The 57,671-nt window shown below is 61.1% G+C and carries 50 protein-coding genes and 1 riboswitch (2 of these 51 running past the window's edge); of the genes, 14 read left to right on the top strand and 36 right to left on the bottom strand.

What is annotated here, in order from left to right:
• The 7 genes from hflX to HBO23_RS18875 all read right to left on the bottom strand — a co-directional run.
• On the bottom strand, positions 1–449 hold the start of the coding sequence (hflX, locus tag HBO23_RS18905; protein ID WP_017138462.1) for a ribosome rescue GTPase HflX. The gene continues 853 nt to the left of window position 1, outside the view; only the first 449 of its 1,302 coding nucleotides appear in the window; its start codon is at positions 447–449; its stop codon lies off the left edge, out of view.
• Between the two features lie 12 nt (positions 450–461).
• Positions 462–722: an RNA chaperone Hfq gene (gene hfq, locus HBO23_RS18900; protein WP_003188059.1), complete on the bottom strand. Its 261-nt coding sequence runs from the start codon at positions 720–722 to the stop codon at positions 462–464.
• Positions 723–815: 93 nt separating this feature from the next.
• Positions 816–1,787 carry a tRNA (adenosine(37)-N6)-dimethylallyltransferase MiaA gene (gene miaA / locus HBO23_RS18895; RefSeq protein WP_099548094.1) on the bottom strand — a complete coding sequence of 324 codons (972 nt, stop codon included), beginning with the start codon at positions 1,785–1,787 and terminating at the stop codon, positions 816–818.
• On the bottom strand, positions 1,787–3,685 hold the full coding sequence (gene mutL, locus HBO23_RS18890) for a DNA mismatch repair endonuclease MutL (protein ID WP_170039143.1): 1,899 nt from the start codon (positions 3,683–3,685) through the stop codon (positions 1,787–1,789). The genes miaA and mutL overlap by 1 nt, the downstream gene beginning before the upstream one ends.
• Positions 3,686–3,699: 14 nt before the next feature.
• The gene (locus HBO23_RS18885; protein WP_017138465.1) at positions 3,700–5,121 is read right to left on the bottom strand and encodes an N-acetylmuramoyl-L-alanine amidase; all 1,422 of its coding nucleotides are present in this window, start codon (positions 5,119–5,121) and stop codon (positions 3,700–3,702) included.
• Between the two features lie 17 nt (positions 5,122–5,138).
• On the bottom strand, positions 5,139–5,609 hold the full coding sequence (gene tsaE, locus HBO23_RS18880) for a tRNA (adenosine(37)-N6)-threonylcarbamoyltransferase complex ATPase subunit type 1 TsaE (protein ID WP_170039124.1): 471 nt from the start codon (positions 5,607–5,609) through the stop codon (positions 5,139–5,141).
• Positions 5,597–6,457 (bottom strand): NAD(P)H-hydrate dehydratase, encoded by an 861-nt coding sequence (locus HBO23_RS18875; RefSeq protein ID WP_170039115.1) that lies wholly within the window; start codon positions 6,455–6,457, stop codon positions 5,597–5,599. The genes tsaE and HBO23_RS18875 overlap by 13 nt, the downstream gene beginning before the upstream one ends.
• 63 nt (positions 6,458–6,520) lie before the next feature.
• On the opposite strand from HBO23_RS18875, the gene queG reads away from it, so the two are divergent.
• On the top strand, positions 6,521–7,585 hold the full coding sequence (queG, locus tag HBO23_RS18870) for a tRNA epoxyqueuosine(34) reductase QueG (RefSeq protein ID WP_017138468.1): 1,065 nt from the start codon (positions 6,521–6,523) through the stop codon (positions 7,583–7,585).
• Here queG and HBO23_RS18865 read toward each other — a convergent pair.
• Both HBO23_RS18865 and orn read right to left on the bottom strand, forming a co-directional pair.
• Positions 7,582–8,199 carry a trimeric intracellular cation channel family protein gene (locus HBO23_RS18865; RefSeq protein WP_170039141.1) on the bottom strand — a complete coding sequence of 206 codons (618 nt, stop codon included), beginning with the start codon at positions 8,197–8,199 and terminating at the stop codon, positions 7,582–7,584. The genes queG and HBO23_RS18865 overlap by 4 nt on opposite strands.
• A 303-nt stretch (positions 8,200–8,502) precedes the next feature.
• Positions 8,503–9,045, bottom strand: coding sequence for an oligoribonuclease (orn, locus tag HBO23_RS18860; protein WP_056860533.1), 543 nt, complete (start codon positions 9,043–9,045; stop codon positions 8,503–8,505).
• A 107-nt stretch (positions 9,046–9,152) separates the two neighbouring features.
• Between orn and rsgA the strand changes: the two genes are divergently transcribed.
• Complete coding sequence (gene rsgA, locus HBO23_RS18855) at positions 9,153–10,184, top strand: small ribosomal subunit biogenesis GTPase RsgA (protein ID WP_003171340.1); 1,032 nt, start codon at positions 9,153–9,155, stop codon at positions 10,182–10,184.
• A gap of 455 nt (positions 10,185–10,639) precedes the next feature.
• Here rsgA and motB read toward each other — a convergent pair whose 3' ends face one another.
• Both motB and motA read right to left on the bottom strand, forming a co-directional pair.
• Positions 10,640–11,665 carry a flagellar motor protein MotB gene (motB, locus tag HBO23_RS18850; RefSeq protein WP_017138471.1) on the bottom strand — a complete coding sequence of 342 codons (1,026 nt, stop codon included), beginning with the start codon at positions 11,663–11,665 and terminating at the stop codon, positions 10,640–10,642.
• A 3-nt stretch (positions 11,666–11,668) separates the two neighbouring features.
• Positions 11,669–12,520, bottom strand: coding sequence for a flagellar motor stator protein MotA (gene motA / locus HBO23_RS18845; RefSeq protein ID WP_017138472.1), 852 nt, complete (start codon positions 12,518–12,520; stop codon positions 11,669–11,671).
• A gap of 166 nt (positions 12,521–12,686) precedes the next feature.
• Between motA and HBO23_RS18840 the strand changes: the two genes are divergently transcribed.
• From HBO23_RS18840 to asd, 3 genes are read left to right on the top strand one after another with little or no spacing between them, the layout of a single operon-like run.
• Positions 12,687–14,222 carry an HDOD domain-containing protein gene (locus tag HBO23_RS18840; RefSeq protein WP_017138473.1) on the top strand — a complete coding sequence of 512 codons (1,536 nt, stop codon included), beginning with the start codon at positions 12,687–12,689 and terminating at the stop codon, positions 14,220–14,222.
• Between the two features lie 57 nt (positions 14,223–14,279).
• Positions 14,280–15,095 (top strand): thiosulfate sulfurtransferase, encoded by an 816-nt coding sequence (gene rhdA, locus HBO23_RS18835; protein WP_099548090.1) that lies wholly within the window; start codon positions 14,280–14,282, stop codon positions 15,093–15,095.
• A gap of 15 nt (positions 15,096–15,110) precedes the next feature.
• Complete coding sequence (asd, locus tag HBO23_RS18830) at positions 15,111–15,971, top strand: archaetidylserine decarboxylase (RefSeq protein ID WP_017138475.1); 861 nt, start codon at positions 15,111–15,113, stop codon at positions 15,969–15,971.
• Positions 15,972–16,112: 141 nt separating this feature from the next.
• Here asd and serB read toward each other — a convergent pair whose 3' ends face one another.
• Complete coding sequence (gene serB, locus HBO23_RS18825; RefSeq protein WP_170039113.1) at positions 16,113–17,327, bottom strand: phosphoserine phosphatase SerB; 1,215 nt, start codon at positions 17,325–17,327, stop codon at positions 16,113–16,115.
• 133 nt (positions 17,328–17,460) lie between these two features.
• Here serB and HBO23_RS18820 point away from each other — a divergent pair, with 133 nt between their 5' ends.
• A complete protein-coding gene (locus HBO23_RS18820; protein ID WP_170039111.1) occupies positions 17,461–18,993 on the top strand; it encodes an AhpA/YtjB family protein in 1,533 nt (510 codons plus the stop codon).
• Positions 18,994–19,165: 172 nt separating this feature from the next.
• On the opposite strand, the gene HBO23_RS18810 is transcribed toward HBO23_RS18820, so the two are convergent.
• From HBO23_RS18810 to HBO23_RS18770, 9 genes are all read right to left on the bottom strand, one after another.
• Positions 19,166–19,873: a PqiC family protein gene (locus HBO23_RS18810; RefSeq protein ID WP_170039107.1), complete on the bottom strand. Its 708-nt coding sequence runs from the start codon at positions 19,871–19,873 to the stop codon at positions 19,166–19,168.
• Between the two features lie 176 nt (positions 19,874–20,049).
• On the bottom strand, positions 20,050–22,314 hold the full coding sequence (parC, locus tag HBO23_RS18805) for a DNA topoisomerase IV subunit A (protein WP_017138479.1): 2,265 nt from the start codon (positions 22,312–22,314) through the stop codon (positions 20,050–20,052).
• A gap of 10 nt (positions 22,315–22,324) precedes the next feature.
• Positions 22,325–22,846: a TIGR02281 family clan AA aspartic protease gene (locus HBO23_RS18800; protein ID WP_017138480.1), complete on the bottom strand. Its 522-nt coding sequence runs from the start codon at positions 22,844–22,846 to the stop codon at positions 22,325–22,327.
• Positions 22,843–23,838 (bottom strand): esterase-like activity of phytase family protein, encoded by a 996-nt coding sequence (locus HBO23_RS18795; protein WP_170039105.1) that lies wholly within the window; start codon positions 23,836–23,838, stop codon positions 22,843–22,845. Before HBO23_RS18795 ends, HBO23_RS18800 begins: the two co-directional genes overlap by 4 nt.
• Entirely contained in the window at positions 23,838–25,742 is a 1,905-nt protein-coding gene (gene parE / locus HBO23_RS18790; protein WP_099548087.1) for a DNA topoisomerase IV subunit B, read from the bottom strand. Before parE ends, HBO23_RS18795 begins: the two co-directional genes overlap by 1 nt.
• 44 nt (positions 25,743–25,786) lie before the next feature.
• Positions 25,787–26,395, bottom strand: coding sequence for a YqiA/YcfP family alpha/beta fold hydrolase (locus tag HBO23_RS18785; RefSeq protein ID WP_099548086.1), 609 nt, complete (start codon positions 26,393–26,395; stop codon positions 25,787–25,789).
• Positions 26,396–26,573: 178 nt separating this feature from the next.
• Positions 26,574–27,389, bottom strand: coding sequence for a 3',5'-cyclic-AMP phosphodiesterase (cpdA, locus tag HBO23_RS18780; RefSeq protein WP_170039103.1), 816 nt, complete (start codon positions 27,387–27,389; stop codon positions 26,574–26,576).
• 86 nt (positions 27,390–27,475) lie between these two features.
• Complete coding sequence (locus HBO23_RS18775; protein WP_017138485.1) at positions 27,476–27,925, bottom strand: DUF1249 domain-containing protein; 450 nt, start codon at positions 27,923–27,925, stop codon at positions 27,476–27,478.
• Positions 27,916–28,533 (bottom strand): NUDIX domain-containing protein, encoded by a 618-nt coding sequence (locus HBO23_RS18770; protein ID WP_017138486.1) that lies wholly within the window; start codon positions 28,531–28,533, stop codon positions 27,916–27,918. The genes HBO23_RS18775 and HBO23_RS18770 overlap by 10 nt, the downstream gene beginning before the upstream one ends.
• A gap of 194 nt (positions 28,534–28,727) precedes the next feature.
• Here HBO23_RS18770 and HBO23_RS18765 point away from each other — a divergent pair, with 194 nt between their 5' ends.
• Complete coding sequence (locus tag HBO23_RS18765) at positions 28,728–29,474, top strand: RsiV family protein (RefSeq protein WP_170039101.1); 747 nt, start codon at positions 28,728–28,730, stop codon at positions 29,472–29,474.
• On the opposite strand, the gene cytX is transcribed toward HBO23_RS18765, so the two are convergent.
• Together cytX and thiC are read right to left on the bottom strand one after the other, a co-directional pair.
• Complete coding sequence (gene cytX, locus HBO23_RS18760) at positions 29,443–30,732, bottom strand: putative hydroxymethylpyrimidine transporter CytX (RefSeq protein WP_170039099.1); 1,290 nt, start codon at positions 30,730–30,732, stop codon at positions 29,443–29,445. The two genes, HBO23_RS18765 and cytX, sit on opposite strands and share 32 nt — an antisense overlap.
• 136 nt (positions 30,733–30,868) lie before the next feature.
• Entirely contained in the window at positions 30,869–32,773 is a 1,905-nt protein-coding gene (gene thiC, locus HBO23_RS18755; RefSeq protein WP_138453474.1) for a phosphomethylpyrimidine synthase ThiC, read from the bottom strand.
• A gap of 147 nt (positions 32,774–32,920) precedes the next feature.
• Positions 32,921–33,026, bottom strand: a riboswitch (TPP riboswitch).
• 196 nt (positions 33,027–33,222) lie between these two features.
• Between thiC and HBO23_RS18750 the strand changes: the two genes are divergently transcribed.
• The gene (locus tag HBO23_RS18750; protein WP_026013800.1) at positions 33,223–34,662 is read left to right on the top strand and encodes a TolC family outer membrane protein; all 1,440 of its coding nucleotides are present in this window, start codon (positions 33,223–33,225) and stop codon (positions 34,660–34,662) included.
• Between the two features lie 136 nt (positions 34,663–34,798).
• Here the strand turns inward: HBO23_RS18750 and waaA are convergent, their stop codons facing one another.
• Both waaA and HBO23_RS18740 read right to left on the bottom strand, forming a co-directional pair.
• The gene (gene waaA / locus HBO23_RS18745; protein WP_170039097.1) at positions 34,799–36,076 is read right to left on the bottom strand and encodes a lipid IV(A) 3-deoxy-D-manno-octulosonic acid transferase; all 1,278 of its coding nucleotides are present in this window, start codon (positions 36,074–36,076) and stop codon (positions 34,799–34,801) included.
• 23 nt (positions 36,077–36,099) lie between these two features.
• Positions 36,100–36,990: a LysR family transcriptional regulator gene (locus tag HBO23_RS18740; protein ID WP_017138492.1), complete on the bottom strand. Its 891-nt coding sequence runs from the start codon at positions 36,988–36,990 to the stop codon at positions 36,100–36,102.
• Between the two features lie 106 nt (positions 36,991–37,096).
• On the opposite strand from HBO23_RS18740, the gene HBO23_RS18735 reads away from it, so the two are divergent.
• The 4 genes from HBO23_RS18735 to HBO23_RS18720 are packed head-to-tail and all read left to right on the top strand — an operon-like array spanning position 37,097 to position 40,473.
• Complete coding sequence (locus HBO23_RS18735; protein WP_017138493.1) at positions 37,097–37,432, top strand: multidrug efflux SMR transporter; 336 nt, start codon at positions 37,097–37,099, stop codon at positions 37,430–37,432.
• 55 nt (positions 37,433–37,487) lie between these two features.
• A complete protein-coding gene (locus HBO23_RS18730) occupies positions 37,488–38,663 on the top strand; it encodes an FAD-dependent oxidoreductase (RefSeq protein ID WP_170039095.1) in 1,176 nt (391 codons plus the stop codon).
• Positions 38,660–39,472 carry an aldo/keto reductase gene (locus HBO23_RS18725; RefSeq protein ID WP_138450526.1) on the top strand — a complete coding sequence of 271 codons (813 nt, stop codon included), beginning with the start codon at positions 38,660–38,662 and terminating at the stop codon, positions 39,470–39,472. The genes HBO23_RS18730 and HBO23_RS18725 overlap by 4 nt, the downstream gene beginning before the upstream one ends.
• Before the next feature lie 41 nt (positions 39,473–39,513).
• A complete protein-coding gene (locus tag HBO23_RS18720; protein WP_017138496.1) occupies positions 39,514–40,473 on the top strand; it encodes a hypothetical protein in 960 nt (319 codons plus the stop codon).
• Positions 40,474–40,614: 141 nt separating this feature from the next.
• Here HBO23_RS18720 and HBO23_RS18715 read toward each other — a convergent pair whose 3' ends face one another.
• From HBO23_RS18715 to msbA, 3 genes are all read right to left on the bottom strand, one after another.
• A complete protein-coding gene (locus HBO23_RS18715; protein WP_017138497.1) occupies positions 40,615–41,550 on the bottom strand; it encodes an NAD-dependent epimerase/dehydratase family protein in 936 nt (311 codons plus the stop codon).
• Entirely contained in the window at positions 41,543–42,967 is a 1,425-nt protein-coding gene (hldE, locus tag HBO23_RS18710; RefSeq protein ID WP_017138498.1) for a bifunctional D-glycero-beta-D-manno-heptose-7-phosphate kinase/D-glycero-beta-D-manno-heptose 1-phosphate adenylyltransferase HldE, read from the bottom strand. Before hldE ends, HBO23_RS18715 begins: the two co-directional genes overlap by 8 nt.
• A 245-nt stretch (positions 42,968–43,212) precedes the next feature.
• The gene (msbA, locus tag HBO23_RS18705; protein WP_017138499.1) at positions 43,213–45,018 is read right to left on the bottom strand and encodes a lipid A export permease/ATP-binding protein MsbA; all 1,806 of its coding nucleotides are present in this window, start codon (positions 45,016–45,018) and stop codon (positions 43,213–43,215) included.
• A 159-nt stretch (positions 45,019–45,177) separates the two neighbouring features.
• On the opposite strand from msbA, the gene HBO23_RS18700 reads away from it, so the two are divergent.
• The gene (locus HBO23_RS18700; protein ID WP_099548084.1) at positions 45,178–47,040 is read left to right on the top strand and encodes a bifunctional O-antigen ligase/aminoglycoside phosphotransferase family protein; all 1,863 of its coding nucleotides are present in this window, start codon (positions 45,178–45,180) and stop codon (positions 47,038–47,040) included.
• A gap of 555 nt (positions 47,041–47,595) precedes the next feature.
• Here HBO23_RS18700 and HBO23_RS18695 read toward each other — a convergent pair.
• The 8 genes from HBO23_RS18695 to HBO23_RS18660 form a co-directional block, all read right to left on the bottom strand.
• Entirely contained in the window at positions 47,596–48,480 is an 885-nt protein-coding gene (locus HBO23_RS18695; protein ID WP_099548082.1) for a glycosyltransferase, read from the bottom strand.
• A complete protein-coding gene (locus HBO23_RS18690; protein ID WP_170039093.1) occupies positions 48,477–49,631 on the bottom strand; it encodes a glycosyltransferase family 4 protein in 1,155 nt (384 codons plus the stop codon). The genes HBO23_RS18695 and HBO23_RS18690 overlap by 4 nt, the downstream gene beginning before the upstream one ends.
• Positions 49,628–50,512 (bottom strand): DUF6625 family protein, encoded by an 885-nt coding sequence (locus tag HBO23_RS18685; protein WP_099548081.1) that lies wholly within the window; start codon positions 50,510–50,512, stop codon positions 49,628–49,630. Before HBO23_RS18685 ends, HBO23_RS18690 begins: the two co-directional genes overlap by 4 nt.
• Before the next feature lie 58 nt (positions 50,513–50,570).
• The gene (locus HBO23_RS18680; protein ID WP_099548080.1) at positions 50,571–51,986 is read right to left on the bottom strand and encodes a PIG-L family deacetylase; all 1,416 of its coding nucleotides are present in this window, start codon (positions 51,984–51,986) and stop codon (positions 50,571–50,573) included.
• Positions 51,983–52,879 (bottom strand): antimicrobial resistance protein Mig-14, encoded by an 897-nt coding sequence (locus HBO23_RS18675; protein ID WP_017138505.1) that lies wholly within the window; start codon positions 52,877–52,879, stop codon positions 51,983–51,985. Before HBO23_RS18675 ends, HBO23_RS18680 begins: the two co-directional genes overlap by 4 nt.
• Positions 52,879–54,009 (bottom strand): glycosyltransferase, encoded by a 1,131-nt coding sequence (locus HBO23_RS18670; protein WP_138453089.1) that lies wholly within the window; start codon positions 54,007–54,009, stop codon positions 52,879–52,881. Before HBO23_RS18670 ends, HBO23_RS18675 begins: the two co-directional genes overlap by 1 nt.
• Positions 53,993–55,750: a carbamoyltransferase gene (locus tag HBO23_RS18665; protein WP_017138507.1), complete on the bottom strand. Its 1,758-nt coding sequence runs from the start codon at positions 55,748–55,750 to the stop codon at positions 53,993–53,995. The genes HBO23_RS18670 and HBO23_RS18665 overlap by 17 nt, the downstream gene beginning before the upstream one ends.
• A 133-nt stretch (positions 55,751–55,883) precedes the next feature.
• On the bottom strand, positions 55,884–56,219 hold the full coding sequence (locus HBO23_RS18660) for a YceK/YidQ family lipoprotein (protein WP_099548079.1): 336 nt from the start codon (positions 56,217–56,219) through the stop codon (positions 55,884–55,886).
• Between the two features lie 183 nt (positions 56,220–56,402).
• Here HBO23_RS18660 and HBO23_RS18655 point away from each other — a divergent pair, with 183 nt between their 5' ends.
• Positions 56,403–57,671: the 5' portion of a TonB-dependent receptor gene (locus HBO23_RS18655; protein ID WP_138450278.1), read on the top strand. 810 nt of this gene lie beyond the right edge of the window; only the first 1,269 of its 2,079 coding nucleotides appear in the window; it begins with the start codon at positions 56,403–56,405; its stop codon lies off the right edge, out of view.

Genomic DNA, 57,671 nt, shown 5'->3' with positions numbered 1-57,671 from the left:
CCACCACCCTGGCGTTCAAGGTGAGTCCAGCCGCGTACCAACCGGGTGCTCATGTGGTCAAGCTGGGCCAGTTCTACCTGGAGCTTGCCTTCATGGGTACGGGCGCGCTGGGCGAAAATATCGAGAATCAGACCGGTGCGGTCGATCACGCGACACTCGAAAACACGTTCGAGGTTACGTTCCTGACTGGGCGTGAGGGTGTGATTGAAGATCACCAGATCGGCTTCTTCGGCGTGAACCAGGTCGCGCAGCTCCTCGACCTTGCCGCTGCCTATCAGGTATTTGGCGGTTGGCCGATGACGCGGTACGTTAAAAAACGCAACGGTCTCGGCGCCGGCCGAATTTGCCAACTCCTGAAACTCCTGCGGATCTTCGCGCGCCTCAGGGTCCTGTCCATCCAAGTGAACGAGGATTACTCGCTCACCACCACCGTGGCGCTCAAAGAACAAAGGAGACTCCTATCAGGCGTTACCTGGCTCAGCGTCACCCTGTTCATCACCTGCTGCGCTAGGCAGACGGATTGGACGAACTGGAACGACTGTCGAGATAGCGTGCTTGTAAACCATCTGGCTGACGGTGTTTTTCAGCAGGATCACGAACTGGTCGAACGACTCGATCGTGCCTTGCAGCTTGATACCGTTAACCAGGTAGATGGAAACCCCAACTTTCTCTTTACGTAAAGTATTCAAGTAAGGGTCTTGTAGCGAATGCCCTTTTGACATGTGCCGCACTCCTTTAAGGATCAATAATAAAATTCGGAAAATAGATAGCTTATGGCCGTCACACCCCCAAGGATAGACGGCAATTGCAAGGACTCAGCTCAATATGGAGACCGATCCCAAGTATTTCAAGGCGCGTGACAGATTGTCGCTGTCCAGGCTGTCCAACCAGTGCAACTCGCTCCAGCTGCGCAGCCAGGTGAACTGGCGCTTCGCCAATTGGCGCGTGGCAATGATGCCGCGCTCCTGCATTTCGGCTGACGTCAGCTTGCCATCCAGGTGTTCCCAGACTTGGCGGTAGCCTACAGCACGTATCGAAGGCAACCCGGCATGCAGGTCACCTCTGGAACGCAGTGCTACGACCTCGTCCACAAACCCCTGTTCCAACATAATTGTGAATCTTTGTGCAATTCGTTCATGCAACACCTGGCGATTTGCCGGAGCAATGGCCAGATTCGCCACAGTATAGGGCAATTGTGACTGTCCAGATGCGCCTGCATCAGCACTTTGCGCAGTTTGTTTCAGCCTGTGTTCAGTCATGGTCTGGCCGCTCACCCGCCAGACTTCCAGGGCGCGACTGAGGCGCTGGGGGTCATTGGGGTGAATGCGCGCAGCGGAAACCGGGTCGACTGCCGCCAACTGGTCGTGCAGGGCTTGCCAGCCAAGGCGTGCAGCCTCTTCTTCAATTTCGCCACGCACCTGGGCGTCGGCCGCAGGCATATCCGCCAAGCCTTCCTGCAAAGCCTTGTAATAGAGCATCGTACCGCCCACCAGCAGCGGAATATTGCCCCGCGCGGTGATCTCGGCCATGGCGGCCAGGGCATCGGCACGGAAATCGGCGGCGGAATAGCTCTCGGCCGGGTCGATGATGTCAATCAACCGGTGCGGATACTGTGCCAACAGTTCTTTTGAAGGCTTGGCCGTGCCGATGTCCATGTCCCGGTAAACCAGGGCAGAGTCGACGCTGATCAGCTCGCAAGGCAGCACTTTGGTCAGCTCGATGGCCAGGTCGGTCTTGCCGGCGGCCGTAGGGCCCATCAGGAAGATGGCGGGGGGCAAGGCACTCATCAACGGCCGCGCAAGAACAGTTTGTCCAAGTCGTCCAGGCCCATTTGGGTCCAGGTCGGTCGGCCATGGTTGCATTGCCCGCTGCGCTCGGTGTTTTCCATGTCGCGCAGCAAACCGTTCATTTCCGGCAACGCCAGGCGGCGGTTGGCGCGGATTGCACCGTGGCAGGCCATGGTACCGAGCAGTTCGTTGATATGTGCCTGGATGCGATCGCTGGTGCCGTATTCCATCAGGTCGGCCAGCACGTCGGCGACCAGGCGGTTGGCTTCGGCTTGCTTGAGCAAGGCGGGAATCTGGCGAATAGCCAGGGTTTCCGGACCCAGGCGTTGCAGTTCGAAGCCCAGCTTCTGGAACACGCCGTGGTGCTCCTCGGCGCAATCGGCTTCACGCTGGCTCACCGCCAGGGATTCCGGCACCAACAACGGCTGGCCGCTCAGACCTTCACTGGCCATGGCGATCTTCAAGCGCTCGTACATGATCCGTTCGTGGGCGGCATGCATGTCCACCAGTACCAGGCCGTGGGCGTTTTCGGACAGGATATAAATGCCCTTGAGCTGCGCCAGCGCATAACCCAAAGGCGGAATATCACCGCCGCCCTCAGGCAATGCCACAGCGCCCGGCTCGGCCCCCGGCAGCGGTGCAAAAAATTCGCGATAGGCCGCCTGGGCCTCGGCTACCGGCACAGTCGACTGCGGGCGTGGCGTGTATTGGTACTGATAACCCGCGCCCGCACCGGACCCTGGCGCGGTGTAGGAAGGCTGCGGCTGCGGCGATTGCAGCAGGTTGGCCGCCAGGCTCATTTCGCCCTGAGGCCCGAACTCGCCAGCCTCCGGACCGCTCGGCCTTACCGCCGCCGTCACAATCGGCGCTGACAACTGATCATCCGGGCGCACATCGCCCAAGGCGCGGTGCAACGTGCCGTAGAGGAAGTCATGCACCATGCGCCCGTCACGGAAGCGCACTTCGTGCTTGGTCGGGTGCACGTTGACGTCGACCACCGACGGGTCGACTTCAAAGAACAGCACAAACGTCGGGTGCCGCCCGTTGAACAGCACATCGCGATACGCCTGGCGCACCGCGTGGGCCACCAGTTTGTCGCGTACCGCACGGCCATTCACAAAGAAATACTGCAAATCCGCCTGGCTGCGGGAGAAGGTCGGCAAACCGACCCAGCCCCACAGGCGCAAGCCATTGCGCTCGATTTCAATCGGCAGCGCCTGCTCAAGGAAGCCTGCGCCGCAGATCGCCGAGACCCGCCGAGCGCGCGCGGCGTCGTCATGGGCTTCGTGCAGGCTGAGGATGGTTTTGCCGTTGTGGCGTAAATGGAACGCCACATCAAAACGCGCCAACGCCAGGCGCTTGATGACTTCTTGCAGGTGATCGAATTCGGTTTTTTCAGCCTTGAGGAACTTGCGTCGCGCGGGCGTGTTGAAAAACAGGTCGCGAACTTCAACCGACGTCCCCACCGGGTGCGCGGCCGGCTGCACACGAGGCGCCATGTCACGGCCTTCGGTTTCCACCTGCCAGGCTTGCTCGGCGCTGCGGGTGCGCGAAGTCAGGGTCAGGCGTGCTACGGAGCTGATAGAGGCCAATGCCTCACCGCGAAAACCCAGGCTCATTACCCGCTCAAGGTCTTCAAGGTCGCGAATCTTGCTGGTGGCGTGACGAGCCAGGGCCAGCGGCAGGTCATCCGAGGAAATCCCGCTGCCGTCGTCGCGAACCCGCAGCAGCTTGACGCCGCCCTGCTCCACATCGACATCAATGCGCTTGGCACCGGAGTCGATACTGTTTTCCAGCAATTCCTTGATCACCGACGCCGGGCGCTCAACCACCTCACCCGCAGCAATCTGGTTGGCGAGGCGCGGGCTGAGCAGTTCAATGCGCGAGCCACTGTTCAATAAGGAGTCGCTCATTACTGCGCCGCCAATTCAGTGCCAGGGATGGTCAACACCTGACCGACTTTCAATTCATCGGTCTTCAGGTTGTTGGCGCTGCGCAAGGTCGCGGCAGATACCTGGAAACGCACGGCCAGCATGGCCAGCGTGTCGCCGGGTTGCACGCGATGGTCACGCGGGCCTTGGGCGATTTTGCCGGAATCACGCAGCCAGGCAATGTAGGTACCCGGCGGCGGGTTCTGCTGGAAGAACTGGCGAATACCCGCGCTGATCGAACGCGCCAGCGCCTGCTGGTGATTGGCGCTGGCCAGCTTCGAGGCTTCGTTGGAGTTGGAGATAAACCCGGTTTCCACCAGGATCGACGGGATATCCGGCGACTTCAACACCATAAACCCAGCCTGCTCCACGCGCTGTTTGTGCAGGGACGTCACGCGGCCAATATTGCTGAGGACTTTTTGGCCGACGTTCAAGCTGGACGTCAGCGAAGCGGTCATCGACAGGTCGAGCAGTACACCGGCGAGCATTTTGTCCTTGTCGTCGAGGGACACGTTGCCGGCCCCGCCGATCAGGTCGGAACGGTTTTCACTGTCGGCCAGCCAGCGTGCGGTCTCGGACGTGGCGCCACGATCCGACAAGGCAAATACCGAGGCACCGAAGGCAGCGGTTGATGGCGCGGCGTCGGCATGGATCGACACAAACAGGTCTGCACCCTTCTTGCGGGCGATTTCGGTACGGCCACGCAGCGGGATGAAGTAGTCGCCGGTACGGGTCAGCTCGGCGCGATAGCCTTTCATGCCATTAACCTGGCGCTGCAGTTCACGGGCGATGGCCAGTACCACATCTTTTTCATGCTGGCCGCGCGAGCCGGAGGCGCCCGGGTCTTCCCCGCCGTGGCCGGCGTCGATCACCACAATAATGTCGCGCTTGCCCGCAGGCGCAGGTGGTGGCGGCGGCAACTTGACCTGCGGCTGCGACGGGTTGACCGGCACGGCCGGAACAGTCGCAACGCTTGGGGTTGGCGCAGGCGGCGGTGCAGCGTCGGCGGCGTTGTCGAACAGGTCGACCACCAACCGATTGCCGTATTGGGCATTAGGCGCCAGCACAAAGCTTTTCGGGGTCACGGCCTTTTTCAGGTCGATGACCACACGCAGGTCCGTCGGCGTGCGCTGGGCCGAGCGCATCGCGGTGATCGGGGTATTGGCGGTTGAGACTTTCAGCGGCGCGCCGAGGGTGGCGCCGTTGATGTCGATCACCAGGCGATCGGGCGCCGTCAGGGTAAAGACGCTGTGCTGGACCGGGCCAGACAGGTCGAACACCAGTCGCGTGTTATCCGGCGCTCGCCACAGGCGAACACTTTTCACCTGTGAAGCAGCCAGAGCATTGAAAGTCATTGCCGCAAGCAACACCCCTACGACAGCAACCATCGCGCGAAAGCGCATACCTAACCCCACCAATTTTATTTGAATTCCAATGCCAGGGCCGCGCACCAAGACTGGCCGCGCGCACTCTGGGGCAACAACTTCAGCTGACGTCCATGCTCATGCGGCGTAATGGTAATGGTCAGGTCCGGCTTTGGCAAAAAGCCTGTGCCTTTATCTGGCCACTCGATCAAGCACAGTGCGTCTTCATCGAAGTAATCACGGATACCCATGTACTCCAGTTCTTCGGGGTCGACCAGCCGATACAGGTCGAAATGGAAGGCGCGAACTGCACCGATCTCGTAGGGTTCGACCAAGGTGAACGTCGGGCTTTTTACCGCGCCCGTGTGGCCCAACCCACGAATTATCCCTCGCGACAGCGTGGTTTTGCCCGCGCCCAGGTTCCCTTCAAGGAATATCAGTCCTGCGCCGGCCGTAACCTGTGCAATACGCTGACCCAACGCAACCATGGCGTCTTCATCAGCCAGAAAAAGGCTTACTTCAGGCACGGCGACTGCTCCTCCAGCAATTGACGAATGGCAGGTATCAGGTCGCTGGCGGCCAGGCCGCGACCATAAGTGCCTTGGCGATCCCCCGCCGTGGCGTGCAACCACACAGCCAGGCAACTTGCCTCATAGGCGGGCATGCCCTGGGCCAGCAATGCACCCACCAAGCCGCTCAGCACATCACCCAAACCGGCCGTCGCCATCGCCGGGTGACCTTGGTCACAGCGCGAAACACGGCCGTCCGGGCTGGCAATCAAACTGCCAGCACCCTTGAGGATAGCCACTGCATTGAATTTCTGGCTTAACGCGCGCGCCACGTTAAGGCGATCGGCCTGAACCGCGGCTGTCGTGATGCCCATCAACCGCGCCGCCTCGCCGGGATGCGGCGTGATCACGCTGCTGGCCGGCAGGCTTACACCGCCTGCGGCCAACTGGTTCAAGGCGTCAGCATCCCAAACTTGCGGCTGCTGGGCGTTGGCGGCAACCGACAACAGGCATTTGCCCCAGGACGCTGCGCCCAGGCCGGGGCCGATAACAATCACCGAGATTTTTTCCAGCAGCCCCATCAACTGATTGGCCGAACTGACGCCGACGGTCATCACCTCCGGCAAGCGTGTGAGTGCGGCTGGCACGTGTTCCGGGCGAGTCGCCAACGAAACCATGCCTGCGCCACTGCGCAAGGCGCTTTCGGCGCTGAGCAGCCCGGCACCGCCAAAGCCATGGTCGCCGCCGATGACCAGCAGGTGACCGAACTGGCCTTTATGGGCGTCCGGGGAACGTGCAGCCAGTTGCGGCAAATGGCCGTGCAACAGCGGCTGTACGTCGGTAATTGTGTGTTTTGTCTGCGGCATGCGTCTTCAAGCTCCGATGTCTGGCAGAATTATACGCATCTAACCTGTGGTTTCCCGTGTCTCATGCCTGCAATTACTTCCGATCTGCCCGCCCTCGCCCAATCGATCAAAGACTGGGGCCGCGAGCTGGGCTTTCAACAAGTCGGCATCAGCGGCCTGGACCTGGCCGAGCATGAGCAGCACCTGCAACGCTGGCTCGACGCGGGCTACCACGGCGAGATGGAATACATGGGCGCCCATGGCAGCAAACGCTCGCACCCCGATGAACTGGTGCCGGGCACGCTGCGTGTAGTTTCGCTGCGCATGGATTATCTGCCAGGCGACACGCAAATGGCGCAGTTGCTGGCCAAGCCAGAAAAAGCCTACATCTCCCGTTACGCCTTGGGCCGCGATTACCACAAGCTGATCCGCAAGCGCGTGCAACAACTGGCCGACCGTATCCAGGCACAGATCGGCCCGTTCGGCTTTCGCGCCTTTGTCGACAGCGCGCCCGTTTTGGAAAAAGCCATTGCCGAACAAGCTGGCCTCGGCTGGATCGGCAAAAACACCCTGGTACTCAATCGCAAGGCCGGCAGCTATTTCTTTTTAAGCGAACTGTTTGTCGATTTGCCGTTGCCCGTGGACGCGCCTCACGTCACCGAGCATTGCGGCCGCTGCACCGCATGCCTGGATATCTGCCCCACCAATGCCTTCGTCGGCCCTTATGTGCTCGACGCGCGGCGCTGCATTTCCTACCTGACCATCGAGCTCAAGAGTGCGATCCCCGAGGACCTGCGCCCACTGATCGGCAATCGAGTGTTCGGCTGCGATGACTGTCAGATCGTTTGCCCGTGGAATCGTTTCGCCCGATCCACGGCCGAAAGCGATTTCAAGCCACGGCACAATCTGGATAACGCAGAACTGGCCGAATTGTTTATGTGGGACGAGGATAAATTCCTCAGCAACACAGAAGGCTCGCCCCTGCGTCGTGCCGGGTATGAGCGCTGGCTGCGCAACCTGGCAGTGGGCCTGGGCAACGCGCCGTCAAGCATTCCGGTACTCGAAGCCTTGAAAGCACGTCGCGATTATCCGTCCGAACTGGTGCGCGAACATGTGGAATGGGCGCTGAACCAGCACGCTACGCGCTAGTGCACGTCGTCGTTGTAGACGAACTTGGGCATTTCCCAGTGAAAACGTATCGCCAGCAGCCGCAATAAAAAGCCGCTGAACAAAGTCAGCAGAATCGCCTGCTCGCTGGGCAGTTGCAGATACAGGCACAGCATGTAGAACCAGGCGGCGAGAAACGACACGCTGGCGTACAGCTCACGGCGAAAGATCAGCGGGATGTCGTTACAGAAGATATCGCGCAGGATGCCGCCGAATACGCCCGTGATCACGCCGCTGACTGAAGCCACCAGCATGCCGTGACCCATTTCCAAAGCAGTCATGCAGCCGATCAGGGTAAACGCCACCAGGCCCAAGGCGTCCAGCGCCAGGAACAGCGAGCGCAGACGGCGCATCAGCGGTGCAATAAAGATCGTCACCAGCGCGGCGATCGAGGTCAGCACCAGGTATTCCGGGTGTTTGACCCACGTCAGCGGGTAATGCCCCAACAGTACATCGCGCACCGAACCGCCGCCCAGCGCGGTGACGCAGGCGATCAGCACCACGCCAAACCAGTCCATGCCACGGCGCCCGGCAGACAGCGCGCCGGTCATGGCTTCGGCGGTGATGGCGACGAGGTAGAGCATCAACAGCATGATGGCGATCCTTGCGAATAGGCGCGCATTCTAATCATTGGGTGATGGCACCAAAAGGGGGCGCATGGCGAAAGACCGTGTCGACAGCATCGCAGGCAAGCCAGCTCCCACATTTGAATGTGTTCACAAGTCAAAGAGTGGGAGCTGGCTTGCCTGCGATGGGGCCTGGTATCTACACAACTTGAAGGCATCCAGATTTCCCTGTGGCAAGCCTGCTCGCCACAACAGCCCACTTACCACAGACTTTGTTTCAACCGGCTGCGTAGACACCAATGCTGCAATGGGGCCAGAGCAGGCGCCACAGATTCAAGCCTTGATGAAATGCTTGCGGTAATGCTGCAGCTCGGCGATCGACTCGCGAATGTCATCCAGCGCCAAATGCGTGCTGCCCTTATGGAAGCTGTCCTTGACCTCCGGCGCCCAGCGCGCCGCCAGCTCTTTGAGCGTGGACACGTCCAGGTTGCGATAGTGGAAGTAGCTTTCCAGCCCCTTCATGTGCGTATAAAGGAAGCGACGATCCTGGCAGATGCTGTTGCCGCAGATCGGCGACTTGCCCTTGGGCACCCACTTTTCCAGGAAAGCGATGGTTTCAGCTTCGGCGTCGCGCATGCTGATGCGGCTGTCGCGCACGCGCTGGGTCAGGCCGGAGTTGCCGTGGGTGCGGGTGTTCCACTCGTCCATGGTGGCCAGTACGGCGTCGCTGTGGTGGATAGCGATCACCGGACCTTCGGCCAAGGTGTTGAGGTTGCTGTCGGTGACAATGGTCGCCATCTCGATGATGACGTCGGTGTCGGGGTTCAGACCGGTCATTTCCAGATCGATCCAAATCAGGTTCTGTGGGTTTTGCATGGCTTGATTCTCTTGGCCCTTGGCTTAGCTGCGCAGTTTAGCAGGCGGGGGCGTGCTAGACTCGCGACCGTTTTACCCAACCTTTGCATTATCGACACGGAACACCAATGGCCAAACGCCAGCTCAATCGCCGCCAAAACTGGCGCATCGAAAAGATTCAAGGCGAACGCGCCGCTCGCGCCGCCAAACGTGAATCCTCCGCCGTGGAAGCGCTCGAGGGCGGCGACCTGGGCCCTGAACAAACGGGCCTGGTGATCGCGCACTTCGGCGTGCAGGTCGAAGTCGAGGCGCTCGAAGGCGAACTCGCAGGTTCGGTGTCGCGCTGCCACTTGCGCGCCAACCTGCCTGCGCTGGTCACCGGCGACAAGGTCGTGTGGCGTGCCGGCAACCAGGGCATCGGCGTGATCGTCGCCCAGTTGCCGCGCACCACCGAACTGCGCCGCCCCGACAGCCGTGGCCAGCTCAAGCCGGTGGCGGCCAACGTCGACATGATCGTGATCGTGTTCGCACCGCTGCCCGAGCCGCATGCCAATTTGATCGACCGCTACCTGGTCGCAGCCGAGCACGCCGGCATTCGCCCGCTGCTGCTGCTGAACAAATTCGACCTGATCGACGAACAGAACGCCCCGGCGCTCAATGCGTTGCTGGCGGTCTACCGCACCCTGGGTTACCCGGTGCTGGAAGTGTCGGCGCATCACGGCAATGGCATGGAACAACTGCAACAGCAGTTGGACGGGCGCATCAGTGTGTTCGTCGGCCAGTCTGGCGTGGGCAAGTCATCGCTGGTCAACAGCCTGCTGCCGGAAGTCGACACCCGTGTCGGCCCGCTGTCGGAACTGTCCGGCCAGGGTACCCACACCACCACCACCGCGCGGTTGTTCCACTTCCCCGGCGGCGGTGAGTTGATCGACTCCCCAGGCATCCGTGAATTCGGCCTCGGCCACGTCAGCCGCAGCGATGTGGAAGCGGGCTTCATCGAGTTCAACGACCTGATCGGCACCTGCCGCTTCCGCGACTGCAAACACGACCGCGAGCCGGGCTGTGCGTTGCTCAAGGCCCTGGAAGATGGGCGCGTGCAGCAGCAGCGAATGAACAGCTATCGGTCGATTATTGCGAGCTTGCCGGAGAGCAGCTACTAACGATCCACTTCTTGATACACATAAACCAGTGTACTGAAGCCCCTAGTCCATTGATTTAATAGGAGCAGGCATCAAGAATCCGGACCAACTGGGTGGCTCATACGCACAAGCCAGCTTGTATTCGGATTTCTCGATGCGCATAATTGCTCCGTCACCAGCGAAAGCTGGCAGGAGTCTGGATCCTTTTCGGGGTTGATCCAGCGGCGCAGAAGGGGCGAAGCAAGCTCCACTGCGCGTCGAATGAAGCCGCCTTCGGGCGGCTTTGCTTTTTGTGGGGCATTAACAACTGCACAGAAAGACTCGCTCCAAGGGCCGGGAGTACTTCGTGCCGCGCCTGTGCGTGGAGGACATGCGAGGTGTCATCAGCGGCGTCAAAGCCTACCTTCCTCTCTGAACACAAATGAAAACGCCCCGACATAGTCGGGGCGTTTTCATTTACAACCAACAAAGACCGCTTACGAACCCGGCGTTGGCGCAGGCGCCGTAGGGTCTTTCACCCCGCCGTCATCAAACAGGTTCAGCTTCTGCCGCAGCTCATGGGCCGGCAGCGGCTCCTGCCCTGGCGGAATAGCATTCGGATCTGCCGGCACTTCACCCGGAGCGCCTTCGCCCTGGGTCGGCGCCGCAGGTGGCGGCTGATCACCTTCAATCGCACGCTGGGCTTTTTTAGTCAGCACCACGATATCGATACGGCGGTTGATCGGGTTGAACGGGTCTTTAGGGTCAAACAACTGCGAGGACGCAAACCCCACCACGCGCGCCACTTGCGGGTCGGGATAGCTGCCCGCCACCAGCGCACGACGGGCGGCATTGGCGCGGTTGGCCGAAAGCTCCCAGTTGCCGAAGTCGCCTTGGCCCGCATAGGGCTTGGCGTCGGTATGACCGCTGATGCTGATCTTGTTCGGCACCGCCTTGATGGTGTCGGCCATGGCCAGCAGGATATCTTCGAAGTACGGCTTCAAGCGCGCACTGCCGGAGTCGAACATCGGCCGATTGGCCGCATCGGTGATCTGGATGCGCAAGCCTTCGGGGGTGATCTCGAAGGAAATCTGATCCTTGAACTTCAGCAGCTGCGGGTTTTCTTCGACCTTGGTCTGCAGTTCCTGCAGCAACAACTCCAGGCGCTCTTTCTCGACCTGCTCGGCCATGCTCTCGACGGTGTCGCGCTCGATCGGGATGTTTTCCTGCGGCGACTCGGTCTTGACCTCGGGGTTGATGGTGCGCTCAGGCGCCAGTTGCGGTGAGCCGCCCAGGTCGATCACGAAGGGCGTGCCGCTTTCCGAAAAACCAATCGGGTCTTTGAAGTAACCGGCAATGGCGATCTTCTGCTCGGGCGTGGCGGTCGACATCAGCCACAGCACCAGGAAGAACGCCATCATCGCCGTGGCAAAGTCGGCGAAGGCGATTTTCCAGGCGCCGCCATGGTGCCCCGCAGCGAAGCGCTTGACGCGCTTGATGATTATCGGCTGGTTGTTTTCCATGACTTAGCGACCGCGAACCGCTTGTTCCAGCTCGGCAAAACTTGGGCGATGTTTCGGGTACAGCACCTTGCGCCCGAACTCCACCGCCAGCGATGGCGGCATGCCGGACGCCGAAGCCACCAGGCAGGCCTTGATCGCTTCGTACAAATTCACTTCTTCCTTGGCATCGTGGGCCAGGGACGTGGCCAGTGGGCCGAAGAAACCGTAGGCCGCGAGGATACCGAAGAAGGTACCGACGAGGGCCGCGCCCACGTGCATGCCGATAGCCTTCTGGTCGCCCTCACCCAGGGATGCCATGGTCACCACAATGCCGAGTACCGCCGCAACGATACCAAAACCGGGCATGCCGTCGGCGACGCCGGTCACGGCGTGGGAAGGATGTTCCAGCTCTTCCTTCAGGCTGAACAGCTCCATGTCGAACAGCCCTTCGAGCTCGTGCGGGGCCATGTTGCCGGAGGACATGATGCGCAGGTAGTCACAGATGTAGGCGGTCATGCGCTCATCTTTGAGCACGGCCGGGTACTTGGCGAAAATCGGGCTGGCGGCAGCGTCTTCGATGTCGCCTTCGATGGCCATCATGCCTTCGCGGCGGCTCTTGTTGAGGATCTCGTAGATCAGCCCCAGCACTTCAAGATAGAACGTGTGAGAGAAGCGTGAGCTGAACATGCCCAGCGACTTTTTGATCACGTGCATGGTCATGTAGCCGGGGTTGGCCTGCAGGAAAGCACCAAACGCGGCGCCGCCGATGATCAGCACTTCGAAGGGCTGGATCAGCGCGGCAATTTTACCGTGGGACAGGACGTACCCACCGAGCACACTTGCGATGACGACGATGATGCCGATAATTTTAGCCATAGGAGATTGGTACTTGCGCCGTCGGGTTCATGGACATAGTGGGTGCTGCAGAAAACTCTTGTTCTACTTATCGGCAAAACTGCGCCAGACTATAGCCCGTTAAGGCGAAAAGCCAATTCGGCCCGTTCCGGGCGTGTAGAACGCAAGTGATGATCGCGCCCCAATCATGGCAAACGAAACGACAGTTCCAAATACAAAACCCACCACCCTCGCCGCTTGGATCAAGCGCCTGGACGATGTGCTGCTGCCTGTTCCTCAGGCTAGTCACGAACGCGTGTGCAAGGCCATCCGCGACAGCCGCAGTTCATTGCGAGATATTGCCGAGCTGATGCAAAACAGCCCGGCACTGGTGCTCAGTGTGATGCGCGAGGCCAACAGCCAGGCGCACGGCAGCCTGTCGGGGCCGGCGGAAAACCTCGAAGTGGCGCTGAACCGCCTGGGTCTCAAACGCGCCGAAGAATTGCTCGCGCGCCTGCCCTCGGTGCCGGAAAAAGACATCCCGGTGGCTTTGCGCCAACTGCTGCTGATAAGCCAGCACGCCTCACAGCAAGCCAACGGTTTGTTCGCCAGCCGCCTGGCGCGGCTGTGGCAAGACATCCATTGGGGCAGCCTGCTGTTTCTGTCGCCGCTGTGGCCGCTGGCCGTGGCCTACCCAAAACTCCTGGAAGAATGGGAACTGCGGGTCATCCACAAAGGCCAGTCGGCGCACAAGGTCGAGCAGGAACTGTTCGGTGTACGCCTGCTCGACTTGTGCCTTGGCCTGACCGAAGCCTGGCACCTGCCGATCTGGGTGTCCCAGGGCTACAACCTGCTGCTGACCGAGCAGCGCTTGCTGGTCAAGGCGCTGCACATCGCCCGCGAAGATGACGCGCTGCGCCAGCAGCAACTGCTCGATGCCGAACCCAACCTGCGGCGCTGGTTGAACCAACCCGCCAACACCGTGCTGCTGGCCAACGGCCTGGCGATGTCGGCCCAGGAATCCTGGACCTGCCCGCACACCGAGCGCTGGCAATACCTTACCGCGCTGTACCTGCAAGCGCCGCTGTGTGACGTGCAGCAGCAGGTTCACCAACAAGCGGTCACCAGCGCGCGCACCACCTTGATGCCGGACCTCTGGCACCCGGCGCTGTCGCTGATCTGGCCGTGGCATGTGCAGAAGGTCCATCGCGGCCTGCTGCCCGCACCGCCGCCCACTGCCGAAGCACTGGCCGTGTGGCGCAAGCGCTGCACCGAGTTGCTGGTCGAACCGAGCCGCTTTGCCAACGCCATGCACTTGACCACCTGCGCCAAGGAAGCCTTGGTCGCCAGTGGCATGCAGCGGGTGCTGCTCTTTATGGCCGACCGCGCCCTGAGTACCTTGCGTGTGCATCAGGCCGATGGCTTGCCCAAGGACGCTGCCAACCTGAGCCTCGACGTCGTCAACAGCACACTGCTGCAACGCTTGCTGGAAAAGTCCGCCCAGGTGCGCCTCACGCCAGACAATCACGCGCAATTTTCTGCGCTGCTGCCGCCGATCCTGCGCCGCTGGTTTACCGGTGAACACCTGTTGCTACGATCTCTGAGCTGCAATGGCCGCGTGGTGATGCTGATGGTCGCCGACCAGGGCGGCGGGCCGTTCTCGGAAACCACCGTGCAGGCTTTTGGCAAAACCGCTCAATGCATCGAGAAAGCGCTGCACAGCTTTACCAACCGCAGCGCCTGATGCTTGCGCTACAATCGCCCTCTTTTATCACCAACATTTGTGCCCAGGAGACCTCACATGCCTGACTTCTCTGGCTTGCCGCTGGTGATCGAGTCCAGCGACCTGCTTGGTCGCCTGGATGCCGAACACTTGATTCTGGTGGACCTCACCAGTGCCGCCCGCTACGCCGAAGGGCATATCCCCGGCGCGCATTTCGTTGACCCCAAGCGCACCCAACTGGGCCAGCCGCCAGCACCCGGCTTGCTGCCGCACAAGGCCGACCTGGAAAAGCTGTTCGGCGAACTGGGCCACACCCCGGACGCCACTTACGTCGTCTATGACGACGAAGGCGGCGGCTGGGCCGGGCGGTTCATCTGGTTGCTCGACGTGATCGGCCACCAGAAGTACCACTACCTGGATGGCGGCCTGCTGGCCTGGCTGGACGAAAAACACCCGGTATCCACCGAAGTGCCCGCCCCGGTTGGCGGCCCGGTCAGCCTCACGCTGCACGACGGCCCCACCGCCACCCGCGAATACCTGCAAAGCCGTCTCGGCGCCGCCGACCTGGGGATCTGGGACGCACGCGGCCCGCTGGAATATTCCGGCGAGAAAGTGCTCGCCGCCAAGGGTGGTCACATCCCCGGCGCCGTCAACTTCGAATGGACTGCCGGTATGGACAAGGCGCGCAACCTGCGTATCCGCCGCGACATGCCGCAGATCCTCGAAGACCTCGGGCTGACCCGCGACAAAGAAATCATCACCCACTGCCAGACTCACCACCGCTCTGGCTTCACCTACCTGGTGGCCAAGGCGCTCGGTTATCCGCGAGTCAAAGGTTATGCCGGTTCCTGGGGCGAATGGGGCAACCACCCCGACACCCCCGTCGAGATTTAAGGTTTAAGGACAGTTATGAAAAAGCAGTTGTTTATCCTCAGCCAGTACTTGCTGCCGCACCACTTGCTGTCGCGCCTGGCCGGCTGCATTGCCGAGTGCCGCGTGCGCTGGTTCAAGAATGCCTTCACGGCGTGGTTCGCCAAGCGCTATCAAGTGGACATGTCCCAGGCGCTGGTCGAAGACCTCACCGCCTACGAGCACTTCAATGCCTTCTTTACCCGCGCCCTGAAAGACGGCGCCCGCCCGCTGGATGAAACTCCAGGCGCGGTGCTGAGCCCAGCCGACGGCGCGGTCAGCCAGCTTGGCCCGATTGAACACGGTCGTGTGTTCCAGGCCAAAGGCCATAGCTTTAGCGTGCTGGAATTGCTCGGTGGTGATGCGGCGTTGGCTGCACCGTTCATGGGCGGTGATTTCGCCACTATTTACCTGTCGCCGAAGGATTACCACCGCGTACACATGCCTTTGGCCGGTACGCTGCGTGAGATGGTCTACGTGCCGGGCCGGATTTTCTCGGTCAACCAGACCACCGCCGAAAACGTGCCGGAACTGTTTGCGCGCAACGAGCGTGTTGTCTGCCTGTTCGACACCGAACGCGGCCCGATGGCTGTGGTGTTGGTGGGCGCGATGATTGTGGCGTCGATTGAAACCGTATGGGCCGGGCTGGTCACGCCGCCGAAACGCGAGCTGAAAACCTTCCGCTACGACGAAGCCGCACGCGCGCCGATTCACTTGGAGAAAGGTGCTGAACTGGGCCGCTTCAAGCTGGGTTCGACCGCCATCGTGCTGTTCGGGCCGGATCAGGTGAAGTGGGCAGAGGAGTTGGTGGCGGGTACGCCGGTGCAGATGGGCCAGGGTATCGCACTGCCGAAAGCCTGATTTGAAGCTGATGCAAATCAAATGTGGGAGCCGGGCTTGCCCGCGATAGCGGCGTATCAGTCAATACTTCAATGACTGAACTACCGCTATCGCGGGCAAGCCCGGCTCCCACAGTTACTGCAATCTTGCAGTTAGATCGGGTTACAGCTGCCCGTCGCGATCGCGAAAGCCCAACAGATACAACACACCATCCAGCCCCAGCGTCGAAATCGCCTGCTTGGCCGATTGCTTGACCAGCGGCTTGGCACGGAACGCCACACCCAACCCGGCAATCGCCAGCATCGGCAAGTCATTGGCGCCGTCGCCGACCGCAATGGTCTGCTCCAGACGCAAACCTTCCTTGTAGGCCAATTCCTTCAGCAAGTCCGCCTTGCGCTGTGCGTCGACAATCGGCTCGACCGCCACGCCGGTCACTTTGCCATCCACCACTTCCAGCTCGTTGGCAAATACATAGTCAATGCCCAGCTTGGCCTGCAATTGCTTGGCGAAGTAGGTGAAACCGCCCGAGAGAATTGCAGTCTTGTAGCCCAGGCGCTTGAGTTCGGCAAACAAGGTTTCGGCGCCTTCGGTCAGGCGCAGCGAAGCACCGATCGAATCCAACACGCTTACGTCCAAGCCCTTGAGCAGCGCCAGGCGCTCCTTGAAGCTGGCGCGAAAATCCAGTTCACCGGCCATGGCGCGCTCGGTGATTTCGGACACTTGCTCACCCACGCCCGCGGCCTTGGCCAGCTCGTCGATGACTTCGGCTTCGATCAGCGTGGAATCCATATCGAACACCGCCAGGCGGCGGTTACGACGGAACAGCGAATCTTCCTGGAAGGCGATGTCGACATTCAGTTCCTGGGCCACGCTGAGGAATTCGGCGCGCAAGGCTTGCGGGTCGGCCGGCTCGCCGCGCACGGAGAACTCGATGCAGCCCTTGCCTTTGTCGGCCGGCGTGTCCAACGGCATACGACCCGACAGACGGTCGATGTGATCGATATTCAAACCATATTGAGCGGTGATCGAGCTGACACGCTGCAATTGTTCGGCGGTTACTTTGCGGGTCAGCAGGGTCACGATGTGGCGCTTTTTACCCTGGCCTTCGACCCAATGCTGGTAATCGGCTTCGGAAACCGGGGTGAAACGCACCTGCTGATCAAGCTTATACGCCGTAAACAGGATGTCTTTGAGCACCGACGAGGCCTGCTCGGTGCTGGGGATTTCCACCAGGATGCCGAACGACAGCGTGTCGTGGATCACCGCTTGGCCGATGTCGAGAATGTTCACACCACCCTGGGCCAGAACACCGGTAATGGCTGCGGTGAGACCCGGGCGGTCTTCGCCGGTGATGTTTATCAGGACAATTTCGCGCAAAGCGCACCCCCAGGCTGGAAAAAAACCGCATTCTACCCACTTTCAGTGACCATCGGGCACAGCGAGCGCTTTGCCGGTTCTAGGCCTGTCGCTATACTGCGCGTCAACTTCACGGACCAAGAGCCGAGCGCAAGTGAACCGGCCCACGCCAGTAAAAACCGATAACTTCTTCCTGCTGATCTTCCGGGCACTGCGCCACCGCCGTGTACCGATCGCATTACGCATCGCCAGCCATAACGTGATCCTGGTCGCTCTGGCCTTGGTGATCTACGCCTGCGTGATGGGTTTGCAGTTCAAGCAGGCCATGCACGAGCAAGCCGACGCCCTGGGCGAGAGCCTGACGACCCAGACCGCCACTTCGGCGACTGAGTTGCTGGTGTCCAACGACATCCTCAGCCTCAACGTGCTGCTCAATAACCTGACCAAGAACCCGCTGGTGGCCCACGCCGCCATCTACAGCGTGGACAACCGGATCATGGCCGAAGCCGGGCAGCGCCCGAAAAACGGCCTGCTGGGTGAAGCCGAAGGTCTGTATTCGAGCAATATTACGTTTCAGGATGTGAAGGCCGGGCAACTGCGCATCAGCCTCGACATGCAGCAATTCCAGCAGCCGATGACCATCAGCCTGCAAAGCATGGGCATCCTCAGCGCGATCCTGCTGGCACTGGCCCTGGCCCTGAGCTTGCGCCTGGGTCGGCATATCTCCACGCCGCTGATGCAACTGCGCATCTGGCTGCGCGATATCGACGAACACACCCCGGCCACCGACCGCCAGGACGAAATCGGCGACCTCGCCCGCCAGCTTCACGCCAGCTTCGCTCCCGAGCCGGTGGTGCCTGAGGTTGAACCCGAGCCTGAGTACGACGACACCGACTACGACGACGAGCCCGAGTTTGAAGTGCGCAACCTGCGTGACCCAGGCTTTGACGAAAGCGCGCCGGTGGCCGCCCTCAAGCCTGCGCCACGCCAGGTGATCAAGGCCGAAGAGGACGAACTGGACGATGAAGACCCGTTCGCCGACCTGCGCGACACCTCGGCCGCCGCACCCGTTGTGGCCTCGCAACCTGCGCCGGTAAAAAATACCGAGCCGCAGCACAGCGCCGTACTGGCTGTGCAACTGGGTGCCCAGGACCAACTGCGTCGCCTGCCCCGTGCGCGCCTCACCGAATTGCTGGAGCGCTACCGCGACTGCCTCGACCAGGCTGCGTCGCTCTATCAGAGCGAGCTGCACACCCTGAACGACGGCAGCACGTTGATGCTGTTCCACAGCGAAGACAGCGGCGAAGACTACCTGACCAATGCCATCTGCTGCGGCGAGCTGCTGCGCGCCCTCGGCCATGCCTTGCAGATTGAAGTGGCCGACAGCGGCATTACCTTGCAGCTGCAACTTGGCCTGACCGTCGGAGACGATCTGTTCGGCATGAGCCAGATCGACCTGCTGCTTACCGAGATCGCCCAGGATGCGCTGGCCTTGTCCCAACACAGCCGCAACCTGCTGCTGGTGGAGCGCAAGATCAGTGAAGATGCGCTGATCCGCCAGCGCGCACGTATCCGCCCGATTGCCAGCCCTGAAGGCGCAAGCTGTGTGGAGCGGCTGATGGAGCCGTACCCGTCGATGCTGGAACGCCAGCTGGCGCGCATGCATGAGACCCGTACAAAGCCCTGATGGCTGATCGTTCCCACGCTCCGCGTGGGAATGCATTCCGTGACGCTCTGCGTCACTGCTGCGCAACGGGACGCGGAGCGTCCCAAGAGGCATTCCCACGCGGAGCGTGGGAACGATCAACAACAAAAAGGCCCGCTGAGTAAGCGGGCCTTTTGTTTGGGCGCGATTCAGATCAGAACCTGAACACTTCCATATCCGTGCGAATCGGCGTGGCCATCGGCATCTTAGGCTTCTGCGGAGCTGACGGTTTGGCCTGGGACGGCGCTTGCTTGCGCGGCGCCTCGGCCACTGGCGGCTGGTTGGCCAATGGCTTGAGCGCCACCGACAACTGTTGCGCCAGATGCTGCAACAACACGCCCTGGGCCTGGACCTGGGACGCGGTGGTGCCGGTATGTTCTTCCTGCAGGTGCACGATGCGGTTATCGCGCACCTGGCCACGGCGGTCGATCAAGCGCCATTGGGCGTCAAGAATCGCCGGCTGCGAAGCACCCGAGTCAAGCCGCGTGATGGTTAGCAATACCTGCACGTCCGGGGTAAAACCCGCCGGCCCAGGCGCAAGCACCACACGCTGACTGTCGAGATGGCCAGCCACCTGACGCAACATCAGCTGGTTGATATCGGACGACAAACTACCCGCCCAACGACCATCGGTGGAACCTTGCAGGCTGCCGTCGTTCTGACGTTGAAGCAGGGTTTCGCGTTGCAGGTAATCAGCAACAACGACCGGGCCAAGCAAAACGGCCATGCCTGCGGTTTGCGCAGGCTGAGCCGGACTTCCGCTGTCCAGCTGGTACAGCGACACCGGTTGGTGTGTGCTGCAACCCGCCAGCCCCAAAAGGCCAGCGAGCATCAAAAATAAAGGAAGGCGTGGAGCAGTCATCATCCCATCCAGGTGGCTGCCACAAGGCGAACCACAATGTAATACTAAAAATAACCTAAACACGCTCGGCCACGCCGGCGCTGGAAAGGCCATATCATCCGTGAATATGCGCCCTGACTCCAGCGCGAAAGCGCCGATCTACGCGTTAAATCGTAGATCGAGCCCTCTAATCCGCCTTAAACAGGCGTTTCCACCAGCAAAGCATCCACGCGCTGGAAGCCACGCGGCAGTTTATTACCCCGTCGGCCACGCTCACCCTTGTAGTGTTCAAGGTCGTCGGGGCGCAGTGACAGCGTGCGCTTGCCAGCCTGGAGCACCAGGGTAGAGCCTTCCGGGATCACGGCGATGTCGGTCACGTACTCTTCGCGACTGGCCACGCGCTCCCCGGGAATCCCGATAATCTTGTTGCCCTTGCCTTTACCCAACTGCGGCAAATCGCTGATCTTGAACACCAGCAAACGCCCTTCGGTGGTCACCGATGCCAGCCAATTGCTCTCGCGGTCTTCCACGGTACGCGGCAGGATCACCTTGGCGTTGTTCGGCAAGCTCAACAACGCTTTGCCCGCCTTGTTCTTGGCCTGCAGGTCTTCACCCTTGACCACAAAACCGTAACCCGCGTCGGAGGCGATCACATACAGTGAATCGTCGTCCGGCAGCAGCACGCACTCGAAATTCGCCCCCGGTGGCGGCGTCAGGCGCCCGGTCAGCGGCTCGCCCTGCCCACGTGCCGATGGCAAGGTGTGCGCGGGCACCGAATAGCTGCGCCCGGTGGAGTCGATAAACACCGCAAACTGGTTGGAACGCCCGGCCGCAGCGGTCTTGAAACCATCGCCAGCCTTGTACGAGAGGCCGGTGGCGTCAATATCATGCCCTTTGGCGGAACGAACCCAACCCTTTTCCGACAGAACGACGGTAATTTTCTCGTTAGGCAACAGTTCGGTTTCTGTCAGGGCCTTCGCTTCTGCGCGCTCGACGATTGGCGAGCGGCGATCATCGCCATAGGTTTCGGCGTCTTTGATCAGTTCGCTGCGCACCAGCTTCTTGAGCTTGGTTTCGCTACCCAACAGGGCTTGCAGCTTGGCTTGCTCCTTGAGCAGCGCGTCTTGCTCGTCGCGCAACTTCATCTCTTCGAGCCGCGCCAACTGACGCAAGCGGGTGTCGAGGATGTAGTCGGCCTGGATCTCGCTCAGTTCGAAACGCGCGATCAGCTCGGCTTTCGGGTGCTCGGCGGTGCGGATGATGTGGATCACTTCATCCAGGTTGAGGTAAGCGATCAGCAAACCATCCAACAGGTGCAGGCGGCGCTCAACCTTGTCGAGACGAAATTGCAGGCGGCGGCGCACGGTCTGTACGCGGAACTCCAGCCATTCCACCAGCAGGTTGCGCAGGTTTTTCAGCTGTGGCTTGCCGTCCAGGCCGATGATGTTGACGTTGACCCGGTAGCTGGACTCAAGGTCGGTGCTGGCGAACAGATGCTGCATCAGCACTTCGTGGTCGACCCGGCTGTTGGTCGGGATGATCACGATGCGGCAGGGGTTTTCGTGGTCGGACTCGTCACGCAAGTCAGCCACTTGCGGCAATTTCGACGGTTTGGCCTGCATCAGCGCGGCAATCTGCTCCAGCACCTTGGCACCGGACACCTGGTGCGGCAGTGCGGTGACAATAATGTCGCCGTCTTCAATGTGGTAAACCGCGCGCATGCGCACCGAGCCCTTGCCGGTCTCGTACATCTTCAGCAGGTCGGCACGCGGCGTGATGATTTCCGCTTCGGTCGGGTAATCCGGGCCTTGAATATGCTCGCAGAGCTGCTCGACCGTAGCTTTTGGCTCATCAAGCAAACGCACGCAGGCAGTCGCGACTTCGCGCAGGTTGTGCGGCGGCACATCAGTGGCCATGCCGACCGCGATGCCGGTGGTGCCATTGAGCAGGATATTCGGCAAACGCGCCGGCAACACCAGCGGTTCGTCCAGGGTGCCGTCGAAGTTAGGCCCCCAGTTCGCGGTGCCCTGGCCCAACTCGCTCAGCAGCACTTCCGAGTAACGCGACAGACGCGCCTCGGTGTACCGCATGGCGGCGAAGGACTTGGGATCATCCGGCGCACCCCAGTTACCCTGGCCGTCCACCAAGGTGTAGCGGTAGCTGAACGGCTGGGCCATCAGCACCATGGCTTCGTAGCAGGCCGAGTCGCCGTGGGGGTGGAACTTACCGAGCACGTCACCGACGGTACGCGCCGATTTCTTGTGCTTGGAATCTGCGTCCAGGCCCAACTCACTCATGGCGTAGATAATGCGCCGCTGTACGGGCTTAAGGCCGTCGCCGATATGCGGCAAGGCACGGTCCATGATCACGTACATGGAGTAGTTGAGGTAGGCATTTTCGGTGAAGTCAGCCAGCGATCGGCGTTCTACGCCATCTAAGCTGTCTGCGAGGATGTCACTCATGCGGGCCTCATCATTGTTTGGTCTGGCGCAGCAGCATGGTGCCGCTGCGCTGGGTAAATTCAAGTTGTTTCAATGCACTCATGCCCAACAGTACCTGCTCACCGCCCAAGCCCGGCGCTACCAGCGCGCGGACGTCCTGCAGGACAATATCGCCCAGCTTCAGGCGATCAAGGCTGGTGCGGTAGCCCTGGCTACGCCCATTGGCGGTGCTCAAGGTCACGGGCAGGCCGCGCTTGAGCCCGAGGCGGTCGGCCAATTCGGCCGGCACCGCCACATCGGTCGCGCCGGTGTCGAGCATAAACTCCACCGGCGATCCGTTGATCTGGCCGCTGGCGACAAAATGCCCTTGGCCGTTGCCCAGCAATTTTACTTCGATGTAACCCTCATGCTGCTCTGAGGTCACCACCGCATTGGGGTTTTCCTGACGCGCTTCCCACTGCCCAAAAAAACGCGTGGCCAAAAACAGCCCGGCGCCCCATGCCACGAACATCAGTACACGTCCGGCACGTTTGCCGGGCGGCGCTGCCGTCATGGTTGGGCGCCCCAGCCACCGGCCGGCGCGGCAAAACGATAGACCACCGGGCGTTTTTCACCGTCGGCACGCGGGCCAAAATTATTGTCGATACCCAACCACACACCTTCGGCATCCACCACCAGGGCTTCGGCCAAGCCATAAGGCTGGGCATAACGCCGGTTCGGTGTCAGGGTTTCGTCGGCAAACGACCAGCACAGCTCGACTTTGGCCGTGACCGCATCGCGCCGGCAAATCTGGAACGCATTGCGCTCCAGGGTAAACAGCTTGCCGTTGAACAGCGCCAGGTCGGCAAAGTCCTTGGACACCGCCTTGGCGTTGGTGAACTGTGCCGGTTGCACTTCCTGGCCGGCCTCGCTCAGCAACACACAGGGCCCATCGCAATCCCACACGCTCTGGCCACGCTTGATCGAGATCAACCCTCGTCGCTCTCGCTCGGCGGCCAGCCAGATCTGATTGCCTTCGGGGTTGATCGCCAAACCTTCGAACAAGGCATTGAAGTGCAGCAACATCCCACTGGCCCGCGCTTCGCGGACCATGCCCGGAGCAATCTTCAACCATTGCGGCGCACCGTTCACCGGCACTTGCAGCACCGCCGCATGGGCTTCACTGACAATGTAGCGGTTGCCGGCGGCGTCACAGGTGATGCCTTCAAAATCCAGGTCGCCGCCACGAATGAACGACGCAGCCTTGGTGCGCGAACGCAAACCCCAAGGCAGGCCGGACTCGGGCACCGGCGGCACCTCGATCTTCACGGTTTCGGCCTTCCAGGTCGGCGCGCTGATATCGAGGCGATAGATCTGGTCGTCATCACGGTCGGAAACCGTCCACAGGTCCTGGCCACACAGCGCCAGGCCCGACAGGTTGCCACCGCGCATGCCGTCCACCGGGTGTTCGGAGACTAATTTAAGCTCAGCCACGGGCGCGGCCACCGCTTGGGTGGCCGCCAACCCGCTCAACATCAGGATCGCCAGGGCGAAGCCTGTGCGCATCAGCCCAGTACCTCGGCCAGGTTACCCTTGGACTCCAGCCAGGCTTTGCGGTCCGGCGCACGCTTCTTCGCCAGCAGCATGTCCATCATTTCCGACGTGCCGGCGAAGTCTTCCAGGGTCAACTGCACCAGGCGCCGCGTGTTCGGGTCCATGGTGGTTTCGCGCAGCTGCGGCGGGTTCATCTCACCCAGGCCTTTAAATCGCGTGACCTGTGGCTTGCCGCGTTTCTTCTCGGCCACCAGGCGGTCGAGGATGCCATCGCGCTCAGCTTCGTCCAGGGCGTAGAAAATCTCTTTGCCCAGGTCGATACGGTACAACGGCGGCATGGCGACGTAGACGTGGCCGGCATCCACCAACGGGCGGAAGTGCTGCACAAACAGCGCACACAGCAAGGTGGCGATGTGCAAACCGTCGGAGTCGGCGTCGGCAAGGATGCAGATCTTGCCGTAGCGCAGCTGGCTCATGTCCGCCGCGCCCGGGTCTACACCAATCGCAACGGCGATGTTGTGCACTTCCTGGCTGGCCAGGACTTCGCTGCCGTCGACTTCCCAGGTGTTGAGGATCTTGCCGCGCAACGGCAGGATCGCCTGGAATTCCTTGTCTCGCGCTTGCTTGGCGGAACCGCCGGCGGAGTCACCTTCGACCAGGAACAGCTCGGAGCGCATCGGGTCTTGCCCGGCGCAATCGGCCAATTTGCCTGGGAGTGCCGGGCCTTGGGTGATGCGCTTGCGCTCGACTTTCTTGCTGGCCTTCAGGCGACGACCGGCGTTGTTGATCGCCAGCTCCGCCAGGGCCAGGCCCAGTTCCGGGTGCTCGTTGAGCCATAGGCTGAACGCGTCCTTGACCACACCGGAGACAAACGCCGCCGCCTCGCGGGACGACAAACGCTCTTTGGTCTGGCCGGAGAACTGCGGCTCCTGCATCTTCATCGACAGCACGAACGCGATGCGCTCCCACACGTCTTCCGGCGCCAGCTTCACACCGCGCGGCAACAGGCTGCGGTATTCGCAGAACTCGCGCATGGCGTCCAGCAAACCCTGGCGCAAACCGTTGACGTGGGTGCCGCCCTGGGCGGTGGGGATCAGGTTGACGTAGCTTTCCTGCACGCTGTCGCCACCTTCGGGCAACCACAGCAGCGCCCAGTCGACGGCTTCCTTATTCCCCGCCAGGCTGCCGCAGAACGGCTCGTTAGGCAGGCGTTCAAAGTCGCTGACCGAGTCTTCCAGGTAGGAGCGCAGGCCATCTTCGTAGTGCCATTCGACCTTTTCGCCGGTGCCTTTGTCTTCAAAGCTGACCAGCAGGCCCGGGCACAATACCGCCTTGGCCTTGAGTACATGCTTGAGGCGGCTGATGGAGAATTTTGGCGAATCGAAGTATTTCGGGTCCGGCGCGAAGTACACGCTGGTGCCGGTGTTGCGCTTGCCAACGGTACCGACGACCTCCAGGTCGGTGGCTTTGTAGCCATCGGCAAAGGTCATCTGATACTCGTTGCCGTCGCGCTTGACCTTGACCCGCACCAGGGTCGACAGGGCGTTGACCACGGAAATACCCACACCGTGCAAGCCACCGGAGAACTGGTAGTTCTTGTTGGAAAACTTGCCGCCCGCATGGAGCTTGGTAAGGATCAGCTCGACGCCCGACACACCCTCTTCCGGGTGAATGTCCACCGGCATGCCGCGACCATCGTCGGACACTTCCAGGGAATGGTCGGCGTGGAGGATGACTTGTACCGACTTGGCATGCCCGGCCAAGGCTTCGTCGACGCTGTTGTCGATGACTTCCTGGGCAAGGTGGTTCGGCCGACTGGTGTCGGTGTACATGCCGGGGCGTTTGCGCACCGGGTCGAGGCCCGAGAGGACTTCGATGGCGTCGGCGTTATAAGAGCTAGCGCTGGGAGTGGCCATGGGGTCTCGTCGTGAGTCGTTCGATTAAAAAGTGCCCCTGGACTTTACAGTGCTGCAAAGTCGAAGGATTGATACTGATCTGCGCCAATGCCGGCAAAACTCAACATGGCCGGCAATTGCTGGGCGAACCCCTGGTAACCATGGTCGCCACCGGCCTGGATGCGCAAGGCACAGGCCCGGTAATACTGCTGGGCGAGGCGATAATCCAGGGTTTCATCCCCGGTCTGCAACCACACTTGATAACGCGCGGCATCCTGGGGCGCCGGCACTTCCAGTTCGGCCAGGGCCGTGACGTGGTCGTGGGTCAGCTCCCAGGTTTCATCGGTGTAGAGGTTCTTCTGGGTGCCCAGGTAACCGTCAAACATCCGATGCGGGCTGACCGCCGGGTTCACCAGCAGCGCCTTGAGGCCATGGCGTTCGGCAAGATGGGTTGCATAGTAGCCGCCGAGTGAGCTTCCCACCAGCAGCGGCCGCCCCAGTTCCGCAATGGCCTCTTCCAATTGAGGAATCGCCTGACGCGGGTGGTGATGCAGGGCCGGCACACGCAATTGGTCGCTCAACCCGAGGCTGTCCATCACGGTGCTCAACTGGGTGGCCTTGTTGGACGCAGGCGCGCTGTTGAAACCGTGGATATATAGAATCGACGCGGACATGCCGGGCTCTCCGTGCATCAGCCAAAGAGGCGCAGTTTACAGGGAATACAGGCAGAAGCGGATCGAATGTGGGAGCTGGCTTGCCTGCGATGGCGGCGGATCAGTTAGCTATTGATTAACTGGCCCAGCGCTATCGCAGGCAAGCCAGCTCCCACATTTTGATCAGTGTTTGCAGGGTTTAATAGCCGTTGCTGCCGTAATCGACGGTAAATTCGAATCCTTTTATTCGCTCCACGCCCGTCTCCAACCGTCCGTCGGCATGCAATCGCAGCCAGCGATACCCCGGCGCCTGCTCGCTGACCTTGAAGTCCTCGCTGCCCGGCGCGAACTGGATACAGGTGGACGGCGACGCCAGCAGGCGCACGTCGTTGCGCTCGCGGTCGATTTCCTGGTGCACATGGCCCCACAGCACCGCTTTTACCTGTGGGAAACGGTCGAGTACGGCAAACAGGGCTTCAGGGTTGCGCAGGCCGATGGGCTCCATCCACGCACAACCGATGGACACCGGATGATGGTGAAAACACACCAGATGATGACGGTTTGGCGCCTCACTCAGGGCTTGGGCGAGCAATTGCAATTGCGAATCCTGCAAATAACCGGGGACCGAGCCCGGAACCGCCGAATCCAGCAGGGTGACGCGCCAATTGCCGATATCGACCACCGGCTCGAGCAAATCGCTGTGCACCGCCGCGTGGGCCATGATCTGCGGCTCGTCGTGGTTGCCAGGAATCCAGCGCGCCGGCGCGTCGATCTGCCGAGTCAGGTCGCGAAATAGCTGGTAAGACTCAAGCGTGCCGTCCTGGGACAAGTCTCCCGTGGCCAGCACCAAATCGATCTGCGGCTGTTGCTCGCGCACCAAACCAATCACCCGCTGCAGGCTGTCGCGGGTGTTCATGCCCAGCAGCGAACCGTCGGCCTCGGCAAACAGGTGGCTGTCGGACAACTGCACCAGCAGCACCGACGCATCAGGGTTCACAGCGGATACGCTCGGCAAGGCGCTCTCCCAAGGCAATCACAGGAATGGATAGGTAGCGCGATTATGCTGGGGCAGGACACAAAGAGGAAAGACGCAGTTCACATCTAGCGCACGACTTCGAATTCATGGCCCAGGGCCAGGCAGTGACTCAACCATTCGCCGAGGAACACATTGAGTTGTGCTTTCTCATCGGGCTGGTGCATGAACACATTCGGATAAGGATAGATGCTGCGAAAGCGTCGCGCGTGTTCTGCGCTGATGACTTCGGCCATGCGCGCATCGTGATACACCTGAACCTCCAGCTGCGGCACCGGCAGCCAGGGCAGGCTGTGCTCCTGGCGCACCCGCAGGGTGGTGGTGTACGGGCAGTTGACGATGACCTCAAGGGTCAGCACGCCCAGCATCTGGTCGCCATGGGTCACGGCAATACGCCGCGCCTCGGGGGCGTGACGCATGTCGGGGAGCAGGCGCATCAGCCGCGCATAATTGGCCTCGCAGGCGGCTTGCAGCCCGATCAGGTCAACCCGGTATCGTTCCCGTGCCTTTACTGCCATAACCCCCTCACTTCCGCGCGATTAAGCGCAAGCCATTGCAGGGCGATAATGCTGGCTGCGTTGGAAATTTTGCCGTCACGCACCGCTTGCAGGGCATCTTCAAAGGCCCAGGGGGTGACGCGGATATCTTCTGCTTCTTCTTCCAGTCCATGGACGCCACCTGCACCTGAGCTGTCGCAACGACCGAGGTACAAGTGCACGAATTCGGTACTGCCACCGGGCGACGGGAAATATTTGGTGATCGGCCACAGCGCAGAGAACGTAAGGCCAGCTTCCTCCTCGGCTTCGCGGTGTGCAACCTCCTCCGGTTGTTCATCCTTATCAATCAGCCCCGCGACCATTTCCACCAGCCACGGGTTGCCGGTACGGCCCATGGCGCCGATACGGAACTGCTCGATCAACACCACTTCATCGCGCTGCGGGTCGTAGGGCAGCACGCACACCGCATCATGACGCACAAAGACTTCACGATTGATCACCCGGCTCATGCCGCCATCGAACTTCTCGTGGCGCAGTTGCACGCGATCAAGCTGGTAAAAGCCCTTATAGGCATTGTCGCGCTGAACGATCTCGATGGTGTTCGGCGTCGATTTGGCAATGTCCGTCATATCCTTCCTCGTTACGCAGGTGCAATTCGCGCCATCCTAACGCGCCCATGGCCCTTGATGCAGCCCCTTTCCGGTTGCCGGGATAGACGGCGGACGTCACACTCACTCTAATCAGCTTAGTGGCGAACTGACGGCTTTGTTCGCAGTCGAAGCGCTACTCTTTTTCGCTTTCCATCGATTTCCGAAGGACGCACATGTCGCTTTTAAAAATCGCCTCCGTGGCCTGTATTGCCTTGACTCTGGGCGCTTGCCAGAGCCTGTTCCAGCCCAGCTACCTCAAGCCCCTGTACACCAAGCCGGACACTTCCGAACAAATCAAACCCGGCTGCAACAGCCCGGAATGCCCACTGGTGAACATCGACACCGTGCACTTCCCCAGCGAGCCGCAGTTGGACAGCATTGTTGAGCAACGCCTGCTGCAAATGACCCGCACCACGCCCGGCGCCAGCGTGCCGCCGACCCTGAATGCCTACCGCGACAAGTTCCTGCGCGAGTCGCCGAACCGCAACAGCATGTACTTGCAAGCCAAGGTACGTGAGCAGCATGACGGACTGGTGATCGTTGAAGTGTCCAGTTATCTGGATACCGGCACCGCCCACGGCGCGCCCGGCCGCGGTTTCATCAACTATTCACGCCTGCTGCACAAAGAGCTGAGCCTGGCCGACATGCTGCTGCCGGGCCAGGAACAGGCGTTCTGGAACACCGCGAAAGTCGCCCACAACAGCTGGCTGATCAATTCGCAGATGGACCGCGACCCGGAGTTCGTAAAGAGCTGGCCGTTCCAGAAAACCCCGAACGTGGCCCTGACCAGCGCCGGCGTGGTGCTCAAGTACAACGTGAGCACCATCGCCCCTTATGCATTGGGGCTGATCGAAATGACCATCCCCTATGCGCGCCTCACCGGCGTGCTCAAGCCTGAGCTGATGCCTGCGCGCCACTGACCGCACGCCCAAGGATCAGCTGTAACAGCCCTGCCAGCACCAGTGCCGGCAGGGTTGCACCGATATTCGGATACAGGTTGGCCAGCACGTGATAGGTGGCGATGCCACCCAGCCAGGCCACCAGCGCCGGCCAATGCAGGTTGGCAACCGTGCCCTGGCCACGCCGGCGCAGGATAAAGTGATCCACCAGCACCACGCCAAACAGCGGCGCAAACACCGAGCCGATCAGCAGCAGGAAGTTCTGATACTGCGCCAGCGGCGCCAGGCAGGCGATCAAGGTGCAGATCACACCGATGGCCAAGGCCAGGTGCTCGACCTTCAAGCGCAACAGAATCCCGCTGGACACTGCCGCCGAGTGAATATCGGCAAAGGCGTTTTCCGACTCGTCCAACAGGATCAGCAGCAACGGAATGCCCAAGCCAGCACCGGCCAGCGCCAGCAACAGCGCATTCACTTCACCACTGGGCGCAAATGCCAGGGTATAGGCCACGCCCAGGCTCATCAGCCAGAAGTTACCGATAAAGAAGCCCAACGCCGTACCGCCGAACACGCTTTTGGCGCGCTGGCCGAAGCGTGAGTAGTCGGCGATAAGCGGCAACCACGACAGCGGCATGGCGATGGCAATATCAAAGCCCACCGCAAACGGCATCGAGCCGTCACCGGACTTGGCCCACAACGCCGTGAGGTCAGCCTTGGCGAACAGGTTCCAGGTCAGCCACAGGCAGGCGGCGAGCAGCAGCCAGATGCCCCATTTACGCAGGATCTGGCGCACGAATGTCAGCGGCCCGCTGACCGCCAGCAACGTCGCCAAGCCACCGAAAAACAGGGTCCACAGCAATGGGCTGGCGAGCAGGCTGCCCTCGCTGAACGCGCGGGTGCCCAGCAAGCTGGCGGCGTCGCGCATCACGATGATCTCGAACGAGCCCCAGCCGACCAGCTGTAAAAGGTTCAGCAGTGCCGGCAGGCTCGCGCCCTTGGCGCCGAGGCTGAGTTTGAGCGCGGCCATGGCGGACAGGCCGGTGTCGCTGCCGATCACACCGACGGCGGCCAGCAGCAACACGCCGACCAGCGTGCCGAGAAAAATCGCCAGCAACGAGCCGGACAAGCCCAGGCCCGGCGCGAGCAAGGCGCCGGTTTGCAGGACCATCAGGCCGATGCCAAGGGAGAACCACAGGGAGAACAGGTCGCGGGCGCCGAACACGCGTTTGTCGGCGGGGACCGCGATGTCCGGAGAGTAAGTACTCGGTTGAATGCTCAAGGGTGTTATCTCTGAGGGACATGATCGTTCCCACGCTCTGCGTGGGAATGCCGCTAAGGACGCTCTGCGTCCGCCTTTGTGACGCAGAGCGTCACGGGATGCATTCCCACGCTGAGCGTGGGAACGATCGTGGATGTCAGACCTTCTTGTACAGCTGACTGCCTTCCTGCTTGAACCGTTCCGCCTGCTCGGCCAAGCCCTTGGCCACGTCCACGTCCACCGCTTCAATGCGCTGGTTGGCGGCGTACTCGCGTACTTCCTGGGTAATTTTCATCGAGCAGAATTTCGGCCCGCACATCGAACAGAAGTGCGCGACCTTGGCCGAGTCCTTCGGCAAGGTTTCATCGTGATACGAACGCGCGGTGTCAGGGTCCAGGCCGAGGTTGAACTGGTCTTCCCAGCGGAACTCGAAGCGCGCCTTGCTCAAGGCGTTGTCACGAATCTGCGCGCCCGGATGCCCCTTGGCCAAGTCCGCAGCGTGCGCGGCGATCTTGTAGGTGATGATCCCGGTCTTCACGTCATCCTTGTTCGGCAAACCCAAGTGTTCCTTGGGCGTGACATAGCAGAGCATGGCGCAACCGAACCAGCCGATCATCGCCGCACCGATACCCGAGGTGATGTGGTCGTAGCCCGGTGCGATGTCGGTGGTCAGCGGGCCGAGGGTGTAGAACGGCGCCTCGTCGCAGCATTCGAGCTGCTTGTCCATGTTCTCCTTGATCAACTGCATCGGCACGTGGCCCGGGCCTTCGATCATGGTTTGCACGTCGTGCTTCCAGGCGATTTTGGTCAGCTCGCCGAGGGTTTCCAGTTCGCCGAATTGCGCAGCATCGTTGGCGTCGGCAATCGAGCCTGGGCGCAAGCCGTCGCCAAGGGAGAAGCTGACGTCATAGGCCTTCATGATTTCGCAGATTTCGTCGAAATGCGTGTAGGTAAAGTTCTCTTTGTGGTGCGCCAGGCACCACTTGGCCATGATCGAACCGCCACGGGACACGATGCCGGTCACGCGTTTGGCAGTCAGCGGCACATAGCGCAGCAGCACGCCTGCGTGGATGGTGAAGTAGTCGACGCCCTGCTCGGCCTGTTCGATCAGGGTGTCGCGGAACAGCTCCCACGTCAGGTCTTCGGCGGCGCCGCCGACTTTTTCCAAGGCTTGATAGATCGGAACGGTGCCAATCGGCACCGGCGAGTTGCGGATGATCCACTCGCGGGTTTCGTGGATGTGCTTGCCAGTGGACAGGTCCATCACCGTGTCCGAACCCCAGCGAATGCCCCAGGTCAATTTCGCCACTTCTTCTTCAATGGACGAACCCAACGCACTGTTGCCGATATTGCCGTTGATCTTCACCAGGAAGTTACGGCCGATGATCATTGGCTCCAGTTCGGTGTGGTTGATGTTGGCCGGGATAATCGCGCGGCCACGGGCGATTTCTTCGCGCACAAACTCAGGCGTGATGATTTTCGGCACGCTGGCGCCGAAGCTGTGACCGGCGTGCTGCTGGTCGAGCAGGCCACTGGCACGGGCTTCTTCAAGCTTCATGTTTTCGCGGATGGCGACGTATTCCATCTCGGCGGTAATGATGCCTTTGCGCGCGTAGTGCATCTGCGTGACGTTGGCACCTGCCTTGGCGCGGCGCGGGTTCTTCACGTGGGCAAAGCGCAGTGCGGTGAGCTCAGCATCGCTGAGGCGCTGTTGGCCAAAGTGCGAACTCAGGCCGGACAGGCGCTCGGTGTCGCCACGCACTTCGATCCACGGCGAACGCACATCACCCAGGCCTTTGCGCACGTCAATGATGACGTTGGGGTCGGTGTACGGGCCGGAGGTGTCGTACACCACCACCGGTGCGTTGATTTCACCGCCGAAATCGGTGGGCGTCACGTCCAGGCTGATTTCACGCATAGGCACACGAATGTCCGGGCGAGTGCCTTGCACGTAGATTTTTTGCGAGCGGGTAAACGGCTGCACGGAGCCGGAGTCGACTTTGGCCGATTCACTCAGGTGCACGGTATTTTTTAATTTTTGGCTTTTTAATTCAGTGCTCATCACGGGCTCTCCAACTTATCCAGGCGGTGGATTTTTGTCGGAGCGAACCTGTGACGGATGGACGCACTGAAACCAGTGCTGTGCAAGGCACGAGGGCTGTTCGATTGTCGAACAACATCCCGGACGAAGCACAAGAGGACTCGCCGGGTGACGAGAAATCTTGTTCCCTACGCAGGCGTTAACCTGATCAGGTTCAACGGGATCCGGTATTTACCGATCTCAGCCTTCCAACAAGGCACCCCGACAAGAACGCGGCCAGTCTAGACCATGGTGTGGGCAAATTGCCAATAGCGGTGTATTCAGCGTGATGAATGGCGTGATTGCGGGATTGTTGCGCGGGGTCAGCGCCACTACACTCGGGCGTCGTCACAATGCTTGACGCCAGGAATGGCCAGCCTTAGCCTTGGGCGCTTAATTACAGTCGTAATATTCACACTAGGGATCGCCTCATGCTGCGCAAACTCTCACTGGCTCTTGCCGTGTCTTGTGCGACCAATGGAATGGTCTGGGCAGCTGAAGCGCCCTTGTCCGCCAAAACCGACTTGGTCAGCGTCTACCAGGAAGCGGTGAACAACAACGCCGACCTGGCCGCCGCCCGCGCTCAATATGGCGCGCAAAAAGAAGTGGTGCCCCAGGCTCGCGCCGGTTTGCTGCCGAACCTGTCGGCCGGCGCCGACAGCAATAACGTGCGCACCCAGATCGACCAACCGGCAGCCACCGTCAACCGTGACGCGCACTCCTGGCGTGCAACCTTGAGCCAGCCGCTGTTCCGCGCTGATCGCTGGTTCCAGCTGCAAGCCGCCGAAGCCGTCAACGAACAAGCTTCGCTGCAACTCTCGGCGACTGAACAGAACCTGATCCTGCAAAGCGCCGAAAGCTACTTCGCCGTGCTGCGCGCCCAGGACAACCTGGCGTCGACCAAGGCCGAAGAAAACGCCTTCAAGCGCCAGCTCGACCAGTCCAACGAACGCTTTGATGTAGGCCTGTCGGACAAGACCGACGTGCTGCAATCCCAGGCCAGCTACGACACAGCCCGCGCCAACCGCATCGTCGCCCAACGCCAGGTGGACGACGCCTTTGAGGCGCTGATCACGCTGACCAACCGCCAATACAACGCGATCCAGGGCATCGTGCACACGCTGCCGGTGCTGCCACCGGCGCCGAATGACGCCAAATCCTGGGTCGAAACCGCCGGCCGCCAAAACTTGAACTTGCTGGCCAGCAACTACGCAGTGACCGCTGCCGAAGAAACCCTGCGCCAGCGCAAGGCCGGCCACTTGCCGACCCTCGACGCCGTGGCGCAATACGAAAAAGGCGACAACGACGCGCTGGGTTTCAGCAACCCGAACCAATTGCCCGTGCCGTACGGTGGTGATGTGTCTCAGCGCACCATCGGCCTACGCCTGAATATCCCGATCTACAGCGGCGGTTTGACCAGCTCGCAAGTGCGCGAATCCTATTCACGCCTCGACCAGACGGAACAGCAACGCGAAGGCCTGCGCCGCCAGGTGGTGGAAAACACCCGTAATCTGCACCGCGCGGTGAACACCGATGTGGAACAGGTGCAGGCGCGCCGCCAGTCGATCATCTCCAACCAGAGCGCGGTGGAAGCCACGGAAATCGGCTATCAAGTGGGTACGCGCAATATCGTCGATGTGCTGGATTCACAACGCCAGCTGTACTCGTCGGTGCGCAACTACAACAACAGCCGCTACGACTACATCCTCGACAACCTGCGCTTGAAGCAGGCGGCGGGCACGCTCAGCCCTGGGGATTTGCAGGACCTGACGCGTTACCTCAAGGCTGACTACAACCCGGACAAGGATTTCCTGCCGCCGGATCTGGCCAAGGCCGCCGCCGAGCAGCTCAAAGCCCGCCCGGGCTACTAAACACACCACAAACCAATGTGGGAGCTGGCTTGTGTGGGAGCTGGCTTGCCTGCGATGCAGGCAACTCGGTACATCAGACATGCCCAGTTGATGCTATCGCAGGCAAGCCAGCTCCCACATTTTGGTCCGCGTTGGTTCAGTGATTGAGCAGTTTGTCCAAACCATCCAGTAAGCGTTTCAGCGCACCCTGGTTGGCCTGCATCACCTTCAATCCCGCCTCTGCCATCTTGCGCGCATCCTGCGGCAGTTCGAACAACTGCCGCACGGCTTCTGCCAAGCCTTGCGCATCATCCACCTCACGCAACGCCCCGGCCTCACGCATCATCGCGCTGATTTCGAGGAAGTTGAACAGGTGTGGCCCCATGATCACAGGCTTGGCCAGCGCAGCCGGTTCCAGCGGGTTGTGGCCGCCGGTAGGCACCAGGCTACCGCCGACGAAGGCGCTGTCGGCCAGGGCGTAAAGGAATAGCAGCTCGCCCATGGTGTCACCGAGCAGCACGGAGGTCTGCGCCGTCACCGATTCAGTGCTGGAGCGGCGCACCGTGGCAAAGCCTTGTTGCTCGCACAACTCGAACATCGGCCCGAAGCGCTCCTGATGACGCGGCACCAGAATCAGCAGCGCGTTGGGGTAACTTTCGAGCAGTTGGCGATGGGCGGCCAGCACCACTTCATCCTCGCCTTCGTGGGTGCTGGCGGCGATCCACACCGGGCGCTCGGTGGCGCCCCATTGCTCGCGCAAGGCGGCGGCACGCACCGGCAGTTGCGGATCGATGGTCAGGTCGAACTTGATCGAGCCGGTGACTTCAACGGTTTGTGGTCGTGCGCCCAGGCTCAAAAAACGCTGGGCTTCGGTTTTTGTCTGCACCGCGAACAGGCTCATCTCGGCCAGCATCGGCGCGGTCAGCTTGGCAAAGCGTGCATAACCTTTGGCCGAGCGTGCCGACAGCCGCGCATTGGCCAGCGCTACCGGAATACCACGCTGAGCGCAGGCGTGGATGTGGTTGGGCCACAGCTCGGTTTCCATGATCACGGCGAGCCTGGGCTGCACACGATCAAGAAAGCGCTTGGCGGCGCAAGGCAAGTCATAGGGCAAGTAGCAGTGCTGAATGCGCGGTTCATTGGCGAACAGCGCCTGGATACGCTCCGAGCCGGTGGGCGTCATGCAGGTAACGGTGATCGGCAGCGTCGGGTGGCGCTCCATCAACCCGCGAATCATCGGCGCGGCCGCGATACTTTCGCCTACCGACACCGCATGCACCCAGATCCCGCCCGGCTGCATCACCGGCAGGCCATAGGAAAACCGCTCGCCGATACGTTTTGCATACGCCGGCGCCTTGCGCGCGCGCAGCCACAGACGTAAAGCCACCAACGGCAGCGCTAGGTAAAACAGACAGCTGTAGAGAGTTCTATTCATGGCGGCGGAGTTTATCGGCTTTTTCAGTCGATCGCCTGCAAGCACTCGGCAAATCGCTCGGTCAGGAAGCGTGCGGCCGGGCCCAGGTGCTCGTCGCGGCGCCAGACCAGCTCCACCACCAGCGCCGGCGGCGTCCATTCGCTGTCCAGCTCGACCATCTGCTGTTGATAGGCCGGGTACTGCACGATGTGCCGAGGCAGCCAGGCCCAGCCCAGGCCACTCATCAGCCATTCGGCCAATACGTAGAAGCTGTCGGCACGCCACACCAGGGGGCTCGCGGCTTCACTGCCGGGGTACACGCTGGTCTGGGTCGACATCAGCAGTTGCCGGAACTGCGCCAGGCGCTGGCAAGTCACGTATTTGTCCTGGGCCAGTGGATGATTCACGCCGCACACCGTGACCATTTCCACGCTGCCCACCACCCGCCGCTCAAGCGCTTCGGGGATCTGGTCGTGATAGAACAGCAAACCCAGGTCGGCCTTGCGCTCCACCAGCTTGCGCGCCACATCGCCTTGCGCGGCGCTGGAAAGTTGTACTTCCAGCAGCGGGTATTGCCGGGCCAACGCTTCAAGGCTGTCGAGCACCGGCTGAAATAACATGGCTTCGTCCTGGGCCAGGCGCAGGCAGGCTTCTTCACCACGGGTCAGCGACAACGCCCGACCATTGAGCCGTTCACATTGGCGCAGCACCTCACGCGCTTCTTCCAGCAACACACTGCCGGCTTCAGTCAGACGGGGCTGACGGCCGCTGCTGCGCTCGAACAGGCTAAGCCCAAGGTCCGCTTCCAGCAGGGCAATTGCGTTACTCACCGCCGATTGCGCCTTGCGCTGCCCACGCGCCACCGCCGAAAACGAGCGCTGCTCGGCGACGCTGACAAACAGGCGCATCTGTTCCAGGTTCCATTGCACGCTCATGACTCAACAACCCATCTTTAAATCGGATAGGTAATGACTTTATCTCATCTCGCGAAGGGTTAAAATGCGGACCTAATCAAGCACGTATCACACCGAGGATTCCCCCATGAATGTTGCCTACGTTTACCTGGCCATTGCCATTTGCTCGGAAGTGATCGCGACCGTTTCCATGAAAGCCGTCAAGGGCTTGAGCACGCCGATTCCGCTGTTGCTGATGATTGTGGGGTATGGCGTGGCCTTCTGGATGCTCACGCTGGTGGTGCGCACGGTGCCGGTGGGCATCGCCTATGCGGTCTGGGCCGGACTGGGCATTGTAATGGTCAGTATCGCCGCGCTGTTTATCTACGGACAGAAGCTGGATGTACCGGCAATGCTGGGCATGGGCCTGATTGTGCTGGGTGTGGTGGTGATTCAACTGTTCTCGAAAACCGCCGGGCACTGACCGCCACGCTACAGCCTGTATACTGCGCCTCTTGTCTTGAACACTGAGGTCGCCGATGCCATCCGTTATTTCCACCGACGTTCTGATTGTCGGCGCCGGGGTTGCCGGCCTCTGGCTTAACGCACGCCTGCGCCGCGAGGGGTTTTCCACGGTGGTGGTGGAAAGCGCTACCTTGGGCGGCGGGCAAAGCGTGAAGTCCCAAGGTATCATTCACGGCGGCGCGAAATACGCCCTGCACGGCGCCCTCACCGGCGCGTCCGAAGCCATTGCCGACATGCCGCGCCGCTGGCGCGAAGCCCTGGCGGGTAACGGCGAGTTGGACCTGACCGGCGTGCGCTTGCTCTCCGAAGCCCATTACCTGTGGTCGCCCGGCACGATCGCCGGCAACCTCACCAGCTTCTTCGCCAGTAAAGCCGTGCGTGGCCGCGTCGATCAGGTCAAGGGCGACGAATTGCCGCCAGCCCTGCAGGACCGTCGCTTCAAGGGCAAAGTCTATCGCCTGGCCGAACTGGTCATCGATGTGCCCAGCCTGATCGAACGCCTGGCGCAATTGGCCGGCGACGGCTTGCTCGCCGGGCAACACATCGAACCGCTGCTTGAAGGCGATACCTTGGTGGGCCTGAAGGTCGATGGCCGCGAGATCCGCGCCCAGCGCATCGTGCTGAGTGCCGGTGGCGGCACCGCTGAGTTACTGACGGCCCTGGGCCTCAGCCAGCCCGCCATGCAAACCCGCCCATTGCATATGATCATCGCCAAAGGCCCGGGCCTGAAGCCGCTGTATGCGCACTGCCTGGGCGGCGGCACCAAGCCGCGCCTTACCATCACCACTCACCCGGCTGCCGACGGCAACTGGGTGTGGTACATGGGCGGCGATATCGCCGAGGCGGATGGCGTGGCCCGCACACCACAAGAACAGATCGCCACTGCGCAAAAAGAGCTGGCGCAGTTACTGCCGTGGATCGACATGAGCCAGACCCAATGGGCCACCCTGCGTGTCGAGCGTGCCGAGCCGCTGCAATCGGGCCTGAGCCGCCCCGACAATGCCTTCCTCGCCGAACAAGGCCGCCTGCTGGTGGGCTGGCCGACCAAACTGGCGCTGGCACCGGACTTCGCCGATCGTGTACTCAACGCCCTGGAACGCGACGGCATTCGTCCAAGCGCCAGCGACGCGCTGCCCGAGCTGCCAAAACCGACCCTCGGCCAACCTGCCTGGGAGCAACTGTTGCCATGAGCCTGCCAACCCTGCACGACCTGCATCGACCACTGGGCAGCACCGGCCTGCTGGTCTCGCCGCTGGGCCTGGGCACCGTCAAGCTGGGCCGTGATCAAGGGGTGAAATACCCCAACGGCTTCCAGATTCCCAATGACGACGAAGCACGGATGTTATTGCGCCAGGCCCAGCAATTGGGCATCAACCTGATCGACACCGCGCCGGCTTACGGGCGCAGTGAGGAGCGCCTGGGGCCACTGCTACGCGGCCAGCGCAACGACTGGGTGATTGTCAGCAAGGTCGGCGAAGAGTTTGCCGACGGCGTGTCCCATCACGATTTCAGTGCCGCGCATACGCGCATGTCCATTGAGCGCAGCTTGAAACGACTTGAAACGGATTTCATCGATCTGGTGCTGGTGCATTCTGACGGCAATGACCTGCATATCCTCAATGATTGCGAGGTGTACGAGACCCTGGCGCAGCTGAAAAAAGAGGGCAAGATCCGTGGTTTCGGCTTCTCCGGCAAAACCGTCGAAGGTGGCGTGAAGGCTCTGGAACAAGGTGATTGCGCGATGGTCACCTACAATCTGAATGAACAGGCCGAGAAAGCCGTGATCGATTACGCCGCCGCCCACGGCAAAGGCATCCTGGTGAAAAAAGCTCTGGCCAGCGGCCACGTGTGCCTTGAGCCAGGAATGGATCCAATTCATGCCAGTTTCATGCTGTTGTTTGCGCAAACGGGCGTCGCCAGTGCTATTGTCGGGACCATTAATCCGCTGCACCTGGCCCACAACGTGGCGACCGCTGCCCAGGTCATTCGTCAACTCTGATGCCGCCCACGCGGCCGACCCCGTCGCAAGAAGGAGCCGACATGCCGCGAACGCTGATTAGAAAAAACCCCAGTAACTTCAAGACACTGCCGCTGCACGTCGAAGCCACCCCCGAAGGCCTGAGTTACCAGAGCGTGGGCATGCCGCTCAACTTCGCCCAGACCCTGCAACGGCGCAAGCCGGTGGAGGTGGCAAACCCTGAACGTTTCGCCCTGGAACTGGCCAACCTCGGCGTGTCGGTGCGCCTGACCCTGCATTGGCAGAACAAGGATTACTGGGTACTGGTGCGCCAGCGCCGCCAGGACCGTGGCGACGTGGTGCTCAAGCTGATCTCCGGCTACGTACCCGCCCACGAACTGAACCTGCCACTGCACACCGCTATCCAGGAAATTGCCGAAGAATGCCTGCTGGAGACGCCCGAAGGCTGGCTGGGCGGGCGCTTCAATGACACCTGGCTGCCCGCGCCCTACTCCGCCGCGCTGCATTACCGTGAAGCCCTGCCGTTTCGCTTGAGCCCGCTGTCCGGCGCCGCTCGCCCGGTGCGCTGCGCCACCATGCAACTGATCGAGCGCCCACGGGCGTATGTGCATCTGCCGACGGCGTCGCTGCAATTGATTTATGACTTGCGCCTTGAAGTCCCCAAGGAAGCCAAGTCCTTGAGCCTGTTCCATGTGGATGAGCGCCTCGAAGGCGACCAGTTGGTGGCACGCCTGGACCGTCAGCGGCCCGACCTGTACCTGATGCCGTTGAAGGACGGCCAGCCGCTGGCAGAGTTGTACACCGTCAAGAAAGACCAGCTATACCCGGCCAGCACACGCGGCTTGTACCTGGCGGAAAGCTTCGCTCAGCAGGAAGGCTGGCTGGTGCGCGATGAGCGCATTCGCTGGAAGGATTGGCTGCGCCAACAAGGCCTGGCGGAGCCTGAGAAGGAGTCGAAGTTGAAGCGATTGGCGCAACGGGTGCTGCGCAAGATCGTGCCGAAGAAAAAGGCCAAAGGCTGACGCAAATCCAATGTGGGAGCTGGCTTGTGTGGGAGCTGGCTTGCCTGCGATGCAGGCAACTCGGTACATCAGGCAAACCCAGTTGATGCCATCGCAGGCAAGCCAGCTCCCACACAAGCCAGCTCCCACAGATGACCGAGGTCAGCCGTTAAGCAAGCGCTCCAGGCCGACCTTCAGCGGCGTCGGCTCCGGCAGCGTAAAGCTCGCCAACAGGCGCTGGTTATTCGCCCGCGAATGGCGGATATCACCCGAGCGCGCCGGCCCGTAAGTGATCACCGGCAACTGCCCCACCACCTCTTCCAACGCCTGAAGCACCTGCTTGAGCGTGGTCGTGCGGTTCCATCCCACGTTGATCGCACCCAGTGGCGCTTCGGGCGCTTCGATGGCCTGGACCAGCACATCCACCAGGTCTTCCACGTACATGAAATCCCGGGTTTGCTCGCCGTCGCCAAACACGCTGATCGGCACACCCTGCTGCACACGCTCGCTGAAGATACTGATCACGCCGGAATACGGCGATGACGGGTCCTGGCGTGGCCCGAAAATGTTGAAGAAACGGAAAATCACCGGTTCCAGGCCATGCTGGCGGCGATAGAAATCAAAGTAGTGCTCGCCCGCCAACTTGTCCGACGCGTAAGGCGTCAGCGGCGCCTTGGTGGTGTCTTCGTCAATCGAAGCACCCTCGCCGTTGTTGCCATACACCGCCGCGCTGGAGGCAAACACCACGCGCTTCACGCCAGCCTTGCGCATGGCTTCGCAGACATTCAGGGTGCCGACGAAATTGCTCTGGTGCGTGCTCACCGGATCATCCACCGAGGCCTGCACTGAAGCCACAGCAGCCAGGTGCACGACGGCGGTGGCGCCGACGGCGGCTTGCGCCACCAACTCGGCATTGGCGACATTGCCTTCAATCAGTTGTACGCGCGGATTATCCAGCGGCAAATTGCTGCGTTTGCCGGTGGACAAGTCATCCAGCACCCGCACGGCATAGCCTTTGGCAAGTAGCGCATCGACCAAGTGCGAGCCGATAAAGCCGGCACCTCCGGTGATCAACACCCACTTTTCAGCATTACTCATTGTTGCGGATCTTCTCGACAATGGCTGTGGTCGAGCTGTTCTCAACCAACCCCAGCACTTTGACCGTACCGCCGTAGGCGCTGACGATGTCGGCCCCCACAACCTGGTCGACAGAATAGTCGCCACCCTTGACCAACACGTCCGGCTTGACCTGGGCCAGCAGGTTTTCCGGGGTGCCTTCAGAGAAGCTGATCACCCAGTCCACCGCGCCCAAACCGGCCAATACCGCCATGCGGCGATCGACACTGTTGATCGGACGGCCCGGGCCTTTCAAGCGGCTCACCGAAGCGTCATCGTTGACTGCCACGATCAGGCGGTCGCCTTGGGCGCGCGCCTGTTCCAGATAAGTCACGTGGCCAGCATGCAGGATGTCGAAGCAGCCGTTGGTGAACACAATGCTTTCTTTGTGGGCACGGGCGTCGTCGATGGCCAGCAGCAATTGCTCGATGCCCAGCACGCCGCGCTCCGAGCCTTCGGAACGCTGGATCGCCCGGCGCAGCTCGGGTGCGCTGATAGCCGCGGTACCCAGTTTGCCCACCACAATACCCGCCGCCAGATTGGCCAGGGCCACGGCGTGGGGCAGTTCTTCACCCGCCGCAATCGAGGCGGCCAGGGTGGAGATGACGGTGTCACCGGCACCGGTGACGTCGAACACTTCACGGGCACGGGCCGGCAGGTGCATCGCCGGGTGGTCCGGGCGCAGCAGGGTCATGCCGTGCTCGCCACGGGTCACCAGCAAGGCGCCCAGGTCGAGATCGGCCATCAACGCCGCGCCTTTGGTCACCAGCTCATGCTCATCGGCGCAACCGCCGACAATGGCTTCGAACTCACTGAGGTTTGGTGTGATCAGGCTGGCGCCCCGATAAATCGAGAAGTCCTTGCCCTTGGGATCGGCCAATACCGGAATGCCGCGGGCCTTGGCGGCCTGGATCAGCATCTGGTGGTTTTTCAAGGCGCCTTTGCCGTAGTCGGACAACACCAGCACCTTGATACCTTCGAGCAGCGCGTCGACCTGGCCGCTGAGGGCCAGGGCGTCGGTGGCGAAGGGTTCTTCGAAATCGATACGCAGCAATTGCTGGTGACGGCTCATGACCCGCAGCTTGACGATGGTCGGCTGATGGGCAATGCGCTGGAACAGCGCGCGCACACCGGCACCGCGCAGGCTGTTGGCCAGGCTGTCGGCGGCTTCGTCGTCGCCGGTCACACCCACCAGGGAGGCCGGGGCGCCGAGGGCGGCAATATTGAGGGCAACGTTGGCAGCGCCACCTGGACGGTCTTCGATTTGCTCGACCTTGACTACCGGTACCGGTGCCTCAGGGGAAATCCGTGAGGTACCGCCATGCCAGTAACGGTCGAGCATGACATCGCCGACCACCAAGACAGGGGCTTGATCGAATCGCGGCATGGACAACTTCATGGAGCAACCCACATACAAAATGAACAGGGGCGCGATATTAGCACAGGGTTATGGGAGGCTTGTGGAGGGTGTGCACAGAAGATCCCGGGGAACCTTTGTGGCGAGGGAGCTTGCTCCCGCTGGAGTGCGAAGCACTCCTGAATGCGGCACCGCGTTTTAACAGAGAAACACAGTGTTGTTCTGGGGCGACTACGTCGCCCAGCGGGAGCAAGCTCCCTCGCCACAAGAGCCCGCTCCCACAAGGTTTAGGTGATGTCGGCCGGCACCGGGGCATCCAGGCCCATGGCATGCAGGCGGGCGTAGTAGCCGTTCTGGGCCAGCAGCTCGGCGTGGCTGCCGCGCTCGACGATCCGACCGTCGTCCATCACCAGGATCAGGTCGGCCTTCTCGATGGTGGACAGGCGGTGGGCAATTACCAGGGTCGTGCGACCCTGCATGACCTTGTCCAGGGCCGCCTGAATGTGGCGCTCGGATTCGGTGTCGAGGGCCGAGGTGGCCTCGTCGAGAATCAGCAGTGGCGCGTTCTTCAGCAGGGCCCGGGCAATGGCCAGGCGCTGGCGTTGGCCGCCGGAAAGCAGCACGCCGTTCTCGCCCACCTGGGTATCGAAGCCTTTCGGCAACTGGTCGATGAAATCCTTGGCGTAAGCATCCGCCGCCGCCGCTTCAACGTCGGCCCGTGGCGCGCCGGCCAGGTCGCCGTAGGCGATGTTGTTGGTCACGGTGTCGCTGAACAGCGTGACATGCTGGGTCACCTGGGCAATATGCTTGCGCAGGTTAAGCAGCTTGTAGTCTTCGACCTCTACGCCGTCGAGCAGGATTTCGCCGCTTTCGTGGTGGTAGAAACGCGGGATCAGGCTGGCCAGTGTGGACTTGCCGCTGCCGGAACGGCCGACCAGGGCGATCATCTGCCCGGGCTCCGCGGTGAAGGTGATGTCCTTGAGCACATGGCGCTCGGTGCCTGGGTAAGTGAAGTTCAGGTTACGCACTTCCAGGCGGCCGCTAACCTTGTCGCGCTCGACGCTGCCGCGATCGACTTCCTGTTCTTCGTCCAACTGTTCGAAAATGCTTTCAGCACCGGCCACGCCTTTCTGGATGGTCGAGCTGACTTCCGACAGCTGGCGGATCGGCTTGGGCAACAGCCCGGCCAACGTGATGTAAGCCACCATGTCACCGGCCGACGCATCACCGCGAAGGTAGAGCACCAGGAACATCAGCACCGCCATGGCGGTATAGATCACCAACTGCAGCAACGGGGTGTAGATGGCCCCGGTGCGGGTCATGCGCAGTTGCTTGTCGGTGTTGCCCTGGCTGGCCTTGAAGAAGCGTTTCTCTTCGTAGACTTCACCGCCGAAGCTGCGCACCACGCGATAGCCCTGGATGGTTTCCGAAGCCACGTGGGTCACATCGCCCATGGCCACCTGGATCTTCTTGCTCTGCTTGCGGAATTTCTTGCTGGCCGTGCTGACCATCACTGCAATCAACGGCAGGATGGCGATCATCACCAGCGTCAGGCGCCAGTTCATGAACAGCAGCGAGGCAAACAGGAAGATTACCGTCATGCCTTCGCGAATCACCACCTTGATGGCATCGGTGGCCGCCCCCGTAACCATGGTCACGTTGAAGGTGATGCGCGAAATCAGGTGCCCGGAGTTGTGGTTGTCGAAATAACGGTTGGGCAGCGTCAGCAGGTTGTTGAACAGCTGCACACGCAAGTCGTGAACCAGGCCCAGGGAAACCTTGGCCAGCAAGTAGTTGCCCAGGAACGAACCCAGGCCCTGCCAGGCGGCGATCAAAATGATCAGCAACGGCACGGCTTGCAACAATTTCATGTCACGCAGGAATGGGACGCTGGGGAACAGCACGGCGTCAGGATTGGATAGGCCGTCGACAAAGTACTTGAGGATGTACCCCAGCATAGGCTGGGTCGACGCGAAAATCAGAAATCCGACAATACTCAACGCGAACAAGCCGGCGTAAGGCTTAACGTACATGAGCAGGCGGAAGTATATTTTCAAGCTCGAAGGGCTTGCGCTCGGACTGGAGTCGGTCATATCACGCGGCGTTTTGAAAAAGGAGGCTGACTTTAGCACAGCTTCTCTGTTGTACTTGCACCCGGCGTGACCCGCGGCCCGGCTGGATCCAACGGGCGACATTATATAGCCACTGTCTTAACATGGTCGGCTTTCTCTATTCTGGAACGGCTTTACTGTATGCACTCCAAGCGCCTTACCTATGGCACAAATCGCGTTTTCGACTTCCTGGTCCTCTGGATTTTGCCCATTGGCTTATTGTTGCTTCTGAGTTCGCTGTTTTTCGTCAACAATCGCAATGTCATGCACCGCGGCTTCTATATTTTCTTTGCCCTGCCGGCCTTGCTCCTGCTGTGCCTGCGCCCACGTGAACTCAAAGAGTTACTACGCGAGCCGCTGGTGCTTGCCTTCACAGCATTTTGCGCATGGGCAATGATCACGGTGCTCTGGAGCCCGGAACCCACCGGCGACTCCAACCTGTTCAAGATCCCGTTGCAGACGTTCATGTTGTTTGCCGGCTGCGGGCTGCTGCTGCATTACCGCAATGACCTGTTCAAGCCGATCTTCTTCAGCGCCGCCGTGATTGCGCTGGTGGTGACGCTGTTAAACCTGGTGGCATTCGTCAAAGGCTTCGAGCCGAGCATGCGCATGATTGGCGGCCTCGGCGCCTTGGACAACCCGCTGCTCAGTTCCCACCTGTTCGGCTTTTTCTGCGTGTATTGGCTGTACCTCTGCGTCACCACCAAACGGCTACGGGTACTGTGGCTCAGCGCACCCGCCCTGGCGGTCATGACCCTGGCAATTCTGGCCACCGGCTCCAGGACGCCATTGGTTGCACTGGTGATAGCAGTCCTCTGGATGGGCCTGCTCAGCCGCAATCGACGCTCGGCGCTGATGGTTGCCGCCCTGGTGCTGGCGGCCGCCGGCTTGCTGCTGTTTTACCCGCAACAGATCACCGAGCGCGGCAGCTCATTCCGCTTCGAAATCTGGCAAATCATCCTTGACCGCATCGCCGATCATCCATGGCTTGGCCACAGCTACGACTCCGAACTGTATGTAAAACCTGCCAACTACGATTTTGAACCACTGCGCGAACCCCACAGCTTTGCCTTGGGCGTGCTTTATTACGTCGGCATCATCGGCTTTATCCCGTGGATCTTCCTGCTTGGCCGCGGGCTGTACGCAGGGCTCAAGGAGCGCGCGCAGCCGCTGTTTATCCTGACTTCCTCGCTGCTGGCCTACGGCATCGGCGCGGGGCTTACCGAAGGCGGTGGCATCCTGTCGCGGCCCAAGGAGCACTGGTTCCTGCTGTGGATCCCCCTCGCACTGATCGCCGGCCTGAGCATCGCCAAGCGGCGCCACAGCCTGCTGCGCATTGTGGTGAGCACGCCCAAGCCACAGGTGTTCAAAGCCCTGTGCGAAGGCGCGCATATCGTCGAGGAAGATGGCCTGGGGCCTAAAGTCCTGCGCCTGGGCAATGGCAGCTTCCTTAAGCTGTTCAGGGCTCGACGCTGGTACACCTCGGGCACATTCAACCCGTACTCGGAACGGTTTGCCTGCAACAGCGAACAGCTCCAGGCACTGGGCATTACAGCACCGCCGATCCTCGACCTGTACAGCCTGCGCGACGGCAGCACCGCCGTGCGTTACCAGCCACTGCCGGGCCTGACGTTGCGCCAGGCCTTGCAAAGCCTGGACAGCAGCCTGCGCGAATCGCTGATCGAACGGTTTGGGCGGTTTATGGCCCAACTGCACGAACGCGGTGTCTACTTCCGCTCCCTGCACCTGGGCAATGTGCTTCTGTTGGAAGACGGCGAGTTCGGCCTGATCGACGTGGCGGATATGCGCGTCTATCCGTCAGCGCTGCGCAACACGCTGCGCCAGCGCAACCTCAAGCATATGCAACGCTATTCGCAGGATCGCAATTGGTTGTTCGAAGCTCACTTCGAGCAATTGGCCAAGGGCTATGCCTCGGTGGCTTCGCCGCACGCCACGCAGAAAATCCGCGAGCAGGTACTGACACTCGCCCGCCCGGCGGCCTGATGTGGGAGCTGGCTTGCCTGCGATGCAGACACCTCGGTACTTCTGATGCACCGAGGTGATGCTATCGCAGGCAAGCCAGCTCCCACCTTTGACCGAGTATGGCTCTGCTGTTGCTCTGGCCCTTACATCCTTTTCGATGACGAAGTCAGCGGTCTTTTGATCTGCGCTTTTGATCGTGATCTTGATCTGAAATCGCCCCGTCAAACACGATGGCCGCAATTCGACAGTGATTTGGGGGGTAAACCGGCAGGGATGCCGGTTTAGCCGCGCTGGGCCAAGGATGGCCCATCGCGGCGACCCCCCAAATCACTGGCGGATTGCGGGCATGCCGAGCCATAGCGAGGCACCGAGTGTTGGGGCGAAGACTTTTTGGTTACTTTTGTCTGGGCCGGCATTCCGGTCTTTACAAAAGTGACCCGCTGTAAGAGCGGAACCAATTGAAGCCGTTACCGCAGCAACGGATATGTACACCAACAACCCCCCATCGCAGGCAAGCCAGCTCCCACATTTAGATTGCGGCACACCCAGTGAAGGTGTGCTGCTCTGATCTTGGTATCAGTCTTTTTCCAGCGGGGAAAAATACAGGCGGCCCAAGCCGCGCCACGTCTTCTTGTTCCAGGCCCGAAACGGGATCTGCGCCAGCAGCTCTCGCGCCAACGCACGGTTGCGGTTGGAGGTTTTGAGGAACATGGAGCTGAGGAACTTGTAACGCACCTCGTTGTACAGCGGGTGATCACTGAACAACGCGTAGGTGCGCAGGATATTATCGATCATGAATCGATGATTCTTGTACGAATTGGTCGCGTGCTTGCGGTAGCGCGCCATCACCACGTTCAAGCCATCAATAAAGTACCCGGCGTGGGTAATCTTCAGTTCGATCAGCAAATCTTCCAGACGAATCTGCGGGTCAAACCCACCGACCTTTTCCAGCGCTTCACGCCGGATCATCAGCGTAGGCGCTGGCGGGTAAGGTTTGCGCTCCAGGAACATATCGTCGAAATCCAGGCGTCGAAACGGTACGTCACGGCGCTGGCGCTTCTCCGGGAACAGCTCGCCCTGGGAGTCGATCAGCTCGATATTGCCCGCACAGATCCCCACCTCAGGCTTGCCATCCATATAGGCCACCTGGGTCGCAATGCGCTCGGGCATCATGATGTCGTCCGAACCGAACGGCACGATCAGCGGCCCCTGAGACCGGGCAATCGCACCATTGAGGGTGTTGGTCAGCCCCTGGTTCTGCTGCACACGAAAGTCGAACCTGTGTTGCTCCTGCAGGCGACGGATGCGCTCGACACTGTCGTCTGTCGAGCCATCGTCCACCACCAGCAGTTCGATGTTGGGATAGGTCTGGTTCAACACACTGAGGATACTTTCCTCAATGTAGGGCGCATGGTTATACGACGCAATGATCACCGTGACCAAAGGCTGACTCTGGCTCATACATTCTTCCCGCGTGCTTGAGCCAACCCTGAATCAATCAGCTCCAGGTATTCCTGACGGAATACCTCAATGTCGTGTTGCGCCTGAAGGTACTGGTAGGCCTGCTCGCCTTTTTGTGCGAGTGCCTCGTCGGACAGCGCCAGGTAAGTGTCCAGCGCCTCGGTCAGCTGGGGCACATTGGCCGGCTCAACCGCCAGGCCACCGGCGCCTTCGATCAACGGCAGCATGGCCGGTACGCTGGAGGCAATCACCGGCAGGCGACCGCTCATGCCTTCCAGCAGTGCCAGGCCCAGGCCTTCTGCGAGCGAAGGCATTGCCCAGATGTCAAAGGCACGCACGTATTGCAGGGCATTTTCCTTGAAGCCCAACAGGTGCACGCGTCCATCCAGGCCAAGGTTCTGGATTTGCGCGGCCAGGTTGGCCTCTTCGCGCCCGGCGCCAATGATGGCCAGTTGCGCGGTGGGGTATTTATCTTTCAGCGCCGCAAACGCCTGCAACAAATAGGTGTGGCCCTTGACCGGCACCAGCCGGCCCAAGGCGCCGATCAAGCGCACCGAAGGGTCGACGCCCAGCAACTCGCGCGCACGCGTGCGTGAATGCTGCAAGCCTTCGGCCTGCTCGATGTCGATGGCGTTGGTAATCGCGTAGGTATTCTGGTCGGTAAACCCGCACTGGCAATCGAGCAGGTACTGCTTGACCGCCGGCGACACGCCGACAAAGCGCCAGTGCGCGTCGATCCAGCGCTGCGCCTGCTTGCGGCGGTAGAGACGGTCATACTCGCCAAAACCGTGGGAGATGCCGATGCACAACGGGATCTTCAACCAACGGTTGAGCTGCAACATCATGTTGACCGGCTTGAAGCGGTTGCACACCACCACGTCGAACTGTTCGCGGCGGCAGAACTTATACAACTGCCACATGGCGCGCAGTCGCAAGCCTTTGAGTGACTTGTCGGAAAACTCGAAGTAGACCGACTTGGCAGCCCGGCTGACCGGTTCCCCAGGCGCCGGCTTGCCACGCAGGAACGCGGCGGTGACCTCATAGCGCTCGGCGGGCAATGCCTTGACGATCTGCTCGGCCAAGTCGGCAAAGTCATGGGATTTAACATTGTAGTCAGGCTGCAGTTGCAGGACCTTGAAACGCCGACTCATAACTCTCCTCGATGGAAACCTGTGGCATCAACCACCCAGGTTGTTTCAGCCGCCAGCGTCTCGACGTATTCGGCGTCAGGCTCCGGTAGCAACGGCCACTGATTACGCTTCCAGCAGACAAAATGGAAATACGGAAATTCCCGCTCACCATCCCTGTCGTTAGTCAGGCGGCCCTTGTTCCAGAACCACTGATGCGGGAAGCGATCACTGCCGTCGTGCCATTTGATCACACCACCGGGCGTACTGAACGCCTCGGTAAACTCACTGCGCCGACGCCATGGGTTGAACTTGCCGACCAGCTCAAACAACGGCTTCGGGAAGTTCTTGCGCCACAGGAAAATTCGACTGAATGCGCCTTCATCCAGCGCATGATGCGCCTGATCGGTAAAACGCGCTTCCCAATCCTTGATGTGCATGAACGCATGCCGCTTCCTGGGCGTGTTACGCATCAGGCACAAATGGCCGGCGACTCGTCGTTCATGGGTTGAAAACAAGTCATGGCTGGCCAACCGCTCGGCGGTGAAATACTCGCGCAGGTTGCCGTAGATCAGGTCCAGATCGCCAAACGCCCAGAAATCGTAACCGGTGAGGCGGTCAGCGTGGATATGCCCCAACGCCGGCTTGATGTCGCACAGCTTGTACGGCGCCAGGGGTGCAAAATTGATATACAGCCGCTGGGAAACCAGCGCGCAGTAATCAGCAAAGGTGATGCTTTCGATGCGGACATTGTCCGGCACATTGGCCGGCATCGGGCAGTCGCTGAACAGCAACCAGTCGACGTCCGCGTTTTGGCGGCAGCTTTCGAGAAAAAACGGCATCCAGAATGGCCAGCGGCCAAAGTAAGGAATAATGAAAAGGATGCGGGGGCACGAATTGCTCAAGGGGGACTCACTGTCATTTGGTACTGAGGCGCGCTGCGCGCCACCACGTTGCTTAACGTTACTTGTGCTTGATGAACCAAAAGAGTTCATGACGCCGAATGGCCTTGCGGAAAAACTCGTTCTCACCCCACGGTGAGACGGCCCTCCCCGCCAGCAGACGCTGTATGACTCGCCGCACCCGCCGCTTGAACGGCATCTGCGGTTGCAAGTCATGCATCATGCCCAGCGACATGGCCTTTTCACACTGCCGCTCCTCCGATACTGGCATGCAATATGGTTGCAAAATGTAAGTGGAGTCGAAGCATGGCGGCAAAGCGACACTATTGCCCGAATCCCCCATCGGCCAGCGGTCGTTGTCATGCAGATGGTTGGCGTAACCGAGCAAGGTCGTCGGCTGCCATTCCAGGCCCTGCAAGGCTTCCAATACAGCTTGCTGAGCGCAGATATGGTCAGGGTGCGGATCGATCACCGGATGCGGCAGCACAATGACCTCAGGACGTGCCATCAACAGCACGGCACGCAGGTCCGCCAGCAGGTTGTTCCAGGTCGGCTGGCCATCGGCGTCGGCGGGCAGCGGGAACGGGTTGAACTGGCGAAACAGGCGGATATCGCTCAACTCGGCTTCCCGCGACGCAATGGCACGCGCAGGCTCGGCCTTCATCGCCGCCAACTGCAGGCAAAAATACCCGAGCTGAACGCAGTGCTCTTGCGCCACGCCCGCCCAGCGCGGCACGGCGATACTGTCCCAGGCCCGCAGCCGGCCCTTGAGGCGCGCCGCTTCAGGCTTGCCCAGGCCCATGTGCTGATAATGCTCGGCTTCGATCTCCCCGGCGGTCAGTGTCACGATCCAGGGCTGTGCTGCCTGGCTGTACAGGCCAAAGGCGGCCAGTTCGGCATCGTCGGCATGCGGCGCAATCACCATCACCCGCTGTTGACGCACATCCGGCTGGCGGAACACCGACAGCACAGGCTCACCCTGTACCCGGCAAAACCGGCCACGCAACAGCAACTGCCCAGCCAGCAAGGCTTGCGCCTGACCCGTGAGATTGAGGTAGCGCAGGCCGTTGACGCCGCGTTCGAACACTTGGCGGTCGCCGCCCGGCAACGCAACATAGGGATCGATAAACCGCCCCAGCAGGTTGCTCTTGAGCCGCAGTGCGAGGATCAAGGTCTCATCGCCCGCCAGCTCCAGCGTCTGGCCCAGCACCAGCCGGCCCTTGTCCAACGTCACCTTGGGCTGTTCGGTATCGGCGGCAAATTGATACTGATAGTCGTCCTTGGGCGAGTAAAACAGATGGTCGGCAAACCAGGCTTCATGGGCCACCCAGGCCAGCACCGCCAACAGCAGCGGCAACCACCAGGCCACCAGCACACCCACCGCAATCAGTACCAACAGGCTGACCAGCAGCCCGATGCGCTTATTGCGGCGATGGCGCTTGAGCAACGCCTGCTTGCGGCTGGTCGAGGCACTCATACGGTGAACACCGGCACGGGGTTGCACCAACGGTCTTTGTACTCGCGGTCCGCACGGCCGAACGAAAAGCGCAACGGCTTGCCGACTTCCCGCGCCTGTTCCCAGGCACTTTGCGTATTGAGGAAGCTCAGCACGCTGCCGGGGCTGAACGCGCGGGTTTCGGGGTCTACGCCGCCATTGATGTACTCGACGCTGACCCACTGCGGCGCTTCAACGCGATACACCAATTGCACAGCAATCGGCGCATCGTTGAGGAAAATCACCGAACCGATCAGCCACTCACGCAACAGCTCGATCACCTGCGCCATGTGCGCGGCACCGGTGGCCGCGAAGCCCCAGCGGCGCTGGAACAGGTCGCAGTAGATCGCCGCCAGCTCGGCGCTGGAGAAGTCCTGCACCGGCCGCACCACACCGCCCGCCTCTTCCAGCAGGCGCAATTCACGGCGCTGGTTATAGCGAAACTTTTTCGACAGTTCTTCAGGCGTGCGCGCCATGGCCAACTGTTCGGCCTGGAGTTTGATGCCGGCAAAGCGGCCTTCATTCAGGGCCGACAGGTAACGCGCGCGATGGCGCAGCGGCGCCTGGGCATCGGCAGCGGCGGGCAGGATCAACTCGGCGTTGCCGAGGTCGAACAAGCCTTTTTTGCCATTGCGCTTGAGCACGTCTTTGGACAACGCCAGGTCGCGCCCCCAGGTCGCAATACACGCTTTAAGCTCGCCGCTTTGCTCCCAGGCCAAATAGCGCACCGGAATTTCGGCCAGCCCGGCCAGACGCTCGACCACCTGCGGATGGGTGGCGACACTGCCGCCAAAACGCTGCCAGGCGTCGCTGTAGGTCGGCGCGTCAACGACCGACCAACCGCGCTCGCGAAAGCCTTGGAATCGATTGAGCATCAAGCCCTCGCGGTCAGTTCGGTGACAGCAGGCAACTGCCAGAAGGTATCGCGCACGGCCTGATCCGAAAACCGTTGGTGCAGGCGCTCAAGCATCATCTCGGCGCACTGCTGGTGCTGCTGACGACCCATCGCGGCCAAGTGCCGAAGGCCCTGCCCCAAGTGCTCGGCATCGCCAAACGGAAACAGGATGCCCACGCCTTCAACCACTTCCTTGGCGCCGCCGCAAGACGTGGCGAGCAGCGGCACGCCAGCGGCCATGGCCTCCAGCAGCACCATGCCGAACGGCTCATGGTCGGAGCTCAGGGCAAAGACGTCGAATGCACGGAAATACCGGCGCGCATCCGGCACCTGGCCGAGGAACAGCACCTGCTCGGCAATGCCCAGTTCGCGCGCCAGAGACTTAAGGTCTTGCTCCAGGCGGCCGGTGCCGAGGATCGCCAACCGGCTCTGCGCCGGCAAATGCGGCAAGGCCAAGGCAAAGCCTTTGAGCAAGGTGGCTTGGTCCTTGTCCGGGTGCAGGCGGCCGACGTTGCCGACCACCCACTCATCCGGCGACAGCCCCAAGGCATCGCGCGCCTCATCGGCCGACACCTGCAACGCTTGCATGGCCTGGACATCGATGCGGTTATACAAGGTCTGGATACGTGCCGCCGGCCAGGCCGGCAGGCAGCGGCGCATATCATCACGCACCGCGTCAGATACACCGAGCAGGCTCAGGCGCTTGCTGAAAATCGAGGCAAACAGCTTGCGGCTGCTGCGCTGATAATCACCAAAAGCGTGATGTACGCCGATCACTGGCAGGCGCGTACCGAGCAAGGCGATGTAGATCGGCTTGAAGCGGTGGGCAATACAGAAACTGAAGTTGCGCGACGCGGCGATTTTGCGCAATTCACGGATGGCGCCCAGCTTGAGGCCACGAATGGCCTTGGAGCTGAACTCCATGAACAGCACTTCATCAGAGGCGCAACCGGCGGCCACATCGGGGTCGGCGACCCCGGTGAGAAACACCGTGGTCACCTTGTAGCCTGTGCCTGCGAACAGGCTGGCGTACTGCCGCGCGCAGTCCAGGAACGGCCCGTCATAGCCGTGGCAGAACTGCAGGACGTGGCGCTCAGCCGACCGAGTCATAAGGGTCCACGCCGTCTTTGACGACCAGGATGTCTTCCATGATCAGGTACTGCAGGTCGGAGCCGAAGAACATGTTCAGCGCGTCGGTTGGCGAGCAGATCATCGCTTCGCCACGGCGGTTGAGCGAGGTGTTCAGCGACACGCCGTTGCCGGTCAATACTTCCAGCTCTTTCATCATGTCGTAGTAACGCGGGTTGTATTCGCGCTTGAGCACCTGGGCGCGGGAGGTGCCATCTTCATGGACCACTTCCGGTACGCGGGTTTTCCACTCTTCGGACACTTCAAAGGTGAAGGTCATGAACGGCGCCGGGTGATCGACCTTGATCATCTGTGGGGCCACGGTGTCGAGCATCGACGGGCAGAAAGGCCTCCAGCGCTCGCGGAACTTGATCTGGTGGTTGATGCGGTCGGCCACGCCGGTCGCGCTTGGGCAACCGATGATCGAACGACCGCCCAACGCACGCGGGCCGAACTCCATGCGGCCCTGGAACCAGGCCACCGGGTTGCCGTCGACCATGATCTTGGCGATGCGCTTGGGCATGTTTTCGATCTTGCGCCACACCGGCTTGCTTTCGTGTTTGGCGCACGCGGCAATCACGTCTTCATTGCTGTAGGACGGGCCGAGATAGACGTGTTCCATCTTCTCCACCGGCACGCCACGGGCGTGGGACACATAGGCCGCCGCGCCAACCGCGGTGCCGGCATCGCCGGACGCCGGCTGCACGAACAGCTCTTTAACGTCATCGCGGGCAATGATCTTCTGGTTCAACTTGACGTTCAGCGCGCAACCACCGGCGAACGCCAGCTTGCCGGTGTCCTTGAGGATGTCGCCCAGGTAGTGGTCGATCATCTGCAAGGCCAGCTTCTCGAACAGCGCCTGCATGCTGGCTGCGTAGTGGATGTACGGCTCGTCGGCGATGTCGCCTTCGCGCTTTGGACCCAGCCACTCGATCAGTTTTGGCGAGAAGTAGAAACCCTTGCCCTTCTCTTTATAACGACGCAGGCCGATGACGTTGGCGTAGTCAGTGTTGATCACCAACTCGCCGTTTTCAAATGAGGCCAGGCGCGAGAAATCGTATTTGCTGGCGTCGCCATACGGCGCCATGCCCATGACCTTGAACTCGCCGTCAAGCATCTCGAAACCGAGGAACTCGGTGATCGCGCCATACAGGCCGCCCAGGGAGTCCGGGTCGTAGAATTCCTTGATCTTGTGGATCTTGCCGTTTTCGCCATAGCCAAAGAACGTGGTGGCGTACTCACCTTTACCGTCGATGCCCAGGATCGCGGTTTTTTCCTGGAAACCTGAGCAGTGGTAGGCGCTGGAAGCGTGGGCCAGGTGGTGTTCAACCGGCTCGATCTTGATTTTCTTCGGATCGAAGCCCAGCTGCTCCAGGCACCAGACGATCTTGTTGCGATAGCGCTTGTAGCGACGGTTGCCCATCAGGATCGCGTCAAGGGCGCGGTCCGGGGCGTACCAGTAACGCTTGGCGTAGTGCCAGCGCGCCTCGCCGAACAGGCTGATCGGGGCGAACGGGATCGCCACCACGTCAACGTCGGAAGGCTTGATGCCGGCTTGTTCCAGGCAGAACTTCGCCGATTCGTAGGGCATGCGGTTCTTTGCATGTTTGTCGCGTACGAAGCGCTCTTCTTCGGCGGCCGCGATCAGCTTGCCGTCGATATACAGGGCTGCGGAAGGATCATGGCTAAGGGCGCCGGACAGGCCAAGAATCGTCAATGCCACTGGGGTCTAGCCTCTTTTAGTCTGCATGCAGGCGGGTTGCGCCTGAAAAAAGTGTGCCTCCCGCCTGAGCGAGAAACAGCTAAAGGGCGGGATTATAGCGTAAAAGAGCCAGGAAGCTGTTAGCTGCGAGGGACTAGCGAAGCTCAATGCTGCCATCGACATTTTGCTGGTAGATCGTGTAGGGCAAGATGAGCGTATCCAGAACAGCGGAGAGAGGCACATCGATAAAAGCCCATGGCACGTCGTTCAACGCGATCCCGCTTGCGGAATTCGGCGGCCCATGCAGTACGCAGAGGTCATAGACCACCCCGCTGTAGATACGCGGAACAGACTGACAATAGGTTTTTTTCGCCTTGAGCGTTCGAACCGTGTCGCCATCCTCACGGAACGCCGTGGTCACGGTGCCGCAGCCGCCCAGAACCAGAAAACCGCCTATCAAGACCCACAGGCTCGCTTTTTTGCCTTTCATGGTTGCCTCTAATCGTTGGAAAGGCGAGAACCTACCATTATGGCCGGCGACTGACAGATAACTCGAAGCTCAAAACGGCGTAGGAGTCTTCTTCTTCGGCAAAAGCAGGAGGGAGCCGTTAAACTCGCGCTTTTCTTGCGCCGACGTCTATCCCTTGCGTCGCGCCACTGATCCGGCTTCCCGATGAATACACCCCCACCCGTTCCCCTTGCCCTGCTGCTGCTCGGCTTGAGCAGCACCGTCCTGGCCGACGATGCCACTTTGGTCCTCGACCCCAGCGTGGTCACCGGCTCGCGCAGCGCCAGCCCGACTTTCGACCTGCCGTACTCGGTGGACAGCATCAGCCACGCGCAAATCAGCGACGGCCAACTCGGCATCAACGCCTCCGAGGCGCTGTCGCGCGTACCGGGCCTGGTGGTACAAAACCGCCAGAACTATGCCCAGGACCTGCAGATCTCCTCGCGCGGCTTCGGCGCGCGCTCGGCGTTTGGCGTACGCGGCCTCAAGTTGATCGCCGACGGCATCCCGGCCAGCACTCCGGACGGCCAGGGCCAGGCGGCCACCTTCAACCTCGACACCGCCGAGCGCATTGAAGTGCTGCGCGGCCCGGCCGCCACCTTGTATGGCAGCAATGCCGGCGGCGTGATCCAGATGTTTTCCCGCGACGGCGAAGGCCCGCCGCGCATCGGCGCCGAAACCCTGGTGGGCAGCGACGGCATGAGCAAAAACCACCTCACCGCCGAAGGCGCGGCGAACGGCGCAGGTTTTGTGCTCGACGCTTCACGCATGGACACCGATGGCTACCGCGACCACAGCAGCGCCCGTCGTGACCAGACCTTCGCCAAGCTCAACTTCCAGCCGGACGAAGACAGCAAGTTGGCGCTGATCTATAGCAGCCTGGAGCAAAACGGCACACAGGATCCGCTTGGGCAAAGCTGGGCAGCCTACAAGGCCGATCCGCGCTCGGTAGCGCCGGCTGCATTGCAGTACAACACGCGAAAAAGCATCGATCACCAGCAGTTGGGCCTGAATTACGAACGCTACATCGGTGATGCGACGTTGCAGGTGAATGCGTACACCGGGCGCAGGAGCGTGATTCAGTACCTGTCGATTCCAGGCGGCACCGCCTCTGACAAGCGCGGCGGCGTGGTGGACTTCGACCGTAAATTCTACGGCGGCTCGGTGCATTGGCTGCAACCGATCACCAGCGCCCCCGGCGAGCTGACCCTGATCACCGGCCTCGATTACGACCGCAGCCAGGATGACCGCCAAGGTTATTCCAACACCCTGGACGGCGTGCACGGTGTCAAAGGCGCCCTGGGCCGTGACGAACTCGACACCGCCACCAGCATCGACCCGTTCGTGCAAGCCAACTGGCTGCTGGGCGACTGGACCCTGCAAGCCGGCCTGCGCCACAGCAGCATGAAAATGGAGGTGGACGACCACTTCACA

This window comes from Pseudomonas sp. WS 5532 (assembly GCF_012985445.1).
GTDB lineage: Bacteria > Pseudomonadota > Gammaproteobacteria > Pseudomonadales > Pseudomonadaceae > Aquipseudomonas > Aquipseudomonas edaphica.
Note: the sequence above shows the minus strand (reverse complement) of the source record. Positions and strands in the feature narration are given on the sequence as shown.

Coding starts and splice junctions, on each gene's coding strand:
- rsgA (WP_003171340.1), top strand. CDS start 9,153: ATGGCCAAACGCCAGCTCAATCGCCGCCAAAACTGGCGCATCGAAAAG.
- thiC (WP_138453474.1), bottom strand. CDS start 32,773: ATGAGCACTGAATTAAAAAGCCAAAAATTAAAAAATACCGTGCACCTG.
- HBO23_RS18875 (WP_170039115.1), bottom strand. CDS start 6,457: ATGCCGCAGACAAAACACACAATTACCGACGTACAGCCGCTGTTGCAC.
- HBO23_RS18750 (WP_026013800.1), top strand. CDS start 33,223: ATGCTGCGCAAACTCTCACTGGCTCTTGCCGTGTCTTGTGCGACCAAT.
- orn (WP_056860533.1), bottom strand. CDS start 9,045: ATGCAAAACCCACAGAACCTGATTTGGATCGATCTGGAAATGACCGGT.
- HBO23_RS18810 (WP_170039107.1), bottom strand. CDS start 19,873: ATGACTGCTCCACGCCTTCCTTTATTTTTGATGCTCGCTGGCCTTTTG.
- HBO23_RS18740 (WP_017138492.1), bottom strand. CDS start 36,990: ATGAGCGTGCAATGGAACCTGGAACAGATGCGCCTGTTTGTCAGCGTC.
- msbA (WP_017138499.1), bottom strand. CDS start 45,018: ATGACCGACTCCAGTCCGAGCGCAAGCCCTTCGAGCTTGAAAATATAC.
- HBO23_RS18680 (WP_099548080.1), bottom strand. CDS start 51,986: ATGAGTGCCTCGACCAGCCGCAAGCAGGCGTTGCTCAAGCGCCATCGC.
- HBO23_RS18885 (WP_017138465.1), bottom strand. CDS start 5,121: ATGCGCTTTCGCGCGATGGTTGCTGTCGTAGGGGTGTTGCTTGCGGCA.
- HBO23_RS18770 (WP_017138486.1), bottom strand. CDS start 28,533: ATGACGGACATTGCCAAATCGACGCCGAACACCATCGAGATCGTTCAG.
- HBO23_RS18715 (WP_017138497.1), bottom strand. CDS start 41,550: ATGAGTAATGCTGAAAAGTGGGTGTTGATCACCGGAGGTGCCGGCTTT.
- HBO23_RS18695 (WP_099548082.1), bottom strand. CDS start 48,480: ATGAGCCAGAGTCAGCCTTTGGTCACGGTGATCATTGCGTCGTATAAC.
- HBO23_RS18725 (WP_138450526.1), top strand. CDS start 38,660: ATGAGCCTGCCAACCCTGCACGACCTGCATCGACCACTGGGCAGCACC.
- HBO23_RS18730 (WP_170039095.1), top strand. CDS start 37,488: ATGCCATCCGTTATTTCCACCGACGTTCTGATTGTCGGCGCCGGGGTT.
- miaA (WP_099548094.1), bottom strand. CDS start 1,787: ATGAGTGCCTTGCCCCCCGCCATCTTCCTGATGGGCCCTACGGCCGCC.
- HBO23_RS18785 (WP_099548086.1), bottom strand. CDS start 26,395: ATGTCCGCGTCGATTCTATATATCCACGGTTTCAACAGCGCGCCTGCG.
- motA (WP_017138472.1), bottom strand. CDS start 12,520: ATGGCTAAAATTATCGGCATCATCGTCGTCATCGCAAGTGTGCTCGGT.
- HBO23_RS18700 (WP_099548084.1), top strand. CDS start 45,178: ATGCACTCCAAGCGCCTTACCTATGGCACAAATCGCGTTTTCGACTTC.
- HBO23_RS18800 (WP_017138480.1), bottom strand. CDS start 22,846: ATGACGGCAGCGCCGCCCGGCAAACGTGCCGGACGTGTACTGATGTTC.
- hldE (WP_017138498.1), bottom strand. CDS start 42,967: ATGAAGTTGTCCATGCCGCGATTCGATCAAGCCCCTGTCTTGGTGGTC.
- HBO23_RS18795 (WP_170039105.1), bottom strand. CDS start 23,838: ATGCGCACAGGCTTCGCCCTGGCGATCCTGATGTTGAGCGGGTTGGCG.
- HBO23_RS18735 (WP_017138493.1), top strand. CDS start 37,097: ATGAATGTTGCCTACGTTTACCTGGCCATTGCCATTTGCTCGGAAGTG.
- parE (WP_099548087.1), bottom strand. CDS start 25,742: ATGGCCACTCCCAGCGCTAGCTCTTATAACGCCGACGCCATCGAAGTC.
- motB (WP_017138471.1), bottom strand. CDS start 11,665: ATGGAAAACAACCAGCCGATAATCATCAAGCGCGTCAAGCGCTTCGCT.
- HBO23_RS18765 (WP_170039101.1), top strand. CDS start 28,728: ATGTCGCTTTTAAAAATCGCCTCCGTGGCCTGTATTGCCTTGACTCTG.
- HBO23_RS18670 (WP_138453089.1), bottom strand. CDS start 54,009: ATGACTCGGTCGGCTGAGCGCCACGTCCTGCAGTTCTGCCACGGCTAT.
- HBO23_RS18720 (WP_017138496.1), top strand. CDS start 39,514: ATGCCGCGAACGCTGATTAGAAAAAACCCCAGTAACTTCAAGACACTG.
- rhdA (WP_099548090.1), top strand. CDS start 14,280: ATGCCTGACTTCTCTGGCTTGCCGCTGGTGATCGAGTCCAGCGACCTG.
- HBO23_RS18775 (WP_017138485.1), bottom strand. CDS start 27,925: ATGGCAGTAAAGGCACGGGAACGATACCGGGTTGACCTGATCGGGCTG.
- hfq (WP_003188059.1), bottom strand. CDS start 722: ATGTCAAAAGGGCATTCGCTACAAGACCCTTACTTGAATACTTTACGT.
- HBO23_RS18690 (WP_170039093.1), bottom strand. CDS start 49,631: ATGAGTCGGCGTTTCAAGGTCCTGCAACTGCAGCCTGACTACAATGTT.
- HBO23_RS18840 (WP_017138473.1), top strand. CDS start 12,687: ATGGCAAACGAAACGACAGTTCCAAATACAAAACCCACCACCCTCGCC.
- queG (WP_017138468.1), top strand. CDS start 6,521: ATGCCTGCAATTACTTCCGATCTGCCCGCCCTCGCCCAATCGATCAAA.
- waaA (WP_170039097.1), bottom strand. CDS start 36,076: ATGAATAGAACTCTCTACAGCTGTCTGTTTTACCTAGCGCTGCCGTTG.
- HBO23_RS18660 (WP_099548079.1), bottom strand. CDS start 56,219: ATGAAAGGCAAAAAAGCGAGCCTGTGGGTCTTGATAGGCGGTTTTCTG.
- parC (WP_017138479.1), bottom strand. CDS start 22,314: ATGAGTGACATCCTCGCAGACAGCTTAGATGGCGTAGAACGCCGATCG.
- HBO23_RS18675 (WP_017138505.1), bottom strand. CDS start 52,879: ATGCTCAATCGATTCCAAGGCTTTCGCGAGCGCGGTTGGTCGGTCGTT.
- asd (WP_017138475.1), top strand. CDS start 15,111: ATGAAAAAGCAGTTGTTTATCCTCAGCCAGTACTTGCTGCCGCACCAC.